The organism is Flintibacter faecis, assembly GCF_014287875.1.
Lineage (GTDB): Bacteria > Bacillota > Clostridia > Oscillospirales > Oscillospiraceae > Lawsonibacter > Lawsonibacter faecis_A.
Map to the genome: position 1 here is coordinate 344006 of NZ_JACOPN010000002.1, position 57671 is coordinate 401676.

At 51.3% G+C, this 57671-nt stretch carries 59 protein-coding genes and 1 pseudogene (2 of these 60 running past the window's edge); 2 read left to right on the forward strand and 58 right to left on the reverse strand.

What is annotated here, in order from left to right:
- The 33 genes and pseudogenes from H8S55_RS04305 to H8S55_RS04460 form a co-directional block, all read right to left on the reverse strand.
- A protein-coding gene (locus tag H8S55_RS04305) for a tyrosine-type recombinase/integrase (protein ID WP_007862346.1) crosses the window boundary here: on the reverse strand, positions 1-949 show its 5' portion. 443 nt of this gene lie to the left of the window's left edge; only the first 949 of its 1392 coding nucleotides appear in the window; the start codon lies at positions 947-949; the stop codon falls past the left edge of the window.
- The gene (locus H8S55_RS04310) at positions 927-1364 is read right to left on the reverse strand and encodes a helix-turn-helix domain-containing protein (RefSeq protein WP_002569113.1); all 438 of its coding nucleotides are present in this window, start codon (positions 1362-1364) and stop codon (positions 927-929) included. The genes H8S55_RS04305 and H8S55_RS04310 overlap by 23 nt, the downstream gene beginning before the upstream one ends.
- Before the next feature lie 104 nt (positions 1365-1468).
- A complete protein-coding gene (locus H8S55_RS04315; RefSeq protein ID WP_002569114.1) occupies positions 1469-1696 on the reverse strand; it encodes a helix-turn-helix domain-containing protein in 228 nt (75 codons plus the stop codon).
- A gap of 30 nt (positions 1697-1726) precedes the next feature.
- On the reverse strand, positions 1727-2107 hold the full coding sequence (locus tag H8S55_RS04320) for a type II toxin-antitoxin system PemK/MazF family toxin (RefSeq protein WP_002569115.1): 381 nt from the start codon (positions 2105-2107) through the stop codon (positions 1727-1729).
- 487 nt (positions 2108-2594) lie between these two features.
- Positions 2595-3143, reverse strand: coding sequence for a sigma-70 family RNA polymerase sigma factor (locus H8S55_RS04325; protein WP_006059623.1), 549 nt, complete (start codon positions 3141-3143; stop codon positions 2595-2597).
- Positions 3144-3443: 300 nt separating this feature from the next.
- On the reverse strand, positions 3444-3980 hold the full coding sequence (locus tag H8S55_RS04330; protein ID WP_186877966.1) for a hypothetical protein: 537 nt from the start codon (positions 3978-3980) through the stop codon (positions 3444-3446).
- A 105-nt stretch (positions 3981-4085) separates the two neighbouring features.
- The gene (locus tag H8S55_RS04335) at positions 4086-4643 is read right to left on the reverse strand and encodes an ImmA/IrrE family metallo-endopeptidase (protein WP_008982545.1); all 558 of its coding nucleotides are present in this window, start codon (positions 4641-4643) and stop codon (positions 4086-4088) included.
- A 68-nt stretch (positions 4644-4711) separates the two neighbouring features.
- Positions 4712-5080 carry a helix-turn-helix domain-containing protein gene (locus H8S55_RS04340; RefSeq protein WP_002569119.1) on the reverse strand — a complete coding sequence of 123 codons (369 nt, stop codon included), beginning with the start codon at positions 5078-5080 and terminating at the stop codon, positions 4712-4714.
- 131 nt (positions 5081-5211) lie between these two features.
- Positions 5212-6174, reverse strand: coding sequence for a helix-turn-helix transcriptional regulator (locus H8S55_RS04345; RefSeq protein ID WP_006773000.1), 963 nt, complete (start codon positions 6172-6174; stop codon positions 5212-5214).
- Between the two features lie 169 nt (positions 6175-6343).
- Positions 6344-7222 carry a DUF4261 domain-containing protein gene (locus H8S55_RS04350; RefSeq protein WP_186877967.1) on the reverse strand — a complete coding sequence of 293 codons (879 nt, stop codon included), beginning with the start codon at positions 7220-7222 and terminating at the stop codon, positions 6344-6346.
- A 12-nt stretch (positions 7223-7234) separates the two neighbouring features.
- On the reverse strand, positions 7235-8014 hold the full coding sequence (locus H8S55_RS04355; RefSeq protein WP_024724967.1) for a hypothetical protein: 780 nt from the start codon (positions 8012-8014) through the stop codon (positions 7235-7237).
- A 15-nt stretch (positions 8015-8029) separates the two neighbouring features.
- Positions 8030-8893, reverse strand: a complete 864-nt coding sequence (locus H8S55_RS04360; protein WP_020225633.1) for a CbrC family protein — start codon at positions 8891-8893, stop codon at positions 8030-8032.
- A gap of 15 nt (positions 8894-8908) precedes the next feature.
- Complete coding sequence (locus tag H8S55_RS04365; RefSeq protein ID WP_436233137.1) at positions 8909-15127, reverse strand: immunity protein Imm33 domain-containing protein; 6219 nt, start codon at positions 15125-15127, stop codon at positions 8909-8911.
- 516 nt (positions 15128-15643) lie between these two features.
- The gene (locus tag H8S55_RS04370) at positions 15644-16618 is read right to left on the reverse strand and encodes a hypothetical protein (RefSeq protein WP_186877969.1); all 975 of its coding nucleotides are present in this window, start codon (positions 16616-16618) and stop codon (positions 15644-15646) included.
- A gap of 11 nt (positions 16619-16629) precedes the next feature.
- Entirely contained in the window at positions 16630-17040 is a 411-nt protein-coding gene (locus tag H8S55_RS04375) for a DUF6966 domain-containing protein (protein ID WP_002588992.1), read from the reverse strand.
- Positions 17037-17987, reverse strand: a complete 951-nt coding sequence (locus H8S55_RS04380) for a hypothetical protein (protein ID WP_186877970.1) — start codon at positions 17985-17987, stop codon at positions 17037-17039. The genes H8S55_RS04375 and H8S55_RS04380 overlap by 4 nt, the downstream gene beginning before the upstream one ends.
- A 15-nt stretch (positions 17988-18002) precedes the next feature.
- Positions 18003-18302 carry a DUF6881 domain-containing protein gene (locus H8S55_RS04385; RefSeq protein WP_006773009.1) on the reverse strand — a complete coding sequence of 100 codons (300 nt, stop codon included), beginning with the start codon at positions 18300-18302 and terminating at the stop codon, positions 18003-18005.
- A 10-nt stretch (positions 18303-18312) separates the two neighbouring features.
- Positions 18313-18576 carry a hypothetical protein gene (locus H8S55_RS04390; RefSeq protein ID WP_006773010.1) on the reverse strand — a complete coding sequence of 88 codons (264 nt, stop codon included), beginning with the start codon at positions 18574-18576 and terminating at the stop codon, positions 18313-18315.
- The gene (locus H8S55_RS04395) at positions 18573-19013 is read right to left on the reverse strand and encodes an Imm51 family immunity protein (RefSeq protein WP_006773011.1); all 441 of its coding nucleotides are present in this window, start codon (positions 19011-19013) and stop codon (positions 18573-18575) included. The genes H8S55_RS04390 and H8S55_RS04395 overlap by 4 nt, the downstream gene beginning before the upstream one ends.
- Positions 19014-19040: 27 nt before the next feature.
- Complete coding sequence (locus H8S55_RS04400) at positions 19041-19772, reverse strand: DUF4241 domain-containing protein (protein ID WP_436233135.1); 732 nt, start codon at positions 19770-19772, stop codon at positions 19041-19043.
- A 221-nt stretch (positions 19773-19993) separates the two neighbouring features.
- A complete protein-coding gene (locus tag H8S55_RS04405; RefSeq protein ID WP_186877972.1) occupies positions 19994-20320 on the reverse strand; it encodes a DUF5713 family protein in 327 nt (108 codons plus the stop codon).
- Positions 20321-20336: 16 nt separating this feature from the next.
- Positions 20337-20882 (reverse strand): hypothetical protein, encoded by a 546-nt coding sequence (locus tag H8S55_RS04410; RefSeq protein ID WP_186877973.1) that lies wholly within the window; start codon positions 20880-20882, stop codon positions 20337-20339.
- A gap of 16 nt (positions 20883-20898) precedes the next feature.
- Positions 20899-21084: a hypothetical protein gene (locus tag H8S55_RS04415; protein ID WP_366467349.1), complete on the reverse strand. Its 186-nt coding sequence runs from the start codon at positions 21082-21084 to the stop codon at positions 20899-20901.
- Positions 21082-21183, reverse strand: a pseudogene (locus H8S55_RS14470) (DKNYY domain-containing protein); the annotation flags it as partial. The pseudogene H8S55_RS14470 and the gene H8S55_RS04415, both read right to left, overlap by 3 nt.
- 27 nt (positions 21184-21210) lie before the next feature.
- Entirely contained in the window at positions 21211-21810 is a 600-nt protein-coding gene (locus tag H8S55_RS04420) for a hypothetical protein (protein ID WP_118746590.1), read from the reverse strand.
- Complete coding sequence (locus tag H8S55_RS04425; protein WP_118746591.1) at positions 21800-22303, reverse strand: DUF2004 domain-containing protein; 504 nt, start codon at positions 22301-22303, stop codon at positions 21800-21802. Before H8S55_RS04425 ends, H8S55_RS04420 begins: the two co-directional genes overlap by 11 nt.
- Positions 22304-22316: 13 nt before the next feature.
- Positions 22317-23156 (reverse strand): DUF2262 domain-containing protein, encoded by an 840-nt coding sequence (locus tag H8S55_RS04430; protein ID WP_186877974.1) that lies wholly within the window; start codon positions 23154-23156, stop codon positions 22317-22319.
- 12 nt (positions 23157-23168) lie between these two features.
- A complete protein-coding gene (locus tag H8S55_RS04435; protein WP_117484449.1) occupies positions 23169-24248 on the reverse strand; it encodes an ankyrin repeat domain-containing protein in 1080 nt (359 codons plus the stop codon).
- Between the two features lie 7 nt (positions 24249-24255).
- Positions 24256-24597 carry a hypothetical protein gene (locus H8S55_RS04440; protein ID WP_006773019.1) on the reverse strand — a complete coding sequence of 114 codons (342 nt, stop codon included), beginning with the start codon at positions 24595-24597 and terminating at the stop codon, positions 24256-24258.
- 41 nt (positions 24598-24638) lie between these two features.
- Entirely contained in the window at positions 24639-25181 is a 543-nt protein-coding gene (locus tag H8S55_RS04445) for a hypothetical protein (RefSeq protein WP_006773020.1), read from the reverse strand.
- Between the two features lie 13 nt (positions 25182-25194).
- On the reverse strand, positions 25195-25428 hold the full coding sequence (locus H8S55_RS04450; protein ID WP_006773021.1) for an immunity 17 family protein: 234 nt from the start codon (positions 25426-25428) through the stop codon (positions 25195-25197).
- A 53-nt stretch (positions 25429-25481) separates the two neighbouring features.
- On the reverse strand, positions 25482-25652 hold the full coding sequence (locus H8S55_RS04455) for a hypothetical protein (RefSeq protein WP_166434156.1): 171 nt from the start codon (positions 25650-25652) through the stop codon (positions 25482-25484).
- Between the two features lie 107 nt (positions 25653-25759).
- Positions 25760-26302 carry an SLOG family protein gene (locus H8S55_RS04460; RefSeq protein WP_186877975.1) on the reverse strand — a complete coding sequence of 181 codons (543 nt, stop codon included), beginning with the start codon at positions 26300-26302 and terminating at the stop codon, positions 25760-25762.
- Positions 26303-26432: 130 nt separating this feature from the next.
- Here H8S55_RS04460 and H8S55_RS04465 point away from each other — a divergent pair, with 130 nt between their 5' ends.
- Positions 26433-26774, forward strand: a complete 342-nt coding sequence (locus H8S55_RS04465; RefSeq protein ID WP_008723376.1) for a helix-turn-helix domain-containing protein — start codon at positions 26433-26435, stop codon at positions 26772-26774.
- Positions 26775-26962: 188 nt separating this feature from the next.
- Here the strand turns inward: H8S55_RS04465 and H8S55_RS04470 are convergent, their stop codons facing one another.
- The 9 genes from H8S55_RS04470 to H8S55_RS14055 all read right to left on the reverse strand — a co-directional run bounded on the left by H8S55_RS04470 (position 26963) and on the right by H8S55_RS14055 (position 39950).
- The gene (locus H8S55_RS04470; protein WP_186877976.1) at positions 26963-28375 is read right to left on the reverse strand and encodes a relaxase/mobilization nuclease domain-containing protein; all 1413 of its coding nucleotides are present in this window, start codon (positions 28373-28375) and stop codon (positions 26963-26965) included.
- Positions 28376-28429: 54 nt separating this feature from the next.
- The gene (locus H8S55_RS04475) at positions 28430-28756 is read right to left on the reverse strand and encodes a hypothetical protein (protein ID WP_118293341.1); all 327 of its coding nucleotides are present in this window, start codon (positions 28754-28756) and stop codon (positions 28430-28432) included.
- A complete protein-coding gene (locus H8S55_RS04480) occupies positions 28753-29607 on the reverse strand; it encodes a nucleotidyl transferase AbiEii/AbiGii toxin family protein (RefSeq protein ID WP_002595844.1) in 855 nt (284 codons plus the stop codon). Before H8S55_RS04480 ends, H8S55_RS04475 begins: the two co-directional genes overlap by 4 nt.
- Entirely contained in the window at positions 29604-30197 is a 594-nt protein-coding gene (locus H8S55_RS04485; protein ID WP_425516120.1) for a type IV toxin-antitoxin system AbiEi family antitoxin domain-containing protein, read from the reverse strand. Before H8S55_RS04485 ends, H8S55_RS04480 begins: the two co-directional genes overlap by 4 nt.
- A 125-nt stretch (positions 30198-30322) precedes the next feature.
- Positions 30323-30622, reverse strand: a complete 300-nt coding sequence (locus tag H8S55_RS04490; protein WP_117451351.1) for a CD1845 family protein — start codon at positions 30620-30622, stop codon at positions 30323-30325.
- A 155-nt stretch (positions 30623-30777) separates the two neighbouring features.
- Positions 30778-31122 (reverse strand): plasmid mobilization protein, encoded by a 345-nt coding sequence (locus tag H8S55_RS04495; RefSeq protein WP_024724974.1) that lies wholly within the window; start codon positions 31120-31122, stop codon positions 30778-30780.
- On the reverse strand, positions 31119-31937 hold the full coding sequence (locus H8S55_RS04500) for a DUF3848 domain-containing protein (protein ID WP_186877977.1): 819 nt from the start codon (positions 31935-31937) through the stop codon (positions 31119-31121). The genes H8S55_RS04495 and H8S55_RS04500 overlap by 4 nt, the downstream gene beginning before the upstream one ends.
- 1 nt (position 31938) lies before the next feature.
- Positions 31939-39441: a helicase-like domain-containing protein gene (locus H8S55_RS04505; protein ID WP_436233136.1), complete on the reverse strand. Its 7503-nt coding sequence runs from the start codon at positions 39439-39441 to the stop codon at positions 31939-31941.
- Between the two features lie 152 nt (positions 39442-39593).
- Positions 39594-39950 carry a TnpV protein gene (locus H8S55_RS14055; RefSeq protein WP_243200454.1) on the reverse strand — a complete coding sequence of 119 codons (357 nt, stop codon included), beginning with the start codon at positions 39948-39950 and terminating at the stop codon, positions 39594-39596.
- Between H8S55_RS14055 and H8S55_RS14060 the strand changes: the two genes are divergently transcribed.
- A complete protein-coding gene (locus tag H8S55_RS14060) occupies positions 39937-40704 on the forward strand; it encodes a hypothetical protein (protein ID WP_243200455.1) in 768 nt (255 codons plus the stop codon). The genes H8S55_RS14055 and H8S55_RS14060 overlap by 14 nt on opposite strands.
- Positions 40705-40800: 96 nt before the next feature.
- On the opposite strand, the gene H8S55_RS04510 is transcribed toward H8S55_RS14060, so the two are convergent.
- From H8S55_RS04510 to H8S55_RS04585, 16 genes are all read right to left on the reverse strand, one after another.
- A complete protein-coding gene (locus tag H8S55_RS04510) occupies positions 40801-41016 on the reverse strand; it encodes a transposon-transfer assisting family protein (protein WP_002588976.1) in 216 nt (71 codons plus the stop codon).
- A gap of 1 nt (position 41017) precedes the next feature.
- A complete protein-coding gene (locus tag H8S55_RS04515) occupies positions 41018-44386 on the reverse strand; it encodes an LPD28 domain-containing protein (protein ID WP_186877979.1) in 3369 nt (1122 codons plus the stop codon).
- A 6-nt stretch (positions 44387-44392) separates the two neighbouring features.
- Positions 44393-44671 (reverse strand): hypothetical protein, encoded by a 279-nt coding sequence (locus tag H8S55_RS04520; protein ID WP_055658145.1) that lies wholly within the window; start codon positions 44669-44671, stop codon positions 44393-44395.
- On the reverse strand, positions 44668-46767 hold the full coding sequence (locus tag H8S55_RS04525; protein WP_186877980.1) for a type IA DNA topoisomerase: 2100 nt from the start codon (positions 46765-46767) through the stop codon (positions 44668-44670). Before H8S55_RS04525 ends, H8S55_RS04520 begins: the two co-directional genes overlap by 4 nt.
- Positions 46748-47455 (reverse strand): hypothetical protein, encoded by a 708-nt coding sequence (locus H8S55_RS04530; RefSeq protein WP_006059584.1) that lies wholly within the window; start codon positions 47453-47455, stop codon positions 46748-46750. Before H8S55_RS04530 ends, H8S55_RS04525 begins: the two co-directional genes overlap by 20 nt.
- A gap of 147 nt (positions 47456-47602) precedes the next feature.
- On the reverse strand, positions 47603-48355 hold the full coding sequence (locus H8S55_RS04535; protein ID WP_024724978.1) for a DUF4366 domain-containing protein: 753 nt from the start codon (positions 48353-48355) through the stop codon (positions 47603-47605).
- A complete protein-coding gene (locus tag H8S55_RS04540; protein WP_006059582.1) occupies positions 48345-48596 on the reverse strand; it encodes a DUF4315 family protein in 252 nt (83 codons plus the stop codon). The genes H8S55_RS04535 and H8S55_RS04540 overlap by 11 nt, the downstream gene beginning before the upstream one ends.
- 29 nt (positions 48597-48625) lie before the next feature.
- Positions 48626-50335, reverse strand: coding sequence for a CHAP domain-containing protein (locus H8S55_RS04545; RefSeq protein WP_186877981.1), 1710 nt, complete (start codon positions 50333-50335; stop codon positions 48626-48628).
- Complete coding sequence (locus H8S55_RS04550) at positions 50328-50702, reverse strand: DUF3851 family protein (RefSeq protein ID WP_002569211.1); 375 nt, start codon at positions 50700-50702, stop codon at positions 50328-50330. The genes H8S55_RS04545 and H8S55_RS04550 overlap by 8 nt, the downstream gene beginning before the upstream one ends.
- 2 nt (positions 50703-50704) lie before the next feature.
- On the reverse strand, positions 50705-53104 hold the full coding sequence (locus H8S55_RS04555) for a VirB4-like conjugal transfer ATPase, CD1110 family (RefSeq protein ID WP_006059580.1): 2400 nt from the start codon (positions 53102-53104) through the stop codon (positions 50705-50707).
- Positions 53061-53516 (reverse strand): PrgI family protein, encoded by a 456-nt coding sequence (locus H8S55_RS04560; RefSeq protein WP_002589059.1) that lies wholly within the window; start codon positions 53514-53516, stop codon positions 53061-53063. The genes H8S55_RS04555 and H8S55_RS04560 overlap by 44 nt, the downstream gene beginning before the upstream one ends.
- A 14-nt stretch (positions 53517-53530) precedes the next feature.
- Positions 53531-54076 carry an MT-A70 family methyltransferase gene (locus H8S55_RS04565; protein ID WP_002589060.1) on the reverse strand — a complete coding sequence of 182 codons (546 nt, stop codon included), beginning with the start codon at positions 54074-54076 and terminating at the stop codon, positions 53531-53533.
- 13 nt (positions 54077-54089) lie between these two features.
- Positions 54090-54959 (reverse strand): VirB6/TrbL-like conjugal transfer protein, CD1112 family, encoded by an 870-nt coding sequence (locus H8S55_RS04570; RefSeq protein WP_024724981.1) that lies wholly within the window; start codon positions 54957-54959, stop codon positions 54090-54092.
- A 69-nt stretch (positions 54960-55028) separates the two neighbouring features.
- Positions 55029-55247 carry a Maff2 family mobile element protein gene (locus tag H8S55_RS04575; protein WP_003525154.1) on the reverse strand — a complete coding sequence of 73 codons (219 nt, stop codon included), beginning with the start codon at positions 55245-55247 and terminating at the stop codon, positions 55029-55031.
- Positions 55248-55466: 219 nt separating this feature from the next.
- The gene (locus tag H8S55_RS04580; protein WP_006059575.1) at positions 55467-57296 is read right to left on the reverse strand and encodes a VirD4-like conjugal transfer protein, CD1115 family; all 1830 of its coding nucleotides are present in this window, start codon (positions 57294-57296) and stop codon (positions 55467-55469) included.
- Positions 57293-57671 carry the 3' portion of a PcfB family protein gene (locus H8S55_RS04585; RefSeq protein WP_008723309.1) on the reverse strand. The gene runs 122 nt beyond the window's last position, so only the last 379 of its 501 coding nucleotides appear in the window; its start codon lies off the right edge, out of view — the gene reads right to left on this strand; its stop codon occupies positions 57293-57295. Before H8S55_RS04585 ends, H8S55_RS04580 begins: the two co-directional genes overlap by 4 nt.

Here is a 57671-nt window from a genome sequence, read left to right on the forward strand (position 1 = left end):
TGTATTCATCTCCAAACAGATCCATCAGCTCATCAATTTCTTTTTTTCTCTCTACCAGCATATAGGCAACTGTTTTCGGCAGGTACACGCGGCGAATACTGGTTTTGGTTTTAGGCTCTTTCAGGACCAGAGCAGTATGGGTACTGGCTATGCAAGGTGGAAACTTCTTAATAACACCTTTGTCGCTCAAATCGTCCAATGCACCTCGTGTAACCCGTTGCAGCTCTTTGTTGACGAATATATAAGCTGAACCATTTTCTATGCTCTGTGGTGCAATATCAATGCAGTCCCAGGTAAGGCCCAGCATTTCGCCAATGCGTAAAGAGCAGGAGAACGCCAGATTTAAGGCAAGGGAGAGGATAGGATCATCACAGACTTCCATAGCCTTGCTCAGCGTTTCGGCAGTCCATATATCCCGTTCTTTATGTTCTTCTTTGGGAAGTGTCGCATTCAGGACAGGGTTACGGCTGATTAGTTCCCAACGCACCGCCTGATTAAAGGCACTGCGAAGTAGCTTGTGAATTTCTCTTACTGTATGCGGGGTCAGATATTCGCTTGTGGGTTTGCGGTTGTTGACGCTTACCGTTTTCACAGAGAGCAGATCACGGTAATACTTATCCATCATCCTTGGAGTGATGTCGGATAGTAACATATCTCCGATAATAGGAGTTATGTAGTTTCTCGCCAGACCACGGCGGCTTTCATATGTTGACATTGCCCAGGTATTTACACCATAGATGGACATATATTCATCGAGCAGATCGTTCAGGGTCTTTGCCGTAGGAATAAAGAAGGTTCCAGAGTCCTGCTCATACTCAATTTGCTTTTTTCGTTTTTTTGCTTCTGCATTTGTGCTGAAGGTTTCCCAACGCTGTCTGCGTTTTCCGTTTTCATCTGTGTAATCATACACCACAGAATATTTGCTTTTACGCTTCACGATAGATGCCATTTTCATTGCTCCTTTCTGAGATTTTCACATAATGAGTTTGCTTTTGATACCAGGCTTCAAAACTGCTGGTAATGATACGAATTCTTCGATCAATCAAGGTCGTCTCAAAATAGCCCCTTTTAACAAGGTCATAAGCTGTGCCAGATTTCAGCCCCAAAAGATCCGCCATTTCCGGAACTGACATCGTAGTATGCCTCCATTTCTCTCCGGGCGGTGTACCATCCACTTTTTTATAGTGGAACTGGCCGGCATACCAATCTTCAAAGCTATCCAGCATAACTCTCATTCGTCCGGCCACTTGAATTGTTTTGAAATAGTTCTTTTTAACCAACCAGTAGGATTCTACTTTACCAAGCCCAAGCATTTTGCCCATCTCTGGTACAGACATACTGGTCTTTACTCTTTGTTTTTGCATGGCTTTTGCCTCCTCTATAAAGTTTTTCTTGCTATGGCCTCATTGTAAGAGAAAGCAGAAAAAAAGTTAAGGATGTCGATTTGGAGATCGGCATCCTTGACAAATCATTCATCTGCGTGATCCAGCCAGTCATCAAAGCTCTTTTTGGAAATGCGGATATGACCGCCGACTCTGACGCTGTGGAATACACCCTGTTTTACCAGATTATATGCTGTGGGACGACTGATACCCAGAATGTCCTGAATCTCATCGACCGTATAGGTTCTTTTGTCATAGCTGACAGGATTTTGTTCATTAAAGCGGTTCAATTCCGCAATTCTTGCTTCAAACATAAAAACGCCTCCTTTATCCGGTAAGTGGCCTTACGGAGCCTCCATTTCCTCCGGAATATGAATATCTAAACTAACTTGCAGAGCATCATCAATCGCTCTCATTTCTTCGCGAGATACGCGCCCAATGTACGATAAAACACGCCTTTTATCAATCGTTTTAATTTGCTCCAGCAGAACAACAGATTTCAGTCCAAGCTCTGGAACGCTCTCCAGTGCATAGTGTGTGGGCAGCTCCTTTTTCTTAATCCATTTACTGGTGAGCGGAGCTACGATCAAAGTGGGGCAGAAAAAATTCCCCACATTGTTTTGAAGAACCAGCACAGGACGGGTGCCGCCTTGCTCTGATCCAAAATAAGGGTTCAAATTGGCATAATATAAATCCCCACGCTTATAAATCCAATCTTCTTTCATGTTCATCCTCCTATGTTTTGAGATTTGATTATGTAAGAAGGAGGCTCTGCAAATTACAGAGTCTCCTTCAATTTAGCGCCTGTTTTATCCCTTACTTGTCCACGACACCCCAGGGACTTGGGTAATCATTAAGCCGCAGATGGCTGGCCTGCTTCTCAGGAATTTCACCTCCACTTCGTTTGGTCTTACCCATGGCCTGCGACGGTTGTTATCACGCTCGGACTATGGCTGTAAGAGAGCTTTCCTCCTTGTTATGCCATGACCGGACGCCATCCGATGTATTCCAGCCTGATATATTTCTGATGAACTGCAAACTCATCTATACAGCAAAAATGGGTTGGCCTGTTATGTGAGTGGCAGCTCTCAGAAAATATACCGCTGATGTAGCGGCTATTACGCCCAAAGAGGATCAAACTTAATGATTCGTATATGAGGTTGTCAAGGTGCAAGTGAAAGGATTTCCCTCTCACTTGCTACTGCCACTTTTTTAGAAAATCGCAACCAACTTTTTTATTTTTTCTTCAATTTTTTTCAATCGCTTATCTGCGGCTTGCCGAGTAATACCATATCGTTGGGCTAAACAAGTTGCATTTGGTATTTTCATTTCATAATAGGACAATATAAAATCTCGTTCTGCTGGACTCAGTTTCAATAGAGCTTGGTGTAAATCCTCAAGAAGTAAATTCTGAATAGCTTGTTCCGCAGTATCAACAGATTCATCCACAAACAAATCTGTATCCTGATAACCTTCCTCTGTGCCGTCACGATCTCCCACATGAGAAGCCGGGAATATAGAGCGACTTTTCTCATGTTCCTGGAGATAGCGGCTGTGGCGGTCCTCCTGTTGGTATTTTTCAAAATCTTTGCGAGAACATTCCATGATAATGCGGTCATCTTCATCACGGAACATTTTGACTGTTTCAACAAAAAAGCGCCCAGTAAAGCAACCATTGCGGCGTGCCTTACTGAACGCTGAAAAACTGATTTCCTCCCATTCCTGTGGGCTGTTATTTTTCCAAATGAATACTCTCGTCATATCCTTTCCTCCGTTCAAATTCTTGGTAGTCAGCGAATTTGAACGGTGTCATGGATATTTTGCTATGTACGCCTCCCAGCGCATACCGGCCTCCTAATACCGGGCAAAGAAAAAGGCCGGAAGTGTTTTCACCTCCAGCCATGTTCCTGCCGCCATATTGCAGCAGGAATGAAAAAAGCCCGGTTAATGCCGGGCCTTATGTAGAAAAGTATTCAATTTAGCGCATTCCTGCCACTATAACAAGTATAGCAGGTCGGAAGTCGGAAGGGAGTAGGGATTAGGTCGGGGATTTGTCGGGATTTAGTCGGAATTTAGTCGGGGCAGCTCCTCCAGGACTTCTGGAATAGAATATCCAAACAAGCAAACAGAAAATAAATAGATGGCTTCTCGTTTTCGGTCATAAAAGACACTGCGTTCTATATTTAGTTCTTCCAGCAATTCTTTCTCTGTACTGTTAAACCGATAGATGAATTGCTTAGTCAAAATTTCATAGTAAAGTTCTCCTCGATCCGGATACCGTTTCAGACGAAGGAGTGCACGGTCAATAATATTGACCAGCATTTGATTTTGAACAAGGCAGCAAACTTTTTCTTCAAAGGCTTGCAGTTCAATATCTGGTGCAAAATTTTCAAGATAGCAGAGGCCAGACTCTATATCTTGTTCTCCCATAATCCAAGCAGTTTCTTGTAATTCTTCTGCCCGTTCACTCAGAACCCAGATTACATCACGGTAAATCTTTAGAATCAGCTTACTTCTATGAAACGCAGCGTCGCTGTTAAACCCCAAAGCTGTTAGCCTGCTGTTACATTTTTGGATTGTTGTACTTTCTTTTCTCATAGAATATCCCTCCTTGTTCGCAATATTGCGAACATATTAGGTACAAAATAGCATAGCAGAGGAGCGTGAGAGAGGGCAGTGCCTCCCTCGATTCCCCCCCTTTGGTTATATCAGGTTCCTGGATTTTAGACGAATCTGCATTGCTTGCTTGGAAACCTCAAAAATATTTGCCATTTCAGCAATGAGCTGTTCATCTGTCCGGCCTATTCTAAGCCGGTAAAAACATTTTTTGATCTGCGGTAAAGGCATCAGCAGAGCAGAGGCCAGAGTATCCGCCTGACGCTCAATTATGCCATGACTTTCGTCGGAAGAAACATTTCCGTTATAAGCAGCAACATCTCCAGTACCAGAGTACAACTTCTTATGTAGTACCCAATGAGCCAGCTCATGGGCACAGGTAAAACGGAGCCGCCCTAATTTTGACGGATCACAAAGCCGTTCATCAATTAAGATTGTACCGGCTCTTACTGCAATCATTCGATACTGTCTCTGTATCTGGTCATATAAGACAACAGCACCGTCATCGAAAATTGTTTCCCCTAATATCTTGGGGTTTTTTCTTAGTGTATGAAACTCCAGGATTAGATCAAACTTTGTCTCGATAATGGTTTCGATTGGCACAGGACATGGTTGCCCGGATAGCAGAGAGGGATCATATTCCATCAGGATTTTTCGCCCTACTGCCTCGATTGCTTCTGTACGGATTTGTGGAATTGACAAAGCTCTCCCCCCTATCGTTTACGCTCCTTTAGCATTTTCATAAATGTCTGCCATTCTTCATCGGTAGCATCTACTTCTTTTGCCACACGCAAGGCTGCCCGAACAATATCTTTTTCCATGATATAGTCTGGCAAATCAGCAGATACTGTATTGCGTGATTTTGCAGCCAGATCCAAAAGCAACTCATGTTCTGATTTATCCAAATTCAGAAAGGCAGAGATGCGTTCCACAAAATCTCCATTGGGTGCAGGACGGCGGCTTTGCTCAATATCACACAGATAACCGTAAGCAATATTCAAATGCTTGGCTGTATCGCGTAAATTGAATTTGTGCGCCTTGCGTTTCTCGGCTATAAATGATCCAAAAGTTATATTGCCCACAGCATTCACCTCTCATTTGTTCGACGAACTGCGAACATCTTGCTTATATTGTATATCGAACATCTGTTCACTTCAAGGATAAAAATTTCATTTGAAAAGAGGTGTTAAAAATCAATAACACCTCTTTTGCGCTATATAAATTCCTGAGCGATTTGCTGCATTTCCGTAATGCACTCTTTGGGAGAGAGAATTTTTATTTTCCCTTTGAATTTGAATATCCAGCCATAAAAAGTTCCACTGGGGTTCACTTCAATTTTGGCTGTGAAGTGTGTATCATCATACCTATCAACAGCAGCATCTTCTCCATAATGATCTATGATTACTCTCATCAATTCGTTTTCACATAGAAGGGTTACTTCCTTCGATGACTCCGATGTAAACATATCAACCATTTTATTTGTATAGGAGGCTACATCAAATCCCTCTATCGGCATAAAGTAAGTTTCCAGATTTTCTACACTTGTTAGCCGATCTACACGGAAGTGAGCAATTTTCTGATGCTTCAGAGAAAATCCAATCAAATAGTAATGGTCATTTTTCCATTCAAGCGCATAAGGATTTACGACATAATAATATCCATCATGCTTTAAGATTTTCTTTTTTTCTTGAGTATATTCATAGTATTGGAACCGAATTTGCTGATGGTTTCCAATCGCTGTTTGGATATTGTCAATGATGTAGTAAACCTTTTCATTATGCGGTTTGACACGGCTGGATAAAGCAGCAAATTTTTGAAGCTGCTTTGCCTGATGTAGACTGGTCAGACGGCATAATTTCTGCACCAGCTCCTCAGACTTCTTGGCAGAAATGATCTTCGAGGATGCTACTGCGTCTGTCAGCATTTTCAGTTCTGGATACTCAAACAGGCGGTTTCCCATAAAATATTGGTTTTGGGTACTCTTAACCACTACAATATCAATCCCCGCATCGATCAGCGCATTGGTATCTGCGTAAACAGTCTGCCGCACTGCCTGAATTCCTTTTCCATTCAGATGGGCAATGATGTCAGATACTGTGGCGGGATGGTTTTCATCGGTCCGCTCATAGAGAAACCGGAGTAATTCCAGTATCCGCATATTTGTTGAATTCTGCATACTTCACCTCCTCGATTCTTAAAATGGCCTATTTTGTATGGTGTCCAGCCCCAAAGACCAGAAGCAGGGCGACAGCACAGAGAAGCAGGCCGATCCAATTTCGATCTATAATCAGCTTGATCACCGCCACAAGCAGAAGTCCGCCTACCAGGAGCACAACGCCATTCATTCAGCGTCCTCCCGAAGCATAGTTTCCCATGTTGATGTCCAGCACCCCTCTGGGCGGCTGGATCAAGGCATCTTCATATTGGCACTTCCACTGGATCTCCCGGCACATCTGGCCATCCGCCACGCCGTCTATGGTTTCCCCATCCTCAATGGGGTTATCATGCTCCAGAATATAGGACGCTGCATTATAGGCGTGGTTTACCACCCAGTTGGGGTCCATGCCGTGGAAGTGGTACTGGAGATCCGGCAAAAACAGGGTGCTCATGCCCACCGTGTCGATGAGCATATCCTCCGTGCCCTCGATGTTGAAGAAACGGGCATTGACGCCAAAGCGGATGAACCGATCCGGCCCCTCAATCTGATGTGAGCGCACATCCTCTGCCAGAAACAGCTTGCCGCAGTTCTGGAAATAGAACGCCTCACAGGTGGGGTACAGCTCTGCCAGAGCCTCCAGAAAGTCGGCATCCAGGTTGGCACGCTCCAGCGCTGGAAGCGCCGCAGTCAGCATATCGGTGGCCACCACCTGATATTTGCACTCCCGGAAGATCCGGTCACGGTCTTCCTGGCAGTCCCACATCTGGCTCATCAGAAAGGCAACAAAGCCTTTGCCCTTGAACTTGTCGCATTTCATCACCATCAGCTGTACCGGGCACTTGCCGTCCTGAAATTCCGCGACATGATCCAGGGCGGCAAAGCCGGCCATTTTCTTATCATAACAGAAGCACTCTGTTGATCCGATGTGCTTCTCCATTATGGCAGTCATTTTTTCTTTATCCGGCATTTCTACCGGCTCTTTGAACAGCATCTGAATGAGATAGGGACCTCCGGGCTGGGGGCCTTTTTTGTCGTCCAGATTTTGCTGGAAAGCTTTATTGCTCATTTGGTTTCCTCCTTAATAATCAAGCAGGATAGGCACCTGCTGTTCCTCGGCAAACCGCATGGCCCGCCAGAACATGGAGAAGGCGAACTTGGCCAGGGATTGGGTGTCATACTGGGTGTGTTCCGGGATGTCTGCCTTGCTGTACTGTCCATCTGAGTCTACGGTTCCGTCTACCGGGTATCCCTCCGTGTCTGCCCAGCCAAGGATGGTGTCCTCATCGGCCTGCCATGCCAGCTGGTTCAGCTTTTCCAGCTCCTTCCGCAGTCCGCCCAAGGTGGCGATAGCGGCGGTGTCATCGGTAGGCAAGGACCCTTGGAACAGAAAGCTGTCAGAAAGAGGGAGCCACCAGGTAGCCCCACGAAACAGGGACCACACCCGCTCCTCATCTGATGCAAGGCGGGCGACCAGAGGATGCTCCCCGAAGATCCAGTCCTTCTCCACGGTGGAAGGCACCGGTTCCTCGTATGTACGACAGGCGGCCACCAGCAGCATAGCGCCAAAGGCATCCCAATCCGGCTTATCGGTGTAATAGGGCCGCTCGTTGTCCTCCGGCCATGGAGTGTAGGGCGGTTGGTTCGGCTGGGAAATGGCGGCTAAGATCTGATCCCGCCAGTTCTCCACCGCCGCCTGAACCTCGGCCGAGGACAGCTCCTCCTCGTTGTCGGCGGGTTCTCCATCCGGGGTGATGCGGTTGAAAGAGTATCCGTTTTCCTCCGCCCACTGCTGCACAACAGTTTTCCAGTTGTGAGAATAGTACCGGGTCAGCGTCCCGGCGTAGATGTCAAGTCCCATAGTAATGTCTCCTTTTCAATCAAAATCCATCCAGACCAGGTGTTTTCCGCAGTGGAGGCACTGGAACAGATAGCATTGCAGATGCCCGCCATTGACAGATTCCCGGATCATTTCTTTTTGCTCATCGTCCCACATCGGATCGTCCAGTACCTCCTCCAGCACACCCAGGGCCCGCAGTTCCCTGGCACCCACATGGCCCAGGTAGGCGCAGTAGTCGCCGCAGTGGGCGCGCCAGTATTCCTGCTGCCAGCCGGAGTAGCCGGGGGTGCGGTGGATCAGCTCGTCCAGCTTCTCCGGATCGTCTACACCATCATCCACAGAGAAATCATCTTGAAAACTACCGTCATATTTCCGGGCTGCTTCGCCGTTGGCGATGCACTCTGGGCACAGATATGCAATATCCTCCACGGCGTAAAAGGGGGCTGTATAGAAAATATGGGTCGTCTTGCCACAGCAGTCGCAGACAACGCCGTCTGCGGATTCCTCAAAAGCCCCAGTTTCCAGAGGGTTTGGGTGATACCGGAAGGCGGGCAGGCCCAGCTGGGCCTGCCGTTCCTTCTCTTTCTGCTTTTCCTCCGGCGTTTTGGGCTTGGGGAGAGCATAATGATTGCCCCAGTTTTCCGCATAGTCCTTCAGCGTGCCCAGCCGCTTGAGGGTCTTTTTATCGGAACGATTTCCGATTTGGCAGAGCAGTTCGTAGGCGTCCTTCTTAAAGTCCAGCAGGTCATATACATCCACCAGCACTTCCTTGGCCTGCTGATCCTCACTCTGCTCAAGTTCTTCCTTGAAGGTATATAGAGCGCGGACATTGTCTGGACCTTCATTGGTCGCAACAAACTGTTTTTTTAGTTCGATATAGGTTTTCTGATATTCTGTCATTGGTCGCACCTCCCATCAATCCCACCAGAAATACCAGACAGTGGACTGCCACAGGACATCTGCCAAGGAGCCAATGCTTCCATCCTCATTCTGATCCAGATCTGGGCAGAAGCCATATTGCTCCACAGCCACTTCCATAGCTCTTTCCTTGGAGATCGGAGTCGGAAGTTCAAACTCCAATTCATCGTGGCTCATGGCGGCAGGGATGGCACCATGCTGCTCGAACCAGTATTTCGCCACTGCCATCAGGTCCGGCGTGTCGGGGCACTCATTCCAATTTCCAAAGGGCAGATAGGCGAAGATCTCCCAGGGGTTCTTGACCGGAATTTTGGCCAGAATGAGCGGATAGGTCATGTGGCTATCCGAATCCCAATAGCAGGAGAAGCGGTCATTGTCATAGCCGCCCTCCATCTCGCCCAGGACTTCCGCCTCCCAGTCCATGTCATCGTCCTCGGCTTCTTCCTTGCGCTGGCCGGTCAATTCCTCCAGAACCGCCTTTCCGTCCTTGATGGGAGCGGAGAGCATCTTCTTTCGATACTCCTCTACTGTTTTGAGGTCAAATTCGTAGAAGTCCGCATTGTGCTCCGGATCGGCGTTCATCACCAGACACTCCAACAGCGTTTCATCATCCGCCTTGATGAGCACGGGAACAAAGCCCTCCCGTACCCCCAGCCGCTGGGCGTAGCTGTATGCCGACATGATGGGGTCATCATCTGCCATGGATGGGAAATAGGTACACTCGCAGTCCAGATACTCCATGATGGCCTGAGCAACCTCGGAAGGCTCCAGCGTATCCTCGTCGAAGTCCTGTCCCTGCCAGTTTTCAAACCGTTCCCCGATCACCTCTGCCATAGCCTGATAGTAGTCCTCGTCAAAGGGGATGAACAGGTATGCCTCCTGCTGGAACTCATTGGAGTGATACCGTTCCGGGCCGAAGAAGCGGAGGGCATTGTCGTCAATGTCGGCGGGATAGTAGGGACTGTCGCCCTCTCCGTAGTAATAGCCGGCAAAGGCGCGACCTTGCTGATTGAACAGCACAGAGAACAGGCAGCCGTCCAGCTCATCTTGGATGAATGCCCTCAGGTCTACGCTGGCAGGGTCGGCTTTGACCTGTTTGACCACTTCGCCGTGTTCTTTCAGGAAGTCCTCGCCCATCAGTTCGTGCTCCATGCACCAGCGCAGGTAGATGGCCATGTGGTTATAAGCGTTGATGGGGTCAATTGGCAGTTCCTTCTCCTCAATGCTCTCGATATGATAGGAGGCATCGTCCATCTCACCGTCAAAATCATCATTGGAAAGGGTGCCACGGGTGATAGCATCCTGACGATCAGGCTCCACCACAAAGCTGATGCCGTTCATTTTGCCCAGCAGGGCGTCCGCGTCATGGGCCAGCTTATATTCCAATTCATCCCGGTAGAGAGGAATCACCTGATAGAAGTTGACCTCCTCGCCACTCGGCAGGATGCAGACCTCGCTGCCATCTTCGGTATCCTGGGGACCAGTCAGAATGGCGGCGCACAGCTTTGTGTCCTTTGCAAAATCCTCCTCATTGTCCATGGTATGGCCGAAGCCCAGCCAGGTATCGCTGGCAATGGGAAGGCGGGCCAAGGATTTCAGCAGGCGGATGGGCCAGTACCACTTTTCGTCTTTCATGGACTCCTGATCCAGCTTCCAGTCCGCAGGCAGGGCAATGGCCAGCTCCGCCCGCTCCAGCTTATATTCCGCCAGTTCCTCCGGCACATTCATCCGGTGAGCGCCCATGCCCATGGTGACCAGGGTGCAGTAGTCCCGCTCCTCAGAGGGCGGCACCACGCAGATGTCCACATGGATGTCGGGAGAAACCAGCTCATGGAACACATTCTCGAACTTGCCGAAATACTGCTCAATGTGCCCCTCGACGGCTTCCATCTCCTCCTCGGTGTAGACTTCGGGATTACTGAATTCTTCCTCATCCTGCGTGTCATCATTGTCTGAGTGGTCGCAGCTGTCATCCTCCGGATCTCCCTTTATAGGCTCGTAACCGATCTTCAGGGTCATCTGTTCCTCCGGCAGGGAGACGCCGGGGCTGCGGGTGATGGTGTGCTTATCGTCCGCAGAAAAACCGATGGTCTCGCCGTCTTGCAGTGTCACATCACACGCCAGCACATAGGAGGCAAGGCTGGCCAAAAAGTCCCGCAGTTCCTCCGGCTCAGCGTCGGTGTTCAACACCTCCATTTCCTCCTTGCCAAACACATCCATGCCGTAGGTGTAGCCGTTTAGGCCCCCCTCGCTCCGGTACAGGCCGAACCAAACCCAGTTGAAGATGGGCAGTTCGTCCTCTTTGAGCATATCGGCAAGGCCCTCATAGAAACGAGGCTCAAATACCACGCCGCTGGTGTAGACACCGGTGGCGTATTTCTGCTTGCAGCACACTGCCATCGCCTTGGTGAACAGCTTGCCCCGTTCCAGCAGTTTTTCCTCCTCGCCCAATACAGCCACCATGATATGGGCCTTGTGCGCTTTGGCCACCTCTACGGCCTCTGGCCACATATAGTTGTTTTCGGCGTTGATCTCCGCTTCATTGTCCGGGATGTGACCGTGGAAGAGTGTCACGATCAGCATCATGCCGCCGACCCGCATTACCACAGCGTCATCGCTGTTCTCATCATCTTCGTCGCCCTCAGCCGGCTCATCGTCCACGATGCCCCATTCTTCCCGCAGATCTCGAATCAACTGCTCCTTGTCCCACTCTGCTTTGGAGAGGAGCACAGATCCGGCAAAGGAACCCTTATGGTCGGTTTCCTCCTCGTCGGCATCATCCTCAAGACCCTCTACATCTTCATCCGGATCATAGAGGGATTCATGCTCCAGTCCGCGGATAAATTCCTCAAAGCTATCTGCCAGATGGGTAATTTTATAGTCATTTTCCTGATCCACATGGACTACCGCAGGCTCTCCCTGGGGACCGCAAGCCCGGTAGTCCAGGAAAATCATATCGTGTCCGGCGCTTGGACAGTCGCAGATGGCCACGCCGATGGCAGGATACTCCCACTCATCGATCATAAACTGGCTGCCCAGCTCTCCACAGAGGGAGCAGCTCTTTTCTCGTCCGATGCCGAAAATGCCGGTGATGGCCACATGATCATCTGACCAACAGGTAGGCTCATCGCAGGGATAGCAGGTGTTCACCGGAATACCGCCGTTGTGCTGCTTCATCAGCCAGATGTAGGCAGCGGGCAGCTTGTAGCCCAGTTCCTCCTCCACGCTGGCAATCAGCTCATCGGAAGGCGGATCACTGACATATTCTTTCAGTGCATACCAATTATCATCCCAGAAGTTGGTGAGGTCGAAGCCCTCAAATGGAGTATCACCGGGCACGAATTTGGCCTTCTTCTTCCGGCTGCGCTGGCGTTTCCGAATCTCCGCCTTACACTCCCGAATTACTGCCGGGGCATTTTCATCCTCCGGGTCCAACTCTGCCCACCGCTGAGCGTAGGGAATGGCCTTTTCCTCCTGGCCGTAGAGATACTGATAGCCATAGGCCATCCGCATATTCCACTCCGCCTTGTCCTGGCCTTCCTCCCGGACGGACTCCAGCACCTCAATGGCCCTCAGAAGGGCTTTGTCTCCCTTGGATTTCAAAGTACCTTCGTCATGGTCCCCGATGATGGCGTAGTTCTCCAGTGCACGGGCCAGGGCGTAGGCGGTGCGGTAGTTCCTCCAGTTCTCCGGGATGGCATTCAGTGCCTGGATACAGCGGGTGTACTCGTCTTCGTCGTTCCACTGCTCCAGCTGAGCGAAGAATGCTTCGGCGTTCTGTTGGGTGTAAGGAATATAGTCCATGCCCGTCAGCGTTTCGTCCAACTCGTCATCCTGATTCTCAGTTTCTGTCCCATCATCTTGTTGCTTTAGGGATACAGAACCGGCTTCACGGCGGAAGGTGTGGAAGATGGCCCATGGGATGTCCGTGCCTTCAAAGAACTCTTTCGCCATGTTCAGCGCCTCTTGGATGTCCCAGGCGATGAAGTCCACATAGCCACAGTAGAGGCCGGTAGCCCCGCCGGTGAGAGTGAGCACTTCCGAACCATCCCCGCCGGTGAGCACTTCCTCCAGTTTGTCCCGGAAGTCGAAAATTTTCTGACTGCCTTCCTCCTCCCGCAGGGTATCCAGGGGATAGCAGAAGAAGCCCGCCACCGCGCCGTCGGCATGGAGATCGTCCATAAAATCATTGTCGGCATTCAGATAGCCGTTGATGAGCGGCACACAGCAGGTGGAACCGGCCATTACATCCAGCCGCCAATCGGCGTCCGGGTCCTGTTTGGGTTCCATTTTGTAACCAAGGTAGCTCTCCAGATAGGCTTCCGGGTCGGTGGAGAGCTCCAGGCCCTGCTCCCGCAGTTTGTCGGGCAGCTGGGACAGGAGGAAGGACGGCTCTGCCTTGGGTTCCTCCAGCACATCAAAGCTGTCTATGTATCTCATGTGGGAGATCTCGCCCAGCACTTGGTCGGTGAAGGTAGTGAGCATCCACCAGGCCCGGCCTTCTTCCTCCCGGAGCATAGGCAGCAGCTTTTCGCAGTAGGCGGAGATGGCGAAGCTGTTTTCACCCTGCTCCTCCAGCCAGATCTGCACATCCTCCCCGGAGATGTCCCAGACATCCTCAGTACGCAGGCCGATGTTCTGGAGAGGCTGACGGCCCACAAGGATATTCCAGTGCTCCAGCACCTCCTTGGGGGCGTGCTTCTGGAAGTAGACCAGCTCAAACAGTTTGACCTTATCCCCCTCCGGGGTGAGGATCAGCTCATGCTTTTCGCCGTTGAAGCCAATCTCGAAGGAAATCTCGTCAAAAACCAAATTCAGGGTTTCCTCCATTTGGGCCACGATCTCCGCACCGCGGGTGTGATCTTTGTCCTCGTCCATCATCTGGCGCAGCTCTGCTTCCATCTCGGCAAAGGTTTCCCACCAGTTCTCTGTCCGTTCCCGGAAGCACTCCCAGAACTGCGGCAGAGAAATACCCTTTTTGCACGAGTCAATTAGTTCCTCCATGTCCTGTCGGGTGTTGAGCTTAGGATCATCACCGGGATGCAGTTCCAGAGCTTTTTCAAAATGCCGCAGAGCGCGGCCCTCCTGATCCAGATAATAATAGGCATACCCCATACGGAAATTCCAGGAATAAGTATCTCCCAGTTCCTCCTCATGGGACTGCATCAGTTCCAGTGCCTGGTGAAGCAGCTTCCTTCCCTCCGGCTCGCTGGAGTCCGCCAGATTGTTGTAGGCGCGGGCCAGCTCCATATCCATTTCCGGGGTACGCTCCTCGGCAGAGATTGCCTCCAGTGCGTCAACGATTTTCTGGTGTTTGTCCTCCTCATGCCACTTCTGGCACTGCTTCAAAATATCCATATCAGGGTCCTCCTCGTCCTCATCTGGTTTCCAGTCTTTGATCTGCTGGAACACGCCATTTTCATCCCGCTCAAAGGCGCAGGGAGCGGGGATGTTCAGCAAAGGGATGATGTCGGGATCGTCATTGCAGATCGTGTTCAGCTTGTAGATCCCGGCGTTGTTAGGGTCGTCCATGTACTCGTCGCTCTCATCACCGGCGGTAAAGCGCCAGCCGCTGTCCCAGCCGCCGTCCGGCTCCTCCCTGTAGCAGTAGCCCACCTTGCGGCCCTCTACTGTGATGCGGTTGGTGGCGATGCAGCCATCGGCGCCCTCCCAGTCGGGAAGCAGATGTTTCACATCTTCCGCCTTTACATGGTAGTCCCGGTTGCGGCCGGAGGCTTCGTACAGCTCTTTCCGCAGCGCCTCCACATCCCGAGCCATCTCCTGGATCTCCTCATCGTCCATCATCTCACTGAGGTCATATTCCAGCGGATTCTGGGCAAAATCCGCCAGTGCCTTGTTCATGGCGTCATGCTCCTCTGGCGTGACGGTGATGCGGATGCGGCGGGCAGGGGTGTTGTACTCGTCCAGATCCTGAAGGTTTACACTGCCACTGACGCTGCACTCCAGCAGGATGGCGGCCAGATCGGTGACCACATCAATGGCGAAGTGGAAGTCCATCTCCACGCCATCGGAGTGTGTAAACTCCAGATACTCCACGGTTTGGCGGAAGTCCCAGCTCTGCTTGTCCAGACCGATCTTGGCGAAAATCTCGTTGAGGGGGATCTCCTCCTTTTTCTGATCCTCTAAAAATGCCACAAGGTTCAGACTGTCATCAGAACCGCCAATAAAGTTGCCCCAGTATTTTTTGATATACATTTGTCGTGCCTCCTGTTCTGAATCCAGTCGATCAATGAGCTGATTCAAGTGTTCCAACCACGCAGGAGCGATCTCACCGCTGTCCTCGTTCTTCCAAAGATCCACAATCTCACGGATGCCGTCCTCGTCCGGCACCTCGTTTTTGATGTCGGTGAGCTGCCGCAGCAGGAAAGCAAGGGCTTCTTTGGATGCTGTGAAACCGGTGACTTTATCCCATATAGCTTCTTCATGATCGTAGTCCAGTTTGCTGTTATCCTTCCATTGGAAATACAGCTCCGCCAGAGCCATCGCAGTATTGTCAAAGAGGAAGTCGATTTGTGAGAAGTCAGATCCCAGCATGACTTCCTCTTTCATCAGTTCGATCATCTCGCCCAGATCCATTACCGGATGCTCCGGTACATATTCATTTTTGAGGATGTCCAGTACATCCAACCCTTCGTCACGCTCTAATGCTTTTATGCCCCATGCTCCCATGTCGGCACCTCTCTTTCTTTATTTCGTATCAAGCTTCTATTGTCAATCATAGTTCTCCAACCGAATGATAGGCCGATAAAAGTCATAATCTCCGTTTAGTTCATTGTCCTCCTGCACTTCTGGCTTACAGTGGGGCGAACAGGGTAGGAAACCGAGAAATGGGCCCAGCCCACCGCAGATATTGCATCCGCCGTCACCGCCGCAGGTGGTAAGCCTATCAGCCTGCACCACTTCCCGCATATAGGGATCGTAGGCGATGGACAGGCCGAAGAAGTTGGGCTCCTCCATGTCATAGGGCCGGTTCTCATCCTCATCCATGTTCTCAAACCAGTGCAGACGCATGGAGTAGTCTAACTCATCTCCCCATGGAAACAGGGTCCGACACCCGCCGCCACACAGGTAGGCCCACTCGTCCGCCGTGGGCAGGGAGAAGCCCCTGTTTTCCAGCATGGCAAGAAGCGCATCGTAGTCTGTGTGGTTATAGATACAGATCTGAAAGCCCTTTTCCGTCCGCTCAATGCGGGCCGACTGATGCAAGGTAAGACTGCTGCTGTCACTCCAGGCAAAATCACAGAATTCCTTCAGCCAGTCAGGGTGGACAGTCAGTCTGGGATCATCCATTTTGACTGGCTCCCAGTTAATTTCCTCCAGCTCCCGGCCCACCAGCATGGGTCCAATGGCCGCCTGCCGAACAGGAGCCATGCTTTCCCGAATCATCTCCTCCGGGTCCCGCTCCATTTCCCATTCTCGGAACAGATACTCCAATTCCTCCCGGCTCTCCTGATTCAATCCCACGGCAAACTGCTCCCAGCCCAGGGTGACGGTATCGCCGGGGACAAAGACGAACTCCCGACCATCTTTCTTGAAGATGCCGGTGGTGCAGCTCTGGCCCCAGCGGTCAAAAGTATGTAGACCGAGAAAGGTCATATCATAACGGGCAGCCAGGCTCTCCATCAGCACCTGCTTCTCGATGTTTTCCATTTGATTGAATTGGGTGCGGAATAGTCTTTTGTTCATAACAAGTCCTCCTACAGCCTATCCAGGTTTTCCTGTAAATCGCCCTGCATCAAGTGCTGGGCAATGGCTTGGTTCAGTGCCTTATGGGGGTGATAGGCTGCCTGCTCTACATCGTGCAGGCACTCCTCCATCAATGCCTCCGGAGAAATGCCTTCCCGTTTGCCATAAAGATGGCCGAAGGCATAGCACACGGACTTGAGAAAGTCGAAAATATAGTCGTGATTTCCACGCATACTGGGCAGGTCGTTGAACGAGCCCATACCTCCGTATGCCCGAAGATGGTGGGCAACCTCCCGCCGCTGGTTCCAGTCCTGAATGTCCCGCTCCAACCAGTCGATCCAGTTTTGGAACTCTGGATGGTCTGCCAGAAGGATGGAGCGCAGACAGGTCAGAGCCTCGGTATAAATATCAGACTGTTTCATTGGCCATCGCTCCCCCCAATACCTCCATAGAGCACACCATCTTTTCCAAGGAACAACATCCGGCTGCGAAGCAGGCTGCACTGCTCCACAGCGACCTTGTTTCCGTCACAGGTGGGAATAGCCTCCTGTTTTTTCCCAAGGTGATCACCATGAGCGGTAAGGAAGTAGAATTTATCCCGTTGCTGGTATCCGCCTTGAAACAGGAAGGTATTGCCGGACGGGGCAACAGAAAAAGCTCCGCTTCCTTCGATTGGCAGTTCAAATACAAAGTCCTCTTTGAAGTTCGTCCGCACCAGCCGGAATTCATCGTAATAATAAAACCACAGGTTTTCTTCTTCGTCCAGGCTGATGGCGTAGCAGTCATAGATGGAATAGTTCTCATTCTTCCAGAGAGGAGTTCCCTCCGATGTCCATGCAATCAGGCCGCAAGCACCCAGAGGTTCATCCCAACCGTAATTACCAAATACACCTTCGTCAAAGTAGCTGGTAATGATGGTGCCATCTTTTTTTACCACACAGTCTTGAATGCCATCCCCCAGGCAGAAACGGGACAGCACAGCTCCGTCCCGGCTGACGATCCAGGCGTTCTGGTCGGGGCCGTTTTCCCGATAGGCGCATCTTGCCCCCAGCAGGAGGAAGTGATCACCTGCGGGCCGCAAATAATGAAACTGGAACTTCAAGAGGCCAAGAGGAAACAGCGTCGTTTCCAGCACCCGCTGTTCCGCCCAATCCAGCTGGATTTCCACTGCGGTATAGGTGGAAGGAGTGCTGAGCCAGTCCTTACCCTGTGTTTCGGACGGCTGTTCCATGAGAAGATAGACTTTTCCATCCCTTGCCGTGAAAAAGTCTGTCACTTCTGTGCCCTCCAGATGTTTTTCCCGGCGCAGCTGGTCCAGGTCAATGATGGAGAACAACGGCAGATTTTTGGCTTTTATAGGTTTGTTCATAGTGTCTCCTCCTGGCTACTTTAACGCTCCATCATAGGTGTGGCTTTCCCAGGCGGCCTCAAATTCCGCCTGCTCTATGACGCAGGCGTGGAACTCCTCACCCCAGACATGGGCGTTCAATTCCTCCACGGTGGGGATCGGCGTGATCTCGATGGCGCCGTCGTAAAGGTCAGGGATATTGCGGGTGCGGCCATCTGCAAAGATGTCAATGGAGTGGAGGGCCAGCCGCTCATTTTCTGTATCCACTTCATAGAGGATCACCGACGGTTCTCCCTCCGGTGCGTCCTCCCAAAAAAGCTTGATGTACTCCATCATTCCATTCCCCTCATTTGAACCAATGCCACCCCGTCATGGTGCCGGTTACCTCATCTATCTGTATTGCAATATCATAATTGCCGCGACAGCCCAGCAAGGCCGCGAGATGATCGTTTTCCATAATCAAATCATAAAACTCAACCGCTATGTCTTGGAATTCCTTCGGAATTTCCAGTGCAGAGAAGAAATCCACTGATTGAGCATTTTGGAAAAATTCAATGGCCGTTTTACTGCATTTTACTATAATCCCTGTTTGAGTGGTCAAATCTTTCATGCTTTCGCAACCTCGCTCATGTTCAGATACATCCCCATCGTTTTTTCATTGTCACAGGCCGCCCGGATCATCTTGGACAGCAGCATCAAATCGTCGATGTATTGGGAGTACACGCAGAACACATCCTCGTCAGAGTCGAAGTGAAACAGATCCACGCCGCTGTTATTTTCCTCGAACTCCTGGATCACGCCCCGGACCAGCCGCTCCCAGTCTCCGCTGCTTCCAGTCAGTCCCAGCCGACGGAATACTTCCGTCCGGAATCCATTGTTGATTTTCAGCAGAAGGGAGAGCGCATAGGGGTGGTGGGGAATGAGAAAGAATGGCGCAATCTGCTCCGGCTTCACCCAGATTTTGAAGGGCGGACGCGGGTCAGGTATCCAGGGCAAGATTTCCCATTCGTCCTCCGGCCGGTTTCCGTATTGGCAAAGGTCTTTCATAGTGTTCTCCTTTGTTCTGTCACATTTTTAATCCTGCTCTCGATAACTGGCTTCAATGTCAATGAACCGCACATACACGGCGCAGATTTTGCCCTTGGCGTCATACCCGAAGTAGACAGGATAGTAACCATCCCCCCAGCCGGAGGCAAAGATGGGCAGGTTGCAGTCCGTGCCCGGCACTGTCCAGTTGAGCCAGTCGCCGCAGTCCCCCTGATATTTGGGGTAGGCTTTGGCGTTTTCTTCCAGAAGATCGCAGAACAGGTCGTTGTAGGGGTCGATGTCCGGGTCTTCTTCTAAACGCTTGGCCCAGTATGCCTTGAAGGCCGCCTGGGTCTGGATGTCCGCGACACAGCCCATCCCGGCGTCTACGCCAAAGCCAAAATACTCGTCCTCTCCCAGTTCCTCGTCCAGATCCTCGTTGCCCACCATGCCCAGCTCATGGCGGACAGGCTTTTCCCGGCTGACCTCCACCTTGACGCAGGCGTAGCGGTCGCCGTATTGTTCGCTGGGTACCACGCAGATTTTCACGGGATAAGTTCCGGCGGGGATCGTTTGAAGGAACGGCAGAGTGTCCTCCAGTTCCACCAGCGGATCACAGGCGAAGATCTGCCCGGTGGGGAAATGGACGACACCGATGTCCAGTACATCCACCGCCATGTTCCCAATCACTTTCTCTGTGAAATGGGCCTCCAAGTCATCTTTACAGGTCAATTTATCCTTGATTGCTTCGTATTTGTTCAACCATTCAGTTGTAGGCATATCAGTTTCCTCCTGTTGGTTCTGTTTTTTGATATACACGCTCTTTGAGCCATCCCAGTAGCAGTTCACACACCGGCCATCCTGAAAATGATGGTCACAATTCGGGTAGCCATAGAGAACATGTGCACATTCCGGGCACAGCCCCATCATCTGTGAGGAGCCTTTGAAAAACAGGCTTCCGCACTCATCACAAACGGCCAGTTCTTTTTCTGCCATAGGGTTCACCAGTCCCGTTCCCGGATGGCCTCCTCGGTGTCAATAGGAATGCCAAACCACTCCAGAATGTAGGCCACGGTTGCCGCGATACATTCACGGGCCACCGTTTCGATCTCGCTGTCGTGCTCGTCAAACTCCTCCTGGAAATCATTGATGCCGCAGACCGCCTCGTCCAGCGTTTCCTGCACCACTTCGGTGTCGGTTTCGCCACTCTCCAACAGGTCGATGACCTTCTGAAGCTCGTCCTTTACCTTGTCTACCAAAAAAGCAGGATAGTAATTGTCCTGATACATCTCGTCCAGCAGTTTGTAATTGGGGTCAAATGCTTTCATAGGGATTGCTCCTTTCTCATTCAAACATCAAGCCGTATGATTCGGTCAAGCTGCCATCATCCTCATGGAAAATACACTGATACAGAGGCTGGCGCTGTGTTGCTTTGCGGAATCGCTCCAGAACCGGAGCCAGCGGCTCACCAGTAGGGATGCCGAGGGCATCAGCTACCCGCCGCCAGCTGTCCATATCCATATCTTCCAAGTTACAGTTGCGCTGTCTCTGCCCATACTCCTCCAGTGTTTTGGAATCCACATACTGCTTTGCATCACAGTAGTCGTGCCAGCAGATACAGCTCACAAGCAGGGAAAAGAGATCATCCATGCTCTCAGCCAGACGGCCAGCCTCCCCTTCGCTGCTGTAATATCCAATGGAACCATCTTCCAACAGGTGGTATTCTCCGCCGGAGCCATCTCTGGCAAAGGCCATGCCGGGCATTGAAAAGGTGCATCGGCCTTCCGCGTCATCCCGCGGGGACAACTCATCCAGCAGGAAGAAGTCAAACAGCGAATCAAATTCATCCGCCAAATCAGGGTTTTCGTGCAATATCTTCAAATAGTCCATAGCCGTTTTCCTCCGTTTACGGTTCTTGGGTCATTTCGTGCAGCCGTTCCAGCCACAGCGTTTCTTCGATCATCTCATCATTCTGGTAAAAATGGTCTTTGTCGCGGGCCAGATGATCAGCAAGTGGAGCCGCGTCCAGAGGGGTACATACCACAAAACTGTCCCGATCCGCCCCCTTGATCTCTCGGTTGAGGTAGTACACCCGCTTGGCATCGCGGGAATACCAGTGACTGAGCAATTCCCATGAGGGCAGATCCGCCTTGGGAAGCTGCTTACCGTAAGCATAGATCCGTTTCTCGTCCCTGGCAAAATATCCTCCTGTCTTTCCTCACCACAGCCGGTCGATCTTGGTATATATCTTACTGGGTTCTCTGTCCATAAAACTGGTCAATGCGTCGGTGGGTTCTGTAAGCGGCATCACATTCAAAATGTCCAGTACATAATACCAGATTCCTGTATCCCAGTCCCGGAACCGCCCATTGCAGACAGCCCGCCCATAATCACCGGGGGCCAGATTCAGCGCCAATTCATTGAGAGGTAGCTTTTGCCCGGTTTTATCATAGGTATATCGCTCTGGCATTGCCCCGATATGCCAATCATAGCGGTATCGCACCTGGATTCCGGACTCCTGCTGAATCAGTTCAAAAGGGTGAAGTCGCATTGTGCCATTCGGCTTCCATTCCATCAGCCTACGACAGTCCCTATCGATCTGAAATCCATCGGGCCTCTGTAAGATAGATACAAAGTGTGTAGGCAGGCCAAAGGAATGATAAGAGAAGAAGTCTTTCGGCAGCCGCATGGCTCTGGGATACTGGTTCCGCTGTGCGGCCGCATTTCCGCCCCGGCAGTCTTTATACCATTGCAGGCGGATCTGCTGAACCAGAAGTGTGGGCAGATATTTTTCTCTTTTTTGCTCCTCAGCTCTCATGTGTGATACAGAAAATCTCCTTCTTCAAGTCAAAGTAGATTACCATCAGCTCGTCGGTGATCTCCGGGTTGAAGGACAGATCCATAATGAAAACTTGTTGATCCATCTTGTAATCCACCAGGCTGCCAAAGCGATCAAGCCGCAAAAAGTCCACCATCTCGGCAAAGGACAGCTTGGCCGGGTCGGTTCCCGGAAAAAGTTCCGCCGCAATATCCGGGTCTACATCGTCCCGGTAGAACTCCATGAAAAATGTCACAACGCCATGGTAGCGGCTGTCCTCGTCCACCAGCGCCGCTTTGATGGCGGCTTTGGCCTTCTCCGCCAATTTCTCCGCCTCATCCAGCATTTCTCCCACCGCATCCATGGCAGCAGGATCGCCGGTCAGTTCTTTCTCTACATCGAAGAGAAAGGGCAGTCCCGATTCATCGGGAAAGGTGAAGATTTCCTCGCCAGGGGTATATGTAAAATCAATGCGTTTACAGCTCAGTTTCATAATGTTATCCTCCTTACCCCTCAATGTTGGCAGTTTTGAGGCCCTTCTTCAAGGAACCGTAGACCGTCACCGCATGGTCGGTGAACATCTCGTCGCAGTCAAACCAGGCGGTGAAGCTGCCGCCGGAGGTGACGGATAGGCTGGTCATGCTGATCCGCCGGTCCAGCTCTTCCTCTGTGATGGGATTGGTTTCCGGATTGCGGGGATTTTCCTCATCCTGGGAGAGCCAGTCGTTGGCCAGCCCGGTCAGGTTCTTGGCTGCAAGCTCCCGCATGGCCTTGTCCCAGGTTTCACAGTCGGCCAGCAGCTTCTTGGCGGCACTGCGGGCGCGGGTCCAGGAGGGCTTGCTCTCGGCATTGACCTCCAGAGAAAGGCTTACACCCTTTCCGCACCACTGGATTTCTCCCTCGAAGGTATCATAGTCCTTGTCCAGCTTCAGTTCACCCAGCACCTGGTCCTGGATCACCACCGGCTTGTGGTACTCGTCCAGAACGGCTTGAAGTTCCGGACAGTCCTCGTGGGCCTTGACCACCTGGGAGATACACCAGGGCCACGACACCAGATCCTTTGCCCATTCTTCTTTCATCCGGCGGATCTTCAGGCGGCAGATCTGCTCGTTTTGAAAGCGTTCCCAGCCCTTTTCGCTGTGACGCTCCTCATCGGTGACCGGCCACTCCAGCCGCTCCTCTTTGGTGCTGACCTTGCCGGTGTCACAAAATACCACGCCCAGCGTCACAACGGTCATTTCCCAAAAGTTGCCCCTGTTGTTATATCCGCCCCCGATGCAGCGATTGATCAAAGCGACCACTTCCTGCTCCTCGGACTCGTACATCTCATAAAATTCTTCAAACATAGATCATTCTCCTTATTCCTCAAACTCGCCCTCAATCATCCCGTTCAGATACCGGCCGGGATCTGCGATGAAGTCATCCCATTTGGCCAGAGAGTGGAATTCCTCATGCTCGATGTCCAGATACCACAGCTTTTTGTCCCTGGGGCTCCACAGCAGCAGGTAGTCGCTGTAATTGTCCATGGCCGCCATGAGGGAGAGCAGCTTCTTCCGTTTCCAGGTCATCTCCTGCACATCCATGTAGGCGTACAGCTCCGCCCATTTCACCCATTCCTGCTCCGGGAATTCCAAACGCAGGGGGCCGGTTTTCAAGTATTCCACCAACTTGGCGGGCAGTTTATATGGCATGAGCTGCCGGGCCTTTTCCTGTTCGTTGTGCCAGTCCTCCGGTTCCAGGGCTTTTAAGTAGTCGGCCAGCTCCTGATTTTTGTTCTGCACCGCCACGGTGTAAGGCCGGTCGCCGTATTTGTCGGCAATGGTGATGTCGGCTCCCTGTTCCACCAGCCAGCGCACCATGGAGAAATTGTTGGAGCGGGCGGCCTCGGTGACAGGGGTGGAGGCGTAAGGGAACACCATGTCCGGCTTGTGGTAATTGATGTCTGCCCCTTTTTCCAGAAGCAGTCGGGCAAGTTTGGCATTGCCCTCGGACACAGCGGCCCGGAATGCCTCGCCGCCAAACTTATCCACTGTGATCCCAGCCTGCTCCAGCACCGGGATATTCTCCGGGCGCTTGCCCCAGCGTACTTCCTGAAAGGCCCGCTCTTTCTGCTTCGGGCTGAGTTTTGCGGCCTGTCCAGCAAAGAGCGCCACCACCTCCGGCCCACAACAGCGGGCGGCAGTGAGCAGCAGGGGCTGTTCCTCTGCCAGACCGGGATCAGCTCCATGCTCCAGCAGGAAGTGGATCATGGGCACATCATTCCGAAAAACCGCGATCTCCAGTGGTGTGAGTTTGATATACTCGCTGAGCTGAATGGGGTCATCTAAATCCAGACCGCCCTGGAGCAGTACCTCCAGCTTGGAAGTGTCATAGTCACAAATGGCGGCAGCCGTTTCCGGGAGGGTCTCCCAGCGGCCAATATATGCAATTTGGTACATAAGGCACCTACTTTCGTTGTTGTTTCACTTTATAGGGAACGGTTCGGCCCAGCACCCGGCCCTTGCCAACGGCATTGGCTCCCTCATAGATCAAAAATTCCGCATTGTTTTCCAGCGGGGCATAGTCAATGGTATCTGGATATAGGGGTTGGGCATTTCCCAAAGCTGGTGTATCAAATGTACACTCGGTTCCGTCCAGAAAGCATACACCCAAATATTCTGTAGTTCCTGTGACCACAAAATGGGGACAATACTTTCCGCTGACCAGGCTGGGTGGTATTTTTCGTTTGCCGCTCCAGAAGATGACCTCCACATGGAGCACCGCCCGGTTTTCATCTGTCCCGATCACGCTGTCGCCCTCCTTTATCCCGTCATCTGGCTGCGGTATACTCAGGCCAGCTCTGCGTCCAGGATCTGGACTGGTTTTCCTTTCTCGTTCACATAGTAAAGGGCGATATAGTCGATGCCGTCCCGCTTGGCCTGCTCCCACGGCATCCGTTCACCGTTGATCAGTTCCACGGTATCCGCCTCATCCGGTTCAAAGTTCTCTTTTTCGTCCTCATAGTCAATGCTGTACCCCAGCTCCAGCACCAACTTGGAGGCGGGGATCTCATACCGCTTGAGGGGGCGGTGCTCCAGCTCGGATGGATCATGTTCATCGCAGAACATATTGTCGTAGCCATGCCGTCCACCGTCAAAGATGACGAACTCCTCGCCGCTCTCCGGGTCACGGGCTGTCACCAGTCCGGGGGCCTCGTCGCTATCTATGATATAGGATTGGGGTTCTCCTTTCACCGTGAGCAGATCTCCGTAATACCAAACCTCCAGCAGTTCATTGCCGGTGGTGGAACAAAGTATCACGGTGGGCAAACGCTTCTCCGCCCATTCTTTCACATGGCCGATGAGCCAGGTGGGATATTTCTCAGTCATCATAGTCTTTCTCCTCCTATTTCAATTTCAGCACAAATCCCCAGATACTCACCACAATCAAGAGGACACCCAGCAGAAAGAAAACCACACGCCGGTATCCTCTGCTGTGTCGATGGGCATCCCGCGTACCAGTGGGGTCGCAGAGCCAGTTCCAGTTGCGGATCGCTCCAAACAAAATCACGGCCCCGATGAGCACCGAGGCAATGTACCAATGCTCTTGCAAAAATGCTGTGATCTGTTCACTGTTCATTCTACTTCCTCCTCACGCAAATACCTGCTGGTATTTCTCTTTTCATACTCTTTTCAAACAATAAAAAAGCCCCACGCCGCACTGTCATAAAGACAGGCTGACGCAGGACATGAAGAAGCCGCGTTGAAGGAGCCGCATCCACCAGCAGATGTAGTTTCTTCAACAACCAAAATATTTTTTTCGTATCTTAAAGCAGCAAATTGCTGTCCAATATATTTGTTCATAGCGGCACCATTTGTTCTGAGCGTAGTTTTATATCTTATTATATCACAGCACCCCTTCAATGAAAATATTTTGTTGGAAATGCTAATGAAAAATTTTTGTGAATTTGTTAAGGCGCAGGGGCTGTTATCTCCATAGTGTCTGGATGGATCAGAGTGATTACTTTTCCCTGATGCAAGGCATAGTTGACTGTCTGTGCTGTACCTGAGCGCAGCTTTTTCTGATTATCAAACACACCGATAAGGTACTCTGCATGATCGACCATATAGTAATTCCTTTTTTTATAACTGGAAACATCCGCAGAATGTGAAATAACAATGGAATCGTTTGCGTTTTGGATCAGCTTTTTCAATCTATGTCTACTCTGATCCGGCCATTTAGAGTCATAACCGATGAAGGGAACTACAACGACAATTTTAATATCTTCGTATCCCGTTTGTGCCCTCAATGTCAGCAGCTGTTCTCCAGCCCACATATCCACACCAAGAGCACCGCCGACAAAAAAAGTACGGACAAATTTCTCGTCATGAAGTATCCGAAACTGCTCCAGGAGACATTCTTTTAATTTTTGGCATAGGGGATCTTCCTCATTATATCCAAAGAAAAATCTTGTTGGTCGGTGGCCGGTAATGGCGCAGGCATACTGATTCATATAAATCACCCTTGATAACTGCCTTGATTACGCATATAAAGCAAAAATAACGCAAATAATAATGCGTATAAAGGTTGTATTATAAAATTATAACACAATACATACGAAGTATCAAGAATTGCTTTCTGCTATGCTAAAAGAGCAGAGAGGTGAGCGTATGGACGAAGAATTTATCCGCAATCGGATCACAGAATTGCGATTGAAAAAAGGTGTTTCAGAATATCAGATGAGCATGGAGTTAGGGCAGAACAGAAGCTATATTCAGGCGATTTCCTCTGGGCGTTCTATGCCGTCTATGAAGCAGTTCCTCAACATCTGTGAGTATTTTGAAATCACACCGCTTCAATTTTTTGATGCACAGGAAAATAACCCTCAGCTTATCAAGAAGGCTTTGGACGGAATGAGAAAGATGTCAGATGACGATTTGATTATGCTGATTGGTTTTATAAGTCGCTTAAACACAGAAAACTAACGATAGGAGGCAGTAAGCGTCCCGTCGTTAGTTTTTCATTTTATGCGCAGCATATTGTGGCAAGCAATGCTTGTGGCTATCCATTTCGCCACAAACTGCTTGTTGAGGGCAGTGCCCCCAAGCCCCTTTGAACACAGAATTTCATTCTGTGGCTGCGCGTTCTACGAACGCTTTTGACCAGGACCAGCTTATCGCTGGCCGTGGTCTTTTTCTTTTTCAACATCCTGTTCTACCTCCATTTTCAGCACTCGATCCACATTGGCCTTTGCCGTTAAAAGCTCCCGCATTTCCTCACGGGAACGCCGGTACTCGGCATAGGTCTTTTTCTTTTCTTCCAGCAATTTCGCGTACTCCGTCTGTAACTCTTTGACCTTGGGCAGCTTCTTGACGCCCATCTCATCAAAGGCATTCTTAGCAGCCTGGTGGAGCAGAATTTCTTCCTCATGTTCCTCCCGGAAGTTCTTAGAGTAGCCTGCCTTGCGGTATGCCACATAGACCTCACGGGTCTTGGCATAATTTACAATGTGAGTACGCAGAACAGCAATCTCTGCCATGCGCTTTTCAGCCGCTTTGATCTGCGCCGAAAGCTCATTGTGATGTGCCGTGGCAGCCGCAGCCTTTTCTTCCAAAACCGCATACTCCAGCAGGTTATTCTCTGACAAGTAATTCATGGTCTGCGCCATCTGCTTGAGGTTGAACACCTTGGCCCATCGAGCATAGCCAGCACCTTTTCCAGCCTGCAATTTTGCTTGAATGTCCACCAGCAGATTGACCTTCGGCGGCTCTGCCTGTGCGACCACTTTCTTTCGTGGGGTATGCGCTTTCTTCCCGGAGAGAACCGCCTGCAAATCTTCCAATCCATATCCTTCGCCCAGGCTGTCCATTCGGGCGGCTTTCTCCCAACCGGGGAGCTTCAGGCGATATGATTTTCCGCGCTTTGATACCTCACAGCCGGACTCTTGCAGCAGCCTCAGCAGCTCTTCAAAGTCAGCAGGACTTTGTGATAATGCATTGTCAATCGCCACACGAAGCAGCTCTCGGTGAGAGGGCTTTGCCTGATCGCCCAGCCATTTGTTATAGCTCTTTCCGTGAGGTTTCGGGTTCTCTACAATAGACAGTCCGTTTTCGATGCAGATGGTGTCGCTCAACTGACGGACCGCCTTGGTGCTGCCCCAAAAGTTTCGGAATTTCCGGTCATATTCTAAGCTGACCGATGACCAGATAATGTGATTATGAATGTGCGATTTGTCTATATGAGTGCAGACCACAAAGGCATGATTGCCCTTGGTAAAACGCTTGGCAAATTCCACACCCAGCCAGTTCGCTTCTTCCGGAGTGATCTCACCGGGGCGGAAGGACTGGCGCACATGATAGGCGATCACATCATCCGCGCCGCGCACTCGTCCGGTAGCGGCAATGTACTGCCGCTTTGCCAGAAGGAACTCCGCATCCACAGTCCGGCTGTCACACGCATAGCCGGTAATGAGTCTGCCGTCATCTGTTTTCTTTGGGTTGGCCACATAGTCGATGATGTCACTGATCGCCCGACTTTCTGTGCGGCCCTTGCCGACATGAAGCGGCATGATTCTCGTGGTTGCCATAGGTCAGACCTCCTTCCCGAAAAGAAAACGGCCTGCCATAGCAGACCGCTTTCACTATTCTATAAAACTTTCTTCATCGAAAAAATTGAACTCATCATCTTCTAAGTGTCTTGGTGGAAATCTCATTTCATATTGCTCTTGCGCCAATGCACGGACATCAGGCCGCCTATCCTTTAGTCGATTTTTCAGCCAGGACAACTGCTCTTTCGATAGCCTCCATGGAAGATTCAAAAGACGATTCAGTGTCATCAGTTCAGCCTGCTTTTCTGCTGGTAGCGAAGCACAGGATTTACAAATGTGGGATGCATGACCTTTGCCTGAAAATTTTTCGTTGGCTTTGTATTCGCCACAAATTTTACAATAGTGTCCATGCTTTTTCATAAGCTGATGCCCTTCTCGCAAAGAACATATAACCTGCGAATTGCTTTCATAATCACATCCCATTCCAAATCAGAAGCATAAGAAAACTTTTTACGGTATGCCTCCCAAAGTTTTTGCATAACCGAATCATTTTCCACTTCGTCAAAAACTTCTTCAGCCTGGTTAAGATACTTCTCCGATCCCCGTTTATGAGCAGTTGCCAGAAGCGCATCATGTAAAATTTTCGGGTTCAGCGTGGTTCCATGCAGCTGTTCTAAAATGTAAATATCGTAGAAATCTCTCATGCGGGTATTGGTTGTGGTTCTGGTAATAATGGTTTCCAGTTTTTCTGCCAGCACAGTTTCTAAATTATAAGCCCAAATATCAATGGAGCGATCTTCCAGCATAAGTTTGAATGAATACCGAACCTCTCTTGGAGTGATTGCATCTCCCGTAGAAATATCAATTTTCAAAGGGGTCACTACACCATCGAATGTTGTACTCATGCTGACACGAATCCCCGGATACTCTGCTTCATCCATAATCTCCGAAATACTTTTCAGCTGAAATTTAACACCATCATCAATCGGAACAGTTACGATTGATGAAATTAGATTCTCAATATCCTCCACATTAACATTAGCTCCTTTTATGGTTGCATCCAAATCCATCGTAGAGCGGGCATCCAATCCAACCATAGCCGCTACCAACATACCACCCTTCAAGATAAACTTATCACGATACTCAGAAAGAGAAATACGCTCCAAAAAACGCTCCATCATGTAGTTCCTCATTAAAATCTGAGCATCTGCGGATTTTTCTCTGGAAAGGTTTCGTATTAAATCTTTAAGCTGCCTTGCTGTTTTTATCATAAAAGTACCTCCAAATACTGTCGTAAAATTTTTTCCACCTTGAACATCCCAGCATATTGCATTAAAGCTCGCAGGTTCTTATCTTTTCTACGGGCATACGCTTTCAGTGCTCCCTGAAAGGTCTGAATTTCAATTCTGCTACGGCTTCTGAGCAAATCACAGATCGTTCGCTCCATATCATAAACCGGCACAGTATGCCCGAACGGAGTTTTCGCTGTTGTAAGTCCTACATCATGTAAGTCTGCTTTAATCGTAAAAACTTGAATGCCTTCTGCTTTCATTTTGCTTGGATTGCATCCAGTTTTGACCGTAACTGTATATTCTATTGGTTCACGGTCTGTCAGATCGTGAAAAAATAAAGCTGTTTCATGTGAAAATACTGCTTGTTCAAATCGCAAATGAAGCAGATACATGGCATCCACCCAGGAATCTTTGGACAGATAAATCCCATGTGCGACTCTATCCAAATCTCGTGAACGCACATAATCATAAAATACCGGCTTTGAAATTCCAGAAGATACGACCTGCGATGTTCGCAGCATTCCTTCTTGTGCTGTTAGCATCTGATCCAGCTGTTCAAATTGTCCCATCATGTCACTTCCTTTCGTACTAATATTATATTCAATATTAGTTCAAAAGTAAAGTCGTGGATATAAAATTCCTTTTCCCAAATTTAACAGACGGTGTCTGGCATTTTTATGGTTTTGCGTATTTTTTATCCATAAACCCAATCCTGAATGGCAAATTTCAAACTCTGCACCTTGCCCAGTAGCCAGATTGCAGCCAGCGGCAGCCCCATCGGGCTAATCAAAAATGCCATAACCAGCAAAATCACACCATTCTGCGGGGAATAGGTAATAAGCACAGCCACGCCAAGCAGAGCAATTACAGTGCTGAGCAGACCAAGCACCAGACCGGATATGTAGATCAGCCCCGTGCAGAGCCAGACAAAAAGCGTCAGCACCAAAATGACCGGTGCAGTTATAATCATCAAAAGCCCTTTCAAAATCTTCATGTTATTTCCTCCTTGCAGCGTTCTTGGTATCTTTTCTAATCATATTATCCGGCATGGGCAGGCAAAAGACAAGGATACCGATAAAAAGAAAAAGCGGAGAGAGGAGCAGCGAAGTAATGCCGTTCCTCCCTCCGCAAATGGAGTATCTATCCCTGTTATAAAAGTTTGGAAAGCTGGGTAATGATTTCCTCTACGCCCTCCCATAACTGTTCCTGCCGCTGGGATATATCCTCCAAGTCAGCATCATAAACCCGCCCAGTCTCATGCACTTTACGGGTCAGCTGGTTTAAGTTGTTGCTGTTTCGGCGCATCAGGGAAACAAGCTCCTTCAGCTCCGGCAGCTCCAGCTTGACTACATACCCATCCAGCGCCATTTTTCTTAGATAGGCTTCACGGTTGGAGGTTCCAAACTGAGACATTTTTTGCTCAATCACAGCAAGCTCCTCCGCTGAAACTCTAAAGTTTAATTGCATATCCCGCTTACGCTTTGCCATGGTTATCTCTCCGGTCCCTGTTTCTTCGGGGCGGCAGGCTTATGGGCAGGCAGTTCCTGCTTGAGCTTATCCCGTACAGAGGGGCGGGACGGTTGTATCTTTTCTCCCTGAGTACGGCTGCGCTGCTGTTCTTCTCGCACCAGATCAATAAAGCCATCCAGCACAGCAGGGTGGCTGTTCAGGACATAACCACAACGGACGGTTTCGGGATTATCGTTGGGAATGGTCTTGGCCCATTCCTTATTGCGTCGGGAGTAACGCCCATCCCAGTCCTGAAGCTGGACGGTGTTGGCAAGGACCAGCGCCACACGCTCCATGCCATAGGTCTCGATCACACCCTTTGCCGCATCGTGACTGAGATACATTCCGTCGAAGTGTTCCCGCACCGCCGCTTCAATGGACTCCTTGCATTGGAGATTTGCATTGTTGGAAACCCGGTACTGCTCCAGTTCCCTATGTTCTCTCGCATAGGCGGCAGAGTGGGGATAGACCGGTGTTGTTCGCAGTTCCTCTTTAGCTCTGCACACATCGTCGGCACGGTTCTCAATACTGTCCCGGATCACATCCATATAGCCGGTCTCCAGCTTTTCAAAATAACGGTACACATCCGCCAGCGGAGAGGGAGATTCCAAAAGTGCCTGGGCCTGGACATCAGTCAGCTCCAGTTCCTCCATCGCCATCACAATGTCCTCACGAACCGTGTACTCATAGGTGTGGTGCAGGATTTCTTCCGGGGGCTGGCTTTTCAGCCAGTCCCTGTATTTGTCCTGCTCGGCAGCCATCTTTTCATAAAGGGCTGTATTTAGATCGTTGGTATTCATGTTATCGCACCTCCTCATGCTGTTTTGGCTTCTTGTCTGTACTGCGGGGCGGCACCGGGCGTTTCAGATGGTCCAATACCGAAGGCCGTGTGCTTTTGGCAACGACAGCTTCATCGTGTGCCGGTCCCTTTCCGTCGATGTTGAGCAGGGTATCCAGCTCCACCAGACGGGCGTTTTTGCTTTTTAGTTCTTCTTCATAAAGGAATGGCTTTCCAACTTCCTCCTTTGCCGCAGCCTGCTGCTGATAGAGGTTATCCATCTGGGCCTTTGCCGCCTCCAGACGCTGCGGCATCTGGGCGAGGGCATTGTCGATACGGGTAAGATTTCCGCGAGGGTCTGTACCAAGGGTTGCCCTGTGGGTCATCTGTCCTTTTAGCAGGAGCGTATATTCCTGTTTCCAAGCGGAAAATTCCACAGACATGGCATAGCCCCGGTAGCTGCCGATCTGCACCGGATCGGAGGTTTTGACCTCCTTGCAGGCATCCAAAAGGGCAGCACCGGCGTTCTCCTTATCGGTCAGCAGATCTCCACGAATCTCCATACCGGCAAAGCCGTCCTCCGGGTGCGGGTGAGCTGCCAAAACCTCCAGGTCAGATTCAAAGCCTTTGATAAAGCCCTTGTGCTTTTCAATCTCCTCCGGGAAATATTTGAGCAACTGATCCTCCAAGCGGTACTGCTTACTCTGGTGGTCGGCTTTCATCAGCTTCAGGCGGGATACCTCCACATCCAGATCCATACGCTCTTTGATACGGGGGTCTCCGGCGCACAGAGCCTTGATCTCGGCAAAGGAAAGCGCCGTTTCATCCACATCATCGCAGGAGCGCACCGGCGATTTAGAAGTCATGATCTGGCTGATGAATTTCTGCTTATTCTCCACTGTCTGCCAGAGGTATGCGTCGAAAGTTCCCTCGGTCACATAGCGATACACATGGACAAGGGGATTCTGGTTGCCCTGGCGCTCGATACGGCCCTTGCGCTGGGCAAGGTCTCCCGGTCTCCACGGACAGTCCAGGTCATGAAGTGCCACCAGACGGTCCTGCACATTGGTGCCTGCGCCCATCTTGGCGGTGCTGCCCATAAGCACACGCACCTGACCGGTACGGACTTTGGAGAACAGCTCCTTTTTCCGCACCTCGGTATTGGCTTCATGGATAAAAGCGATCTGGTCGGCAGGCATCCCCTGGGCAATGAGCTTCTGACGAATATCGTCATACACCGTAAAGGCCGGTTCCTGCTCCGGCAGAGGTACAGCGCCTTCCAGTGCGTGAAGCAGTGGATTATCCAGCGTTTTCGCCGCCTTGCTTGCAGGAGCTTTTGCCTGCGGGGTAGAAATATCACAGAACACCAGCTGGGTTAATTTATCAGCCTCGCCATCCCGCCAGATCTGCATGATGTTCTCTACGCATTGATTGACCTTTGTTCCGGGTTCGTCCGGCAGCATCTGGTTGACGATCCTCTGGTCCAGCCCCAGTTTACGGCCATCCGAGGTAATCTTGAGCATATTGTCCTGGGACGGGTCAACGGTTCCGCTGTGTACCAGCGATGCGCGCTCCGAAAGGTCCTTGACCATTTCCTGCTGATGTTCGGTAGGCTGCGCCACGATGTTGTGGTATTCCACTTCCGGGGTAGGCAGATTCAGCTGGTCGGCAGTCTTAATGTCCGCCACTTCTTTGAACAGGTTCATCAGCTCCGGCAGGTTAAAGAACTTGCTGAATCTCGTTCTTGCCCGGTAGCCGGTGCCTTCCGGTGCCAGCTCCAATGCTGTGACGGTCTCCCCAAATCGGGAAGCCCAACAGTCGAAGTGGGTCATGTTCAGCTCTTGCAGGCGTTCATACTGAAGATAACGCTGCATGGTGTAAAGCTCGGTCATGGAGTTGCTGACCGGGGTGCCGGTGGCAAAGATCACACCACGATTTCCGGTGATCTCGTCCATATAGCGGCACTTGGCAAACATATCGGAGGATTTCTGCGCGTCCGATGTGGAAAGACCAGCCACATTCCGCATTTTTGTGTATAGAAACAGGTTTTTATAGTTGTGGGCCTCGTCCACAAACAAACGGTCCACACCCAGCTGCTCGAAGGTTACCACATCGTCTTTTCGCCCCTCGGCTTGCAGCTTTTCCAGTCTGGCTTCCAGAGACTTTCTGGTACGCTCCAGCTGCTTGACGGTAAAACGCTCGCCGCCGCTGGCCTGCACCTCTGCGATGCCCTCGGTGATCTCGTCGATCTGCTCATAGAGAAGCCTTTCCTGACGCTCCCGGCTGATGGGGATACGCTCAAACTGGCTGTGTCCCATGATGATGGCATCATAATCACCCGTCGCAATACGAGCGCAGAACTTCTTTCGGTTATGGGTCTCAAAGTCCTTTTTGGTGGTGACTAAGATATTGGCGGAAGGATAGAGACGCAGAAACTCCGACGCCCACTGCTCTGTCAGATGGTTTGGAACCACAAAGAGAGATTTCTGGCACAGTCCCAGGCGTTTGGCTTCCATCGAAGCAGCTACCATTTCAAAAGTTTTGCCTGCGCCTACTTCATGTGCCAACAGGGTATTTCCTCCATACAGCACATGGGCAATGGCGCTTTTCTGGTGTTCCCGCAGGGTAATGGCCGGGTTCATGCCTCCAAAAGTGATGTGGCTGCCATCATATTCACGGGGACGGGTAGAGTTCATTTCCTCGTTGTACTGGCTCACCAAAGTCTGGCGGCGCTCCGGGTCTCTCCAGATCCAGTCCCTAAAGGCTTCCCGGATCGCCTGCTGTTTTTGAGCCGCCAGGGTGGTCTCCTTGGCATTCAGCACGCGGCGCTCTTTTCCGTCTGCATCCTCTATGGTGTCATAGATACGGACATCCCGCAGGTTCAGGCTGTCCTCTAAAATCTTGTAGGCGTTGGCGCGGCTGGTTCCGTAGGTGGTATAAGCTGTCACATCGTTGTAGGATACAGAAGATTTCCCCTTGATCTGCCATTCAGCGGTAAAGGACGAATAGTTGACCTCGATACTGCGTTGGAGATAAAACGGGGTATTAAAGGTCTCATACATAAACTGCTGGATATATTCCTTGTCAATCCAGGTAGCGCCCAGACGCACCTCGATCTCCGACGCATCCAGGTCTTTGGGCTGGGCGGCGGTAAGGGCTTCCACATTGACTGCATAAACCTGGTCCTGCTGTGCCGCCCGCTGCGCCTGACGCAGTTTGCGGCGTACATTGCCGGAGAGGTATTCATCAGCAGTCACATAATGGGGCGTTCCGTCCTGCTCCAACTGTCCCGGTACACGGAAGATTACGCCTTGCAGCTCTCCGGCCAGTTCTTCTTTTGTTTTTCCGGTAAGCTGGCTCATATAGCTCATATCCACGCAGGCTTTTTCCGAGATAGACACCGCCAGTGCTTCACTTGCCGTATCCACCACAGCCACCGCCTGATGGGGCTTGATGGTCCGTTTGGTGAACATATCCGCCTTGCGCTCCAGCTTTCCGTCCTCGTCGATGACTTCCAGCGCACAGAGCAGGTAATAGGAAGAATCGTCTGCATAGGCCAGACGGTTTGCACGGTCATTGATGAGACCGTATTTGGCCGAAAAGCTGTCATAGAGCCGGTTCAGTTCCGACTGCTTCTCCCGAATGGTGCTGTCCGGAACCGCTGCATCCATCTGAAGGTCGATCAGCTCCTGCACACAATCACGCAGTCCCACAAGACCTTTCACACGGGCTTCGGCGGTAGCGTTGAGGTCAGGGCGCACCATACGGCTGTTTTCCCGGTAGTACACCTGCCCGTCTACAATAGCATAGGAATAGTTCTTCACATTAGGGTCGGCAGGAATGGAGGTGTCAATGGCTTCGCCTTCGCCCAGCTCCGGCAGCTCTGCCTCCTGATAAGTGCCATGAATATACTTTACCGCATCATGCAGCTGGTCGGAAAGCTCCAGTCCCTCGATAGGGTTCACGGTGTAGTCCATGCCATGAGCAGTGCTTACCGGCTCCTGCCTGCCCAGCACCATTTCCGGGTGGTCGATAAAATACCGGTTGATGGCAAACCCGTCCTCCGTCTGTCCGGTCTGGGTCCATTCCGGCACGATGTCCAGCGGGCGATCCCGCTTTTGGAGGAAGATGATGTCCGATACCACCTCGGCACCGGCATTCTTTTTGAACGCGTCATTAGGCAGACGGATAGCTCCCAGCAGCTCGGCACGCTGGGCAAGATAGCGGCGCACGGTGGAATCCTTGGCGTCCATGGTATAGCGAGAGGTCACAAAAGCTACCACACCACCGGGACGCACCTGGTCCAGTGCTTTGGCGAAAAAGTAGTTGTGAATACTGAAATTCAGCTTGTTGTAGGCTTTGTCATTGACCTGATACTGGCCAAAAGGTACATTGCCGATGGCAAGGTCAAAGAAGTCACGCCTGTCGGTGGTCTCAAAGCCGCCTACTGTGATGTCCGCCTTGGGATAGAGCTGCTTTGCGATGCGCCCGGAAACAGGGTCCAGCTCCACGCCATACAGACGACTGTTTCGCATTTCCTCCGGCAGCATACCGAAGAAATTGCCCACACCCATAGATGGCTCCAGAATATTTCCGGTCTCAAATCCCATACGGCCCACCGCTTCATAGATGGCCTGAATGACCGTAGGACTGGTGTAGTGGGCATTGAGGGTGGAACTTCTGGCTGCGGCATATTCCTCCGGGGTCAGCAGCTCTTTCAGCTGAGCATACTCGGAAGCCCATGCCGGTTTCTCCGGGTCAAAGGCATCGGCAAGGCCACCCCAGCCCACATAGCGGGATAGAACCTCCTGCTGTTCGGGGCTTGCCTGCTGTCCAGCAGCTTCCAGCTCTTTCAGCAAACGAATGGCATTGATATTTGCCTGAAACTTGGCTTTCGGACCGCCTTCGCCCAAATGCTCATCGGTAATACGGAAGTTCTGTGCATTGCGGCGCAGGTTAGCCTTGTATTCCTCATAGGAGGCTTCTTCGGCAGCTTTGGCATTGGGAAAGGTCTGCCACTGGCCATTGACCTGAATGGAAACCGGGTGTTCGTCCAACACCTCCTCAAAGGTTTTCTCCGGCTCAGTCACAGGGGCTGGTGGCTCCGGCTCCTCAATATGCAGCCGTTCCACCACCACATCATAAGGCAGATTGTTCTTATCGCCCGGATAGACGGCCACAGTCTCGGAATGGAAGGTCGGGGATTCGGTAGCCGGTTGGGGCTGTTCCTGTCCAAAGCCATCCAGCTGACGGGCGTACATCCCGCGCAGCAAAGGTGCAACCTCATCCCAGCGGAAATACAGCATAGCCAGACGCTTTTCCTCTGCATCCATGACTTCCAGCTCTATGCCCTGTGCCGTGGTACGGTAATCGGCAATATCGCCAGTCTCCAGATTCAGTGTCTCGATCTCACCGGAATAGGCTCTGCTCAGCCAGTAGGCAATCTCACTGTTGCTCCTGCCGGATTGCAGCAGCGTGGAAACCTGTTTTTTATCTGCTTCATCCATCAGTCCATGGGACAATACATCCCGCAAGTCCTGATCTGCCTTGTCCGGGTCAATGGGAAGAAGCTCGGTATAGTAAGCATTGCGGCGGTCTGCCCGAAGCAACTGCTCGAACTGTTCTTTGCGCTCTGCCCGATAGATGGGATATACCATGCCGGTGGGCAGAAGCTGTACGGTGTCCTCCCGCAGCTCGGTGATCTGATAGGCGTCATCCTCGATATACACGGTATCGCCCACGGCATAAACCGGGGCGGCAGGGTCATAGGAGGTTCTTTGTGGAATGGGGCTGCGAACGGCATCATATTCCTCATCGGAAATGGAAACTTCGGAAGTCTGCTCTGTCTCGGCAGCTGCGATCTGCTCTGCATCCGACATCACCTGCTGGATAAACGGGTCATTGTCCAGTTTTTCCGGGTCTGCCACCTGACCGTTGACAATCCCTCTTTCCTCCAGGGCTTCCCGGATGGCGATAGGGTCGATGTTGTCAAAACGGTCCTGTTCTTCTTCGGTATAGAACCGGTCCTCCTGAATGAGCTGGGCAATCCGGCGCTGTACCTTCGGCCAGGGCAGCCGCGTTTCCTCTGGACTTCCGGCACGGACAACGAACAGTCTGTTGCTGTCACCGTATTCCTGAGCCAGCCATGCAGCGGTATCTTTCTCCCTTGCATGGTCTTTCATATAGCGGACGACAGCGTGTTTACTCTCAATATTGCCGTTCCATGCACAAAGGGCAGTATCAATATCTTCCTGAGACAGAGGGCGCAGAAGCTCATGGAGCTTTGGATAGGTTTCGTCGATTACTTCCCGGTGCAGACGCTGGCGGAACTCCGGTATATCAGAATAAAGGCGGATCAGCTCCATATCCTTAGAACCAAGGACCGCACGGCGCACAGCAGCATTGCCCTCGATGACAGCATTTTCACGGTCAAAATGACCGCAGGCATTACGGTATGCGGCATCCTCGGAAATAGCGGCAGTTACCACAGGCTTATACTGCTCAAACTGCTCCCGAAGGGTAGGCTTTGGAGTTTCTTCCTCCACCTCCGTCTGCTGGGCTTGGATAGCATCTTCTTCTGCCAGTTCCTTTTCAGCCTGGATTTTGTCATACTGCGCCTGTTCCTGTTCGGTAAGATAGCGGCCTTTCTGAACAAGAGAGGTAATGCGCTTGGCAACCTTTTCCCAGTTCAAGTGAACATCCGGGCAGTCCTGCTTTTTATAGTGCAGTCCTTTCCCATCGTGATCTTCGCCGCTGTGTGTTGCGCCGGACAGGGCATGAGAGCGACCACCAATGCCATACTCGTCTTTGAGGAATCTCACTTTTTCCTTATCCGTATGGTTTTCCATGAAGAACGCATAGATACGGCCTTTTCCTCCGGCAAAACTGCTACCGCCGGTCATGGCGGCGTCGATCTCATCCTCGGTAATGAAATGCTGGACGGTTGGCACTTGGGAAAGGTCTGAAGAAAAAGTCCTGCGAGGCAGGTCAAGGTCCTTCAGATTCTCCCAAATCTCCCTTGGTCTGTGGTAGTGAAAGCGCAACAGGTCACGTTCCTGCTGATAGGCAGTCCAGAAGGCGGCGTATTCTTCCTTGAGGGTCTGGCGGAAAGCTGGGTCACTCAGCTGCTCAGTTAGGCGGCGGATCTCCTCTGGGAACCCATTGCCTTTGATCTCTGACAGGCAGGACAAATATCCGGCTTCTCTGGCGTCCTCGCTGAGATCGTGATACAGATACCAGAGCTTTTCTGAAAGGAGGGAGCGTTCATAGCCTGCCGCTTCTGCAAGCTCCACATTGGAGGCAAACTGGCCGCTCTCCAAAAGCTCCCCGATACGCTCTGCGGCGCTCTCCCAGGAAATGACCTGGGCAGACCTGTCATAACGGACAGACTTCCCATGAGAAAGATGGATACCATCCTCGGCATACCATGCGCTCACACTGCCAAGGCCGTTGCCGCCGTGGTACAGCGTTTTCAGTATCTCGGCAATCTCAGCGGTGGTTTTCTGTTTTTCAAAGGCTGCAACCACACGCTCCCTCTGGCGGTCTGTATTGCCGCCCAAACGCAGCACATGGTCGATGTCATTTTGAGCAAAAGAAAAAGCAGAGGATGTATGCGCTACATTCTCTGCTTCATCTATGGATTGGATCTGTTCTGCTTCGGAGAGGAACAGGTTTAGGGTCAGCTGTTGATAAGCTCCGCCATCAGAATCTCCTCTGCCTGAGCTTTGCAGGTGTTCATCAGCCCCACCCACTTCATGGGATCGCTGGCTTTCAGTTCCTCGGTGGCTCCCGCTTCCTTCGCCAGCTGGGGCATCATCTGCTCCAGTCTGTTCTGGGCGGTCTCGTCGATCTCCAGAAGGTGCTGGTACAGCTTCTCGCTCAGCAACATCTGGTTGTAGAGGATGGGACGGTGTTCCTTCAGGTAGGTTTTCCTCATCCTGCCGTATTTGCCCAAAGGTTTCGACCGCTGCTGGCTCAGCTTCAGGTCGGGAATCAGATAGTCTCCGTTCTGGATATAGGTCATGGGATTGTTCATCTTGTTTGCTCCTTTCTTGGTTGGCTTCGCGCTCTGCATTTCGGACGGTAACGCCGATCTGCCGCAGCACCTGCTGGTTGATCTGGCTGACCGCTGTTCCCAGCGCCCCGATGGTGGACGGGGTGTTGAAATCAAAGATCGCCATGAAATCTTCGTGGTCGAAGTAGCGTTCCGGCTCCAGTCCGCAGCGGGACATCAAAGCGTAAGTGATGCTGACGGTGGCGGCTGCCTTGAACTGTACTCCGATGTTAAACTCATCATATTCCTCCAAAAAGGAACCGTCAACGATATAGAAGAAGTCCTGCTGATGCTCCGTCCAGTATTCCTCAGCCAGTTTTCCGGCTACCTCGGTGAGCTGTCCGGCAAGGTCATCACCGGAAACATCATAGGTGCGCTCAAGCATGGCCTGCACCGAATCCAAATGACGCTCCTCCAGCTGCCACAGCCAGGGAGTGCGGGAATGTTCACGTGTTCCGGTGTCGGAAATATCAAAAACATAGCGCAGGCGGGGCCTGTCCCCGGAATCGTCCACCAGAGCGATTCCCTTGGAGCCGCGCCTTACATACCGTCCCATCTTTTCATTCCACAAATCGTACTCTGCACAGGCGGTAGCGTCCGGACGCTGGGCGTAGATCATCAACTGCTCATGGAACGGGTACTTGTAAAGGCGGGAAGCAGTGGTGAGAAACCCTGCCCATTCCTGCCAGCTCCCCGTGAGCTGCGTTGCCACCTTCTCCGCCATCTGTGCATATAGTTCAGCTTTGGTTGGCATGGTGTTCTGTCCTCCTTTCAGTTTTGGGGTAAAAAGGCGGGGTGGCAGATCGCCACCCCATCCCTGCGGTTATGTTGTTTACTGGTCAAAATCCGGGTACAGCTCCAGTTCGGCAAACTCGGCATCACTCATGGCCTGGAGCTTGCCCAGTGCGCTGTCTGTCAACTCCCGCAGCTCGGTTTCCTCCGGCGAAAGCTCGCCGCGCATCTCACGCAAACTGTCAATCAGCCCGGTGCGGCTGCCGGTATTGTAAATGCACATCAGGTTCATTTCCTCAAAAGTAAAGTTTCCCATATCAAATCTCCCTTTCCGCACTCTTTTTGGGTGCTGTCTTTTTGTGTTCTGCCTTGGGCTGGCTTTTCAGCTGCTCCATGACGGACTTTTTCTTTTCCCGTTCCTCCCGATGGGCAGCGGCAGCCAGATCCATCAGGGAAATGGGCTGACCGCTTCGGGCCTGCTGTTCCAGCTCTGCCACCGTAGGTTCTTTTGCGCCATTGTTGATGATACCGTCGATCATGCCGTAATCGTCCTCCAGCATCATTTCCGCATTTTTCAGCGGGTTTTCTGGCAGGAATCCGGGGATCTGGGTAAAACCAACACTGTCACAGTAATGACAGGATACCTTACCGTCCTGTCTGATCGCAACGATGTCGCTGACGCTCATGGAGGGACTGTGAAAGTCCACGGGCTTTTCCAGATTGAATTGCTGATAGAGTTTTTCCAGCTGCTCCGGCACAGTGCCAGACTCCCTCAGAGGAGCTGTGTAAATGAGGTCATAATTGCTGCGGTCTATGGAAATGTCGTGGGACTTTAACCAATCCAGATTCATAAAGCGCACATTCTGCGGATCGTCACTACTTACCTGATAGATGGCAAAGCAATCTCTGTTCTGAGAGAGAAATGCCTGTTCGCGTTCCTGCTGATGTTCCTGACGCTCCATGACCTTTTCGTGGAACTGAGGGCTTTTCTCCCATTCCTCATGGTCCACACCGAAAAGACCGCCATGATCCATGATTTCCTGCGGATCAAACACCATGCTCTCCGTATTGTCCTCATGCAGCACATAGACGGTCAAACCGGCGGCATCCAGTTCCAGCGCCCGTTCTCTGGTAACAGGGAACATCCCATCATAGGAGTAGCCATATTCCTGCATATCCGGTGTGGATACCTGCTCATCCGGCATGGGGTATTCATCCAGTGCCTGCTCCTGCGCTTCCGGCAGCTGGGAAGAAGCAGTCATCTGACCGGTCTCTGCCTGCATTTGCTGATAGGCCGCTTCCTGCAAGGTCTCAATCATGGACATAGGAGCGTGTCTGAGCGAAGTGCTGTCCAGATTGTTGTCATCACAAATCTGGAGAACTGCCTTCATGCGGGAAATCTCCGGCATATCCAGCTGACCACCATCCAGCTCTTTCATGGATGCGGCATCGTAAAGGGTATAGTCCCAGCCGCTGTCACAGGACTGGATATGAAGATAGGTGGCATTGTCGATCAGAAACAAAGCCTCCTGCTGATTGGCGTCCGCCCCCAGCACTTCCATTTCCGGCATTGCCGCAGCCAGTTCCTTTACCGCTTTTTGCACCAGAGGATTATCACGGTAATAGTCGATTGCCTGGATGGTGTCCAGGTCAATGGTCTGGCCGGTCAAAATCGGAAAAGGTCCTTCATAGTCGCTTCCGTCTTTCAGCTCAAAACCAATGCCCTTGATCCCGTTCATTCGTTCTGCCGGAATCTCCTGATAAATGCGGATTGCTTCCTCCAAAGACAAGTTATCGTGGTATTCTCCGAGGTTTGGAAATTCCATGCACTCTGCTACATAGTAAGTCAGATTGCTGGTTGGCTGCTCTATCGGGGCGGTTTCCGGCTCTGCCTTTGCATGAGGGTCGATTCCGCGCTCTTTGCAGATTTCCTTATAGTGGCGCTCAATGTCAGAGATCAAAGTACCGGAGGTCTTGTTGATGGTTTCCAAACTGGTTCTCAGTTCTTTCAGCTCCTTGCCCTGACTCCAGCTTGCAATATAGCCGAAGCTGTTTTCTCCGGTCTCGATGCCAAAATATTTGCAGACTGCGTAGGAGATGCTTTCAGCCTCCACTTCCTCCGTGTGGCGATCTTTCCTCTGTTCTTGCAAAAACTGGGTGAGGGTAGAAAAGCCGCCAACAAAATTCAGCCCTTCTTCCTCGGTCAGCATCAGGCGTCCATCTTCCGCCAGCTCCAGCGGCTCTGTCAGCAGAACGGAACCTGCATGGTTTACAACCACTTGTTCTTCTACACAGACCGGCTCTCCGGGGTCGTAGTCAGAACCGCGCAGGTCATAGCAATAAACGCCCTCCGGCAGATTATCACGGACAATCCGCCCATTGGAGAACAGACCGGGTTTATCAAACAGCTCGATCTCCTGATATTGCTCGTCATTGGCAATCTGAATCTTTTTCTGATTGTGGAGCTTGCTGTGGGCAATCTCGTGTACTGTGGCCGAAACCGTCTGCACCTCACTCATGCCCTGACGAATGGCGATTTTCTGATGATCGGCAGAAAAATAGCCGTCCGTATCGGCGGCCATTGCTTCAAAAGTGATCGGCACCGGCGCACTGCGGCGCAGAGCCTCCATGAATGCCTCATAATTTGGCACATTGCCGGAAAGGGAGGAAGCAAGCTCAGGCAAAGGTTTCCCGTCGGTCTGGCTCACATCAAAGACCTTGACCGGGCGAAACATGGGGATCTCGATTTCTTTTTCCTCTGTGACGATCTTTCCGTCTTTATCCAAAATCGGAGCCTTGGTATCCGGGTCCAGTTTCTGCTCCTCGATTTTCTTCTTATATGGTGTGGGAGCAATGATGGTAATGCCATGCTCTCCCTTTTTAACATGACGCTCAAACTGGTCTTTCCACTTATTGTATCCGGCTACCAATGTAGCGTCCGGCTTCTGCATATAGATGAGCATGGTGTTGTTTACCGAATAGCGGTGGAAGCGGGACATGACGGACAGATAGCGCATATACTTTTCACTCTCAAACAGTTCCTTGATGCCCTGCTCGATGCCATCTGTGATTTCCCTTAGCCGCTCTCGGTTGGTGGGTTTGTTCTCAGCCATGATTTTCAATCTCCTTTCCAAATGTGTGATTTCTGCTGTGTGTTCTGCAATCCATGCCTTTTGTTCTTCTTCACTTTCATAAAGAAAAAGGTCCAACAGGTACTCTACATAGGTTTTCTCCTGGATTGCTTCCACAAAACGGGGGTGCGGTTCTTCCTCCGGTGTCCGGGGAGAATTGTCGGCCTCCCATTTTTTCAGCAGATAGTAGTAATCGGACAGTACGCGATAACACCGCTGCCGGTCCTCCCGAAACTTTTGTGCCTCTGTTTTCTGCCGGACATATCTCCTACGGGGAGGGGCCTGACTGTCATAGATCAGGCCAAAGTCCTGTGCCAGTTTCTCCGCCGCTTCTTTTGGGGAGAGGTCAAAGAGCTTTGCGGTAAAGTCGATCACATCTCCATCTTCACCGCAGCCAAAGCAGTGGAACCGCTGGTCTATCTTCATGCTGGGATTCTTATCATCGTGAAAGGGACAGCAGGCCATGCCATTTCGTTTGACCTCGATCCCATAAAACGCTGCCGCATCTCTGGTGCTGACCGACTGCTTGACTGCTTCAAATACATTCTCTGTCATGTGCCTTTAACTGCCGGACTTTCTCACAGGGGGCTGGTATCCGGCAGCTTTCGCACGCTCACTGGCGGCTTTGCGGCGTTCTGCGCTGTATGGCTCCCGGACTGATACACACCGCTTTGGGACGGTAAAGTTATGGGCGTCCTTTCGGGTGATCTGGTCGGGGTGCTTTTTTGCCAGCAGATCCAGCTTCTCCATCAGACGGGGATCATGAGTATAGATCTCAGCCATTGGTTCTGCCTGGTTATAGAGGAGAATGGTTTCCCGTTCCACTAAAGAGAGCTTCATCGGCTGCCTCCTTTCCGCTGGTCAAATTCCAGCTTGAAGTTGGCGTACTGTCCATCATCCTCCAAAACCACAGCGGCATCGTAGGTCTTTCCGGTTTTCTCCGAATATAGGCCCGTCACACGGACACGGCCATCGTTCAGCAGCGCAGACACCACAGCTTTGGTCGGCTGTTTTTTCTTGGCAGCCCACCATTTGTTGTTTTTCCAGATTGCAAATTTGCAAGAATCATTCTGACAGAAGAAGCCTTTTTGCAGTTCTGCAACTTCACCGCCGCAGCGAGGGCATTTGCCCACCACCTCACGGGGCGGAGTGAACAGGTACTCAGTTCCCCTGATGACCTGATAAGTTCCCACCAGGTCTTTCAGCATGGTGCTGATCCCGTCCAAAAACTCCTCCGGGGCAAGCTGCCCGCGCTCGATCTCGCCCAGGCGGTACTCCCACTCGGCAGTCAAAAGCGGCGATTGCAGCTGTTCCGGCAGAACGGTGATAAGGGAAACTGCATCGTGGGAAGGGAGAAGCTGCACCGTTTTCCTGCTCTTTTTTCGTTCCAGAAAACCGGCAGATACCAGCTTTTCCAAAATACCGGCACGGGTGGCCGGTGTCCCCAGACCTTTTCGTTCGGCATCCTCCGGCATATCTTCTTTTCCGGCAGTCTCCATCGCGGACAATAGGGTGTCCTCCGTAAAGTGCTGGGGCGGACTGCTTTTGCCTTCTTTGACGATTGCCGCAGAAACCGAAAGGGTCTGTCCTTCGGTCAGCTCCGGCAGGGCTTTCTCTGCGCCCTCTTTTTTTGGCTCCGCATCCTTCATTTTGGCACGGTAAGCGTCCTCCAGTGCTTTCCATCCGGGGTGCTTCACTGTTTTTCCTTTGGCGGTAAACTCCCCACCGGCACAGTCGGCAATCACAACGGTTTCCGAATAGATATGGGGCTGGGCTACGGCACACAGCAGACGCAGGGCCACCAGCTCCAGCACCGCTTTTTCTCCCGCAGGAAGGGCAGAAAGGTCTGCATCCTTGAGATTTCTGGTAGGGATTACTGCGTGGTGGTCGGTTACTTTCTTGTCGTTGATGACCATCTGCGGATCACAGGTAATGGCAATCCCTTTGCGAAATGGCATAGCATTGGCAACCAGATTCACCAGCACCGGCAGGCTGTCTGCCATATCACCGGTCAGATAGCGGCTGTCAGTACGGGGATAGGTGCAGAGCTTCTTTTCATACAGGCTTTGCAGATAGTCCAGGGTCTGCTGGGCTGTAAATCCAAGCAAGCGGTTGGCATCTCTTTGCAGAGTAGTCAGGTCATAGAGGGCGGGCGGCTTTTCGGACTTTTCCTTGCACTCCACCTTTTTGATCGTGACGGCTGCACCCTGGCAGACTTCTTTCAGCTGCTCGGCAGCGGCCTTATCCGCCATGCGCTCCCCGGATACGGTAAGACCGGGTAGCTCCAGTGCCACGGTATAAAAGGGAACCGGCTTAAAGGTGTCGATCTCAGCTTCTCGCTGGACAATGAGTGCCAGCGTAGGGGACATCACGCGCCCGATGTTGAGGGTGCGGTGGTACAGCACGGAAAAAAGCCTTGTGGCATTGATCCCCACCAGCCAGTCGGCCTTGGCACGACAGAGAGCAGCATCCCGAAGTCCGTCATAGTCCGCACCGGGGCGGAGGTTTGCAAAGCCCTCCCTGATGGCGGAGTCCTCCATCGAAGAAATCCAAAGCCTTTTCATCGGCTTTTGGCAGCCTGCCAGCTCATAGACACTGCGGAAGATCAGCTCGCCCTCGCGTCCGGCATCGCAAGCGTTTACCACCTCCGTCACATCCGGGGCATTCATCAGCTTTTTGAGAATATCAAACTGCTTTTTCTTATCCTTTCCCACCACCATCTGCCAATGCTCCGGCAGAATAGGCAGGTCATCATATCGCCACTTGGCATACTTGGGGTCATAGCTGTCTGCATCTGCAAGCCCGGCCAGATGGCCCACGCACCAGCTGACACGCCAGCCGTTTCCCTCCAGATACCCGTCCTTACGGGCGGTTGCACCAATCACCGCCGACAGACTTTGTGCAACCGATGGTTTTTCAGCAATCACCAGCTTCATAATCTTCAACCTCCCATTCATTCTGCCAATTATCAGACAGTTTTTTTGCAATGCTGTGTTCTGAGGCAAGTGTAATGTCATAGCCAAAGCGATAATCATATCGGTACAACCTGCCAATCAAATCATTGATTATGATATTGCAGGCCATAATCACACGCTCTTTATCCACCTGCATCAGTTGATAGCGTTGATAATTGTTGTAATATTCTCGATGTCTGTGGGTTCTGCTGACCGTATCTTCCATCAGACAATCTATGGCATCTTTTTCACCATCTTCTTTGCTGCCCTGTGTATAAGACAACAGTTCCTTAACCATGGGAAAACTTTGTTCATCTACCGTTGCTTCTTCGCTCAAAAAACCGATATAAGCTTTTAGTAACAGGCTAACTGCTGTTTTTTCAGCTTCAGATAAAGCGTTCATGGTCTCCGCTGCATCAGGCAACAGTTCCTTTTCCACAAATTCATCTATCTCACCAGAATAAAGCATTCGGATTGAGTCCACACATAAAGAGCGTTTTTGGGGTGCGGTCTCAATTTCAAAATCATAAAGATCCAAGTCATCGTCCTTCTTTGATTTTTTTTGAACTTTGCTTATAGCAGTGAAAAGAATGTCTCCTCCAAAGTAAATTCCGAAGGCGACCAGATCAAAAATAATCAGAAAGTGTAATAACAAGTTCCAGGTGTTCATTGTGAGGTCCTCCTTTCTTTGACCATGTGCTGATTTTGGGTGTAGATTTGCAGTAAGAGAGTGAGTAGAGCAGCAGAGGACAGGAATTTCTCCCTGTCCTCTGTCCCTTATCCCGCAATGATTTGAAATATGCTACGCTCAAACGGTTCAATCTGTTCTATCACTTTCCTCATTAGGGTCAGAACCCTCAAAACCATCCTCAAGGACTTCCTCATCCTCAGTTTCCCATTCCTCGGAATCTTCCTCGCCATAATCATAATCGTCCAGACTGTCATTGCCCTTGGTCTTAGGCTTATTTTTAACGAGCTTCAAGTAGGCAAATACGCCACCGCCGCCCAGCAGAGCCAGCAGAAGGATCAGGGCAGCCGGGTTCAGTCCGGCAGGCTTCTCTTTTTCCGGCTCCGGTGTTTCTGCCGGAGGTTCCGGTGCTTTTCCCGTACATTTACTCTTATCAGTTACACAGACCGGGCAGGCCGTATTAACTGCCCCTGCTTCACATTTCTTCGTGCAGCTGCACACAGCTGGCGGCTCCTCTTTGGCATTTCCATCTTCCATCAGTGCCATCAGGTCCGCTTCATCCACCTGGTTCAGAAAGTGAACAGCAGTCTTTTTATCCTCGTTGGCCCTGTCGATCAGGATATAAAAATAGTTGCCTGCCTTGGTGGTAACGGTAATGAGCTGCTTGTTGCCACCAAAATCATCCACCAGAGCGGCGTTGCCATCCGGGGTCAGCGGAGGTGCTTTTTCCGTTTCTTCCACCACCACATTGCTGTCATTGGTGGTATCCTCTGCCGGGGGCGGAGCTGCGCCCTGGGCAAAAGCGGGAACGGTAAAGCCCAATGCCAGAACCAGCGTCAGGCAAATGGCGGAAAGTGTTCGGAGCAATCGTTTATTCCTCATAGCTGTTTTCCTCCTGTTCGTTGTTGTCATCAGCCAAACTGCCGGGAACTGTGCCTCCGGACAGCATGGCGCTCAGCTGAGCCGGGGTCATACGCAGTGCGCGCACCATCTGGACGATCTCCAGATTTTCTGCCTCGGTTTTCTGTGTCTCCAGCGCCTTGAGCTTTTCCTGATACTCTGCGATCTTCTCGCGGACCTTAGTAATCTCCTGGTCAATGCGTTCAATTTTGTTCTTTGCCATCGTCTATCACTCCTTCTAAAAAATCTCTGTTACCAGTTCATCAGGCCGTAGCCCTTGATACTCTGATAATTCAGGTCATAACTTTTGATCTTGCAGGCATCGCCGGAATTTCCCTCCACGGTATAAACACGGCTGCCATCGGTGCCGATAACAATTCCCACATGGTCTGCGGAACCATCCAGATCCCAATCGAAGAAAATGGCATCACCGGGGGCGATGTTTTCATATCCTCGTGCGCCCCACTGTCCATGAGACTGGAACCACAGAACACCCTGAGACTGACAACCAGCAAAGCGTGGTTCCGTTCGACCGGATTGACCATAGCACCATGATACAAAGCAGGCACACCATTCCACACGGGAGTCAAAGCCGTACCAGCTCCAATAAGGTTGTCCTCCCACATTGCCCACCTGACTTTTCGCCAGTTCCACCAGCTGCGGATTGCCGGGGCGGGTGCCATTGATAAATTCAACACCAGTCAAATCTTCAGAAACACCTGTATCGGGAGAACCGCCACCAAACAACAGCGGCTTATTGCCCATAGTCTGTCGGTAGACCTGGTACATCTCCATCTGCTCCGGAGTCAGTAGTTCTGGCGCAAGAGAGGCAATGGAACGGCTTGTTAAAGTTACATGGAGAATACGATATTCATATTCATGCTCATCCCCATCTTCGTCAGTGTAAGTGCGAATCTGAATTTCTTCTCTCAGCGTGAGCTGATACTGTGCATCAAACACACGCTCCAGCTCTGCCTGTGCGCTGTGGCGTGTATAGCCCTGCAAGACAGCAGAGAGAAACGCCGCAAGCTCATGGGGGTCATGGCCGATCATGCCAAGGTTATAGCGATACTCGTCATACCCTGGGTGGCTGCTTTCGATGTTGTCGATTTTCTCCTGCAACCGAGCTTCTCTGTCTGCATAATCTGCCTCCACCGCCAGCATTTCCGGGTCATCCGATGGATAGGTAGTGCCGGAAATTACAGAACCAATACTCTGTGCCATCATAGAGCAGGAGGACATGGTATTCATCAGCATACAGGCGATGAGGAAAAAAACCCCTGCCATCAGGAAGCCCTTCTTGTGGCGCATGACGAATGCCCCTGCCTGCTGTGCCTTTTCTTTTACCGTCCTTGCGGCTTTTCCGGTTTTGGACGCAGCCTGGGCGGTATTTCCGGCAGTCTGACCGGTGCGCTTGGCGACGGCATACTGCTTTTTGATACTCTGTTTTTGCTGCCAGCGGGAGAGAGGGTTGCTGGTAAACTGAGGATTTTCCCGTAGGGACTTCTGGTACAGGGCATTTACATTTGTCTTTTCCAGCTTCTGCTCGGCCTGGGCTGCTTTGCGGTACGGCTTCAGCTTGTGGCTGCGATAGCCCTCCCGCACCAGATAAGCGCTGGTCTCCACCGCCTCCTCGGACTTGTGGGCGCTTTCCACGCCCACATTGTCCTGTTCTGTTTCCCGGATCTCTTTGTGAAACTTGCCCGCGACCAGATGGACGGGAGCTTCCTTAACCCCTTGAGAAAGTTTGGAAGGTGGTTTTTTCTTGTCCTCAAAGGTCAGCTTCGAGGTCTTTTTCCCGGTGTCCGGGTCAATGACCGTCTGTCTGACTTTTTTCTTTGGAATATTGGCCTGCGCCTTATCTGCTCTGGCCGTAGCTTTCTCCGTTTTGCGGATCGGCTTTTCCAGTGCAGGGTCAGCCCGTTCCTCATCAGTAAAGCGCAGGCGCGGCTCTTTATTCAAACCAATCACCCATTAGGATAGCATCCATCATGTGGTGCAGCTCCACATAGAGGGCCAAACCTTCCGGATCATATAGCGGATGCACGGTGAGATACGCATGGACTTGCGCCAGAATCTCAGAGAGCATTGTGATAGGTCTGCACCCTACAATGGTTGCTGCACCAGGGGCACACATCATATTCGCCCAAATCGAAAAGAGACGGGCAAGACCAATTTCGCCATCCTCATTCAAGGTTTTGAGTTCTTTGTCAGCGGTACGACACTCAACAACAGCGGAGGCCATTACCGGAAGCAACATGAATTCGTGAGCCTCCAATGCCTCACGGAAAAAAATCATGGTATCAAGTTCGCAAATATTCTGTTTCATAGTTATTCATCCTCCTTTTTCAGTTCCTGGGGTTTGGTGGTCATAATGCGGTAAAGCTCAGTATTCTTCGGGAAGTGGTCAACGAAGGGCAGGATGGTGGAGCCATAGAACAGCAGGCCCTCGCCCTCACCGGAGTGGGTCACATAGCTAAGCTGGTGCGTGGAAATGCCCAGCTGCTTGGCGAGAATCTGACGGTCTCCGCCTGCCTGGTTGAGCATATACACGAAGTCGGAGTTTTCAAAGATGTTCTCCACCTCGCGGCTGCTCAAAAGGTCTTTGACATTCTGGGTGATACCTGTCGGAATACCGCCCCATTTGCGGAATCGCTTCCAGATTTCCACCGTATAAGCGGCGGTCTGCTCCTCCTTCAAAAGCAGGTGCATCTCGTCGATGTAATAACGGGTGGACTTGTGGGCAGCGCGGTTAATGGTAACGCGGTTCCACACCTGATCCTGGACCACCAACATACCGATTTTCTTGAGTTGCTTGCCCAGCTCCTTAATGTCATAGCAGACAATGCGGTTATTGATGTCCACATTGCTCTGGTGATTGAACACATTGAGGGAGCCGGTTACATAGATTTCAAGGGCCGTGGCGATATACTGGGCTTCCTTTTCCTCCTGTGAACGGAGCAGGTTATATAGGTCCTCCAGTATGGGCATATTCTCCGGGCGCGGGTCATTGAGGTAGGTCTGATAGACCAGACGCACACAACGGTCGATGATGGTTTTCTGCACCGGCTGCAATCCGTCCTTACCGCCCACGATCAGCTCACACAAGCTGAGGATAAAGTCAGACTTGAGGGACAGCGGGCTTTCATCATCCGAATAGTCCAGGTTCAGATCCATCGGATTGATGTAGTTGGTTGAGGTAGGCGAGATCTTGATGACCTGCCCATGCAGACGATCCACCAGAGGTGCGTACTCCGCTTCCGGGTCACAGATGATGACATCATCATTGGTAAGCAAAAAGCAGTTGGCAATCTCACGCTTGGCGCTGAAAGACTTACCGGAACCCGGCGTACCCAAAATCAAGCCGTTGGGGTTTTTCAGCAGCTTTCTATCCACCATGATGAGGTTGTTGGACAGGGCATTGATGCCGTAGTACAGGGCTTCCTTGCCGTTCTGGAATAATTCCTGTGTGGTGAATGGTACAAAGATAGCCGTAGAACTGGTGGTCAGCCCTCGCTGAATCTCGATCTGATTGAGCCCCAGGGGCAGACAGCTCATCAGCCCTTCTTCCTGCTGGAAGTCCAGTCTGGTCAGCTGGCAGTTATACTTCTGGGCAATAGAGCCTGCCTGAAAGATGTTGTTGCCAAGCTGACGGGGGGTGTCCGCTGTGTTCAGCACCAAAAAGGAGACCAGGAACATTCTCTCGTTTCGGCTCTGCAAATCCTGCAACAGCTTTTTCGCTTCGCTGCCGTAGGTGGCAAGGTCAGAAGGAATGATGTCCATGTCGTATCCGGCGCGGACTGCTTTTTTCTGTTCCTCAATCTTACTGCGGTCCAGATCGGTAATCTTACGCTTTACCGTTTTGATGGCTTTCACCTGATCCACCGACTGAATGTGCATACTCACAATGAGCGAGCTTTCCATATCCAGAAAATCAGCCAGCAGACGGTCATTCAGCTCTGGGGCTAAAATCTGCAAAAAAGAAACAGCCCCGTATTTCTTGCCCATACGGAACTGCTTGCCGGTGCGGAACTCAAAGGAGCTTGGTGCAATAAAATCTTTCGTGGACAGGCCGGAAGGAGCCAGCCAGTCCCATTCAAACTGAAACGGGAGCTGTTCATCCATGTGGAATACCGCATGAAGCTGGGAAAGCCTTTCCTTACCGTCCAATGTTCTGGCGGCTACACCAAGACGCTTGAAGTTATTGAGTATATCGGTCTCAATACGCTCCAGACGGGGCTTGGCGGCTTTGATGCTGTCAGCGTTGATACCAAAGGTCAGGTATTTGGTCTTGATGAGACCGTTGTTGCCTCTGACCAGCTGATTTTGCAGCATCGTGGTATATTCCTCACGGATACTGTCAAAGGCATCCCCCTGGGGCGGAATGGAAATGGAGTTGGCAAAGGTCTCCTCCGATGCCGCAAGGTTCAAAAAAGACAGCTGGAAGTGAATCGAGCTGTCGAAATAATTGAGGAAATCACACCAGCCCTCAAAGATCGCGGTCTTATCTTCATTTTGGGAGAGCTGATAGTTGATGTCCTGAAACTGAATGGTCTTTGTGTAGTGGCTGTCCGATACGCGGCAGATCCCGTCCGGCCACATTCGTTCATAGGGGATACTGTCCTGTGCCGATTTTCCTTTTTTGTCCGTGCGGTTGGCGCGGGCAATGGCCGCTTCGATCTGCTTCTTATCGGCGCGGGACAGCTTTTTCTTTGTCTTTACCGGATGCACGGTCTTTTCTTCCGGTTTTCCCAGCAGACGGCGCAGCCAGCTTTTCATTGCGGTGAACAATGTCATACACCTCCTTATCGAGCATTTCCTGCCGCTTTAATACGGCATAAAAGTTATTGGTCTGGTAGGGACGCTGCTTGGGACGGATCACAGCTACTTTGAGGATGTTGCCGACGATCTTTTCCAGGGGCTGTCCATGCTTTTCATACATTGCCAGCAGGAAGAAGGGCATCATGACCAGCATCATACACATGGCAGCCATGCTGTTTCCCGCAGGCTCACGGAGCCACAAGAACAGCGGTACACCTACAAGCGCCCCGGCGGTAAAGCAGACCAGCTGCCTTCGTGTCAGATTGAACATGACCTTTGTTTTGACTTTTGTTAAGTCCTTGGGTACGGGTACATAAGCCATATTATCCACCTCCTTTATGGGAATGAAATAGAGCTGTCCACTTCATTTCCCCACACATCCCAACCGGGTGTGGATTGACGAGCAAACAGTTCTATGCGCGGGAGATCACCCATCAATGAGACAATGCGTTCTCTGGCTTCCTGCGGTTTTTTTGAATGTTCTTCAATGTGAGAGACAATGACCTGATGAACAGCTGCGTTTATACGCTTGGGATGTCCTTTCGTTGCGAGGATACAAAGTTCCACATTGGAGCGCGTCCAATATCCCATTCCCCAGAACAAGCTATCTGCCTTTCGATTTTGCTTTACCCAAACAAAGCCGACGGTTTTATAGGTAAATCCCCATGCCTTCAGAACTGAGAGACCTTCCAGTAAACATGGAATCGTGACCCATAAAAACAAGGCACAGTCTTTATCCGCCAAGTTGCCTACTGGCAGCGCACAAATATCCTCGATACTCATGGTCGGATAGTGACTTTCTGCACTGCGTCCCAATCCTTTCTTGGAATATACTTTGTAGTTCCATGGCGGGTCTGCGTAAATGATTTGATATTTTTTCATACAGAACCCTCCTTTAGTGCGCCTGAAAGACTGATTTTGCGAGACTGCCGGTTTTGAACAGCGTAAAGCACAGCAGTACGGTGTAGCCCACGCAGCTCCAGATTGCCATGATGATGTCATCTTCCAGAGCGATGTTCTGCACCAGCACAGCATAAATTGCCACGCAGACGATAATGAGAAACGCCTGAAAGCCCAGCGCCAGCAGGGATCGGAGGTAATTCTGTCCCATACCGCCCCATTCTTTACCCATCATTGCAGCCATTGGAACGGGAGCCACCGAAGTCACAAGGTAGATTTCGATCATACGGCCATAAATAACGATAAAGATACAGATATATAACGCCCACATAGTAATGCCAATAAAGAGGGATTGGAACCACAGTCCGAACAGCGGTCCCAGATCCATTTCCATCAGCCTCGGTTCCAGATCGGTCATAACTGAGGAAATGTCAATGGACGCATCCGAATTGATAACCCCTGCCGCCTGCGCCACTACGCTCTGCGCCATATCAAAGACGCCCATCACGATATTCCATGTATTTGTGACAATGAGGATGGCAGCGGCTGATTTGAACACCCACTTGAAAATCATCCAGGTGTCCACATCATGCAGGTTGTTCTTGTCTGCGATCATCTGGATCAGATCTACGGTCATCACGATAGCCAGGATCACGCCTGCAATCGGCACCATGATGGAGTTGGACAGATTCTCAATCATGCTGAAAATACTGCCATTCCATCCCTGTGGGGTCTGGCCTACCTGTACGGATATATCCGCGACCTGCTGGTTTACACTGTCAAACATCCCCGAAAGGTTGCTCATAATGCCGCCCACCAGCATTTCTTTCAGCCAATTTGTCAGGGCTTCAAGTAAGAAATCCATACGGTGTCAACCTCCTTTCCGCCGCCCCCGCAAAACTGCGGGAGCGGCAAGGATTTCATACGGAGACGCTTAGACAGAGAAAAGCCCGGAGAGCAGAGGTACAAGGACCATGCCTACCACGGCTACACCAGCACCGGCCATGAGCTGCTTCATGCCCTGGCTCTTGGCGCCGGGGTTGTCGTTGCCGTAACCTTCCAGCAGGTTGATAACGCCCCAGATACCGAGACCGGCACCGAGCGCGATAACGAGGGTCTGAAGAACGGTGATTGCCTGTTCAAAAAATGCCATATAGTTTGTTAGCCGGAATCTGATTAAAAAATAGGTTTGTCATGTTTCATAGGCATACAAAAGCCGGAACAATCTGCCGCCCGGTTTCCGGGGGCATGATTCCGGCTGTCCTCCTTTTTCATTATTTTTTCTCGCGATTGTCCGCTTTGTACGCCAATGGCCCATAGAGGGCAGATGCGGCGAATAGATAAGATCACTCCCTTCTAAAGCGGAACGAAATTAAGCGCCCTTTGTGTCTACTTCATATACATCGCAGACCTCATTGGGCTTGAGTTTCAGCCTTGCGGACAAGAATGCTTCAATATCAAAAGCGTTCTTGTCATCCGCGTCGGCAGTGTACTTGAAATTGGGGTGCTTGGTGATGTCGTACTTATCCGAAAGGAAAGGACGCACACCGCGCAGCTGGAGGATACACTTGCCGCCATCCATAACAGCAAGCTCATCCTGGCTCATCAGCTCTTTCCCCAATTTTTGATAGTTGAGTGAATGGGATGTTTCCCTCCCACGGCTCTCTCCGGTGTTGTAGGTGTCGATGGTTTCCTTACCCAGCACGGCGGCCAGCTCCTTGAGAGTGGTCGGCTCCTTACCGCCCAGAAAGATGGAAGTATCCATGTTTCCGATAATGGTATCTGCGTTATCCTTATAAATCGCCTTGAGCTGACTCTGCGCCTGCAACACCAGACAGGCGGAGATCTCACGGCTTCGGATGGTGGCCACCAGCTTTTCCAACTTGGGTATCTGGCCAATGTTGGCGCACTCGTCGATCAGACAGCGCACATGAACCGGCAGTCTGCCGTCGTACACATCGTCGGCCTTTTCGCAGAGCAGGTTAAACAGCTGGGTATAACACATGGATATAAGGAAATTAAAGCTGTCATCAGTGTCACTCATGATGAGGAACAGGGCAGTTTTCCTGTCTCCCAGAGTATCCAGCTCCAGCTCATCATAAGCCGTGACCTCACGCAACTCTGCAATGTCGAACACGGCAAGGCGAGCGCCGCAGGAAATCAAAATCGACTTGGCTGTTTTTCCGGCGGCCAGCTTATATTTCTTATACTGGCGCACCGCAAAGTGGTTTGGCTTCTCGGCTTCCAGTGCATCAAACATCAGGTCTACGGGGTTTTTGAACTCCTCGTCATCCTCACGGACTTCCATGGCGTTGATGAACTCAATGAGGGTGGAGAAGTTTTGTTCCTCCACCGGAGCCTCATAATGGATATAGCCAATAAGCGCGCAGTACAACAAGGTTTCTGCTTTTACCCAGAAATCGTCTCCGGCCTTGCCTTCGCCTTTGGTATTGGCGATCAGCGTTGTTACCAGCTTCAAGATGTCCTTTTCGCTATGGATATAGGCGAAAGGGTTATAGTGCATGGACTTCTTGAAGTTAATGGTATTTAGGACCTTGATTCGGTACGGCTCATAAATGACCTTGCCGTGCTTATCCTTCATAGGCTTTCCGTCTTTCCCCAGCTTGGGTGCGCCCCTTTGGAGCATTTTTCCGCACTCCACCAAAATGGTTCCCTTCGGGTCTGTGACCACATAGGAACTGTGCATCTGCATCAGATTCGGTTTGAGCCAGAAGCGGGTCTTACCGGAACCGGAGCCGCCAATCACCAGCACATTTTTGTTTCTGGCGGTCTTTGGGTCCTTGGGGCGGCTGTTCATTGTCAGGCTCTCCGTTTTCGTCAGAATCACATTGTTCTGGAATACCGGGTCGATGTAGGGTGTAATGTCCTCATGGGTTCCCCACCGGGCGGAACCGTATTCCATGCCGTGCCTGTACTTCTTGGCGTTCTTGCTTTTCAGGTACACAGCCAGCCGCAGGCCGCCGCAGCAGCACAGGCCCACCAGCAGGTCCAGCGGGTGCAGGCTGGGCCACCAGCTGGCCAGCGCCACCGGCAGCGTGGAGAAGAACGAGAGCATTTTTGCCGAAGCGTCCGCACCCACGGCCATCCGCCACGCTTCACCGAAGTTGGTGGAGAAAAGCCCCATCAGGATATACGGCAGATTCAGCAAAATGAGCTTTTTGATGTTCAGCTGCTTTTTCATCGTTCCAGCTCCTTCCGCTTGTTCCGGTCCACGACGGCGTGTTTTACCAGTTCTTTGAACTGGCTCAGCTTTGCCAGCACGGACGGGCGCTCGGATTTCTCCGCCTTTCTGACCTTTTTCCCGGTGTACTCGGTAAAAGCAGCGGTCAGGGCATCCGCGTCCCGACCCTTGAAAAAGATCAGGTACTTGGGTGGGGAGCTGCTGCGGTCCTTCTTCACCGCATAGTCCACGCCGTATTTCCGGGCGATCTTCTCAAACTCCTTGATGGAGGGGTCGGTGATCTCGATGTTGGAAACCCCTTGGTTTTGACCAATCAGCTGTTTCACCGTCTGCTTGCCCTGGGGCTTCACAGGCGCGTCACGGCTTCTCTGCTTT

Coding starts and splice junctions, on each gene's coding strand:
- H8S55_RS04310 (WP_002569113.1), bottom strand. CDS start 1,364: ATGCAAAAACAAAGAGTAAAGACCAGTATGTCTGTACCAGAGATGGGC.
- H8S55_RS04315 (WP_002569114.1), bottom strand. CDS start 1,696: ATGTTTGAAGCAAGAATTGCGGAATTGAACCGCTTTAATGAACAAAAT.
- H8S55_RS04320 (WP_002569115.1), bottom strand. CDS start 2,107: ATGAAAGAAGATTGGATTTATAAGCGTGGGGATTTATATTATGCCAAT.
- H8S55_RS04325 (WP_006059623.1), bottom strand. CDS start 3,143: ATGACGAGAGTATTCATTTGGAAAAATAACAGCCCACAGGAATGGGAG.
- H8S55_RS04330 (WP_186877966.1), bottom strand. CDS start 3,980: ATGAGAAAAGAAAGTACAACAATCCAAAAATGTAACAGCAGGCTAACA.
- H8S55_RS04335 (WP_008982545.1), bottom strand. CDS start 4,643: ATGGAATATGATCCCTCTCTGCTATCCGGGCAACCATGTCCTGTGCCA.
- H8S55_RS04345 (WP_006773000.1), bottom strand. CDS start 6,174: ATGCAGAATTCAACAAATATGCGGATACTGGAATTACTCCGGTTTCTC.
- H8S55_RS04350 (WP_186877967.1), bottom strand. CDS start 7,222: ATGAGCAATAAAGCTTTCCAGCAAAATCTGGACGACAAAAAAGGCCCC.
- H8S55_RS04355 (WP_024724967.1), bottom strand. CDS start 8,014: ATGGGACTTGACATCTACGCCGGGACGCTGACCCGGTACTATTCTCAC.
- H8S55_RS04360 (WP_020225633.1), bottom strand. CDS start 8,893: ATGACAGAATATCAGAAAACCTATATCGAACTAAAAAAACAGTTTGTT.
- H8S55_RS04365 (WP_436233137.1), bottom strand. CDS start 15,127: ATGTATATCAAAAAATACTGGGGCAACTTTATTGGCGGTTCTGATGAC.
- H8S55_RS04370 (WP_186877969.1), bottom strand. CDS start 16,618: ATGAACAAAAGACTATTCCGCACCCAATTCAATCAAATGGAAAACATC.
- H8S55_RS04375 (WP_002588992.1), bottom strand. CDS start 17,040: ATGAAACAGTCTGATATTTATACCGAGGCTCTGACCTGTCTGCGCTCC.
- H8S55_RS04380 (WP_186877970.1), bottom strand. CDS start 17,987: ATGAACAAACCTATAAAAGCCAAAAATCTGCCGTTGTTCTCCATCATT.
- H8S55_RS04385 (WP_006773009.1), bottom strand. CDS start 18,302: ATGATGGAGTACATCAAGCTTTTTTGGGAGGACGCACCGGAGGGAGAA.
- H8S55_RS04390 (WP_006773010.1), bottom strand. CDS start 18,576: ATGAAAGATTTGACCACTCAAACAGGGATTATAGTAAAATGCAGTAAA.
- H8S55_RS04395 (WP_006773011.1), bottom strand. CDS start 19,013: ATGAAAGACCTTTGCCAATACGGAAACCGGCCGGAGGACGAATGGGAA.
- H8S55_RS04400 (WP_436233135.1), bottom strand. CDS start 19,772: ATGCCTACAACTGAATGGTTGAACAAATACGAAGCAATCAAGGATAAA.
- H8S55_RS04405 (WP_186877972.1), bottom strand. CDS start 20,320: ATGAAAGCATTTGACCCCAATTACAAACTGCTGGACGAGATGTATCAG.
- H8S55_RS04410 (WP_186877973.1), bottom strand. CDS start 20,882: ATGGACTATTTGAAGATATTGCACGAAAACCCTGATTTGGCGGATGAA.
- H8S55_RS04420 (WP_118746590.1), bottom strand. CDS start 21,810: ATGAGAGCTGAGGAGCAAAAAAGAGAAAAATATCTGCCCACACTTCTG.
- H8S55_RS04425 (WP_118746591.1), bottom strand. CDS start 22,303: ATGAAACTGAGCTGTAAACGCATTGATTTTACATATACCCCTGGCGAG.
- H8S55_RS04430 (WP_186877974.1), bottom strand. CDS start 23,156: ATGTTTGAAGAATTTTATGAGATGTACGAGTCCGAGGAGCAGGAAGTG.
- H8S55_RS04435 (WP_117484449.1), bottom strand. CDS start 24,248: ATGTACCAAATTGCATATATTGGCCGCTGGGAGACCCTCCCGGAAACG.
- H8S55_RS04445 (WP_006773020.1), bottom strand. CDS start 25,181: ATGATGACTGAGAAATATCCCACCTGGCTCATCGGCCATGTGAAAGAA.
- H8S55_RS04450 (WP_006773021.1), bottom strand. CDS start 25,428: ATGAACAGTGAACAGATCACAGCATTTTTGCAAGAGCATTGGTACATT.
- H8S55_RS04455 (WP_166434156.1), bottom strand. CDS start 25,652: ATGAACAAATATATTGGACAGCAATTTGCTGCTTTAAGATACGAAAAA.
- H8S55_RS04460 (WP_186877975.1), bottom strand. CDS start 26,302: ATGAATCAGTATGCCTGCGCCATTACCGGCCACCGACCAACAAGATTT.
- H8S55_RS04465 (WP_008723376.1), top strand. CDS start 26,433: ATGCTAAAAGAGCAGAGAGGTGAGCGTATGGACGAAGAATTTATCCGC.
- H8S55_RS04470 (WP_186877976.1), bottom strand. CDS start 28,375: ATGGCAACCACGAGAATCATGCCGCTTCATGTCGGCAAGGGCCGCACA.
- H8S55_RS04475 (WP_118293341.1), bottom strand. CDS start 28,756: ATGAAAAAGCATGGACACTATTGTAAAATTTGTGGCGAATACAAAGCC.
- H8S55_RS04480 (WP_002595844.1), bottom strand. CDS start 29,607: ATGATAAAAACAGCAAGGCAGCTTAAAGATTTAATACGAAACCTTTCC.
- H8S55_RS04485 (WP_425516120.1), bottom strand. CDS start 30,197: ATGGGACAATTTGAACAGCTGGATCAGATGCTAACAGCACAAGAAGGA.
- H8S55_RS04490 (WP_117451351.1), bottom strand. CDS start 30,622: ATGAAGATTTTGAAAGGGCTTTTGATGATTATAACTGCACCGGTCATT.
- H8S55_RS04500 (WP_186877977.1), bottom strand. CDS start 31,937: ATGAATACCAACGATCTAAATACAGCCCTTTATGAAAAGATGGCTGCC.
- H8S55_RS14060 (WP_243200455.1), top strand. CDS start 39,937: ATGGGATTGTTCATCTTGTTTGCTCCTTTCTTGGTTGGCTTCGCGCTC.
- H8S55_RS14055 (WP_243200454.1), bottom strand. CDS start 39,950: ATGAACAATCCCATGACCTATATCCAGAACGGAGACTATCTGATTCCC.
- H8S55_RS04510 (WP_002588976.1), bottom strand. CDS start 41,016: ATGGGAAACTTTACTTTTGAGGAAATGAACCTGATGTGCATTTACAAT.
- H8S55_RS04515 (WP_186877979.1), bottom strand. CDS start 44,386: ATGACAGAGAATGTATTTGAAGCAGTCAAGCAGTCGGTCAGCACCAGA.
- H8S55_RS04520 (WP_055658145.1), bottom strand. CDS start 44,671: ATGAAGCTCTCTTTAGTGGAACGGGAAACCATTCTCCTCTATAACCAG.
- H8S55_RS04525 (WP_186877980.1), bottom strand. CDS start 46,767: ATGAAGCTGGTGATTGCTGAAAAACCATCGGTTGCACAAAGTCTGTCG.
- H8S55_RS04530 (WP_006059584.1), bottom strand. CDS start 47,455: ATGAACACCTGGAACTTGTTATTACACTTTCTGATTATTTTTGATCTG.
- H8S55_RS04535 (WP_024724978.1), bottom strand. CDS start 48,355: ATGAGGAATAAACGATTGCTCCGAACACTTTCCGCCATTTGCCTGACG.
- H8S55_RS04540 (WP_006059582.1), bottom strand. CDS start 48,596: ATGGCAAAGAACAAAATTGAACGCATTGACCAGGAGATTACTAAGGTC.
- H8S55_RS04550 (WP_002569211.1), bottom strand. CDS start 50,702: ATGAAACAGAATATTTGCGAACTTGATACCATGATTTTTTTCCGTGAG.
- H8S55_RS04560 (WP_002589059.1), bottom strand. CDS start 53,516: ATGGCTTATGTACCCGTACCCAAGGACTTAACAAAAGTCAAAACAAAG.
- H8S55_RS04565 (WP_002589060.1), bottom strand. CDS start 54,076: ATGAAAAAATATCAAATCATTTACGCAGACCCGCCATGGAACTACAAA.
- H8S55_RS04570 (WP_024724981.1), bottom strand. CDS start 54,959: ATGGATTTCTTACTTGAAGCCCTGACAAATTGGCTGAAAGAAATGCTG.
- H8S55_RS04575 (WP_003525154.1), bottom strand. CDS start 55,247: ATGGCATTTTTTGAACAGGCAATCACCGTTCTTCAGACCCTCGTTATC.
- H8S55_RS04580 (WP_006059575.1), bottom strand. CDS start 57,296: ATGAAAAAGCAGCTGAACATCAAAAAGCTCATTTTGCTGAATCTGCCG.